Below are 57,671 nucleotides of genomic sequence, written 5' to 3'. Positions count from 1 at the left end.
TGTTCTGCGCAACGTCCCACCACGCCACGCCGACGCCGTAGCAGAACAGGGCGGCCGCACTTGCCGGGACAGAGCCGGCGGCCAACGCCGCGGCGAGGCCAACCGCGCTCACGGCGGCGATCAGTCCACCGGCGCGGACCGTATTGGCGGTGCCGATCTTCGCCGCAACCGGTCCCGCCAACGGCAGCGAAATGACCGAGCCCAGGCCAAGCGCCAGGAGCAGGGCGCCGATTTGGCCGGCGCTGATGTCCAGCGATGCGGCGGCCGCGGGAATTCGGGCCGCCCAACTGGCGAAGACCAGGCCGTTCAACGCAAAGATGGCAAAGGTGGCATACATCGCCGCCCGTGCCCGGCGCGCCGGTCCGCTAGGCGGCAGGCCGACCGCTGCTTCGCTTCCCTCGCCCCTGGGCTCAGCGGTTCCGGACAACGCGTTCCTCGTCCCAGACCGGGGTGTCGCTTTCGTAGACCTTGCCGTCGGAGCCGAAGACCAGGAACCGGTCGAAGCTGCGCGCGAACCAGCGGTCGTGGGTCACGGCCAGCACCGTTCCTTCGAACGCATCGATGGCCCGTTCCAGCGCCTCCGCGGAGTGCAGGTCCAGGTTGTCGGTGGGCTCATCGAGCAGCAGCAGGGTGGCGCCGGAGAGCTCCAGCAGCAGGATCTGCAGCCGCGCCTGCTGGCCGCCGGAGAGCGAGTCGTACAGCTGCTCAGCCTGCCGGGCCAGTCCGTAGCGGTCCAGCACGGCGGCCGCGGCTTCACGGCCCAGCCCGGAGCGGTGGTCGTCGCCGCGGTGCAGGATGTCCACCAGCGACTTGCCCAGCAGGTCCGGCCGCACGTGCGTCTGGGCGAAGAAGCCGGGGCGGATCCTAGCCCCGAGTTTGACCGTTCCGGTGTGCGGAACCTCGGCGATCTGCACCTCGGAGACCGGCAGGTGCTCCTTCTCCGGGTCGGTGCCGCCGCCGGCCAGCAGGCGCAGAAAGTGGGACTTGCCGGAGCCGTTGGACCCCAGCACGCCGACGCGGTCGCCGAACCAGATCTCGGTGCTGAACGGCTTCATCAGCCCGGTGAGCTCCAGTTTGCTGGCCACCACTGCCCGTTTGGCGGTGCGCCCGCCCTTGAGCCGCATCTGCACGTTCTGTTCGATCGGCACGGCTTCGGGCGGACCGGCCTCGAGGAACTTTTGCAGCCGGGTGGTGGCGGCGTGATAGCGGTTGGCCATGTCCGAGCGGAAGGCGGCCTTGTTCTTGTACATGTTCACCAGCTCTTTGAGCTTGGCGTGCTCCTCGTCCCAGCGTTTACGCAGTTCCTCGAACCGCGCGTTCCGGTCGTCGCGGGCCTGCAGGTAGCTTTCGAAGCCGCCGCCGTGGACCCAGGCCGTGGCTCCGAGGGCGCCCGGCTCCAAAGTGACGATGAGGGTGGCCGCGTTGGCCAGCAGCTCACGGTCGTGGCTGACGAACAGCACCGACTTCCGCGACTCGCGCAGCTTGTCCTCCAGCCAGCGTTTGCCGGGCACGTCCAGGTAGTTGTCCGGTTCGTCCAGCAGCAGCAGTTCGTCCGGTCCGGAGAACAGGGCTTCCAGCACCAGGCGCTTCTGCTCGCCGCCGGACAGGGTGGATGCGTTGCGGTACTGCCCCCGGTCGAAGGGCACGCCCAGCGAGGCCATGGTGACCTCGTCCCAGACCGTCTCCTGCTCATAGCCGCCGGCATCGCCCCAATCCGCGAGCGCCTGGGCATAGCGCATCTGGGTGGGCTCGTCGTCGTGCTCCATCATGGCCAGCTCCGCCTCGTCCACCGCGCGGGCGGCGGCGGCCAGGGCCGGCGGTGCGGCGCTGACCAGCAGGTCCCGGACGGTCGTCTGGTCGCGGACCTGGCCGACGAACTGGCGCATGATGCCCATGCTGCCCGAGCGGGCCACGGCGCCTTCATCCGGGACCACGTCGCCGGCGATGATCCGCAGCAGGGTGGTCTTGCCGGTGCCGTTGGGGCCGATCAGCGCGGTTTTGGCGCCGTCGCCGACCTTGAAGCCGACGCCGTTGAGCAACTGGCGGCCGTCGGAGAGGAAATAGGCAATGTTGGAGACGTCGAGATGGGCCACGGAACCAGTCTGTCATGGCCCGGGCATACGAAATGGCTCAAAGTCAGGCCTCCCCATTAGCCAACTCACTTCGAGCCATTTCGTGTGCGGCATCTGAATCCACCGCCCGCAGGCAGGTCCCCCAACTCGGATCCCCATACCGCCGCCTCCGGTAGGTCTCCCGTCCGGTTGCTGACACCTTCAATCATGGTCGAGGACGCCTGCGTATTCCAGATCAATCCACCCTAGTTAGAAAACCCTAGGGTGCTTCGTCCCTCACTCGGGTGCTGCTGGACGCAGGCAAGGCAGACAGCTGCCGGAGGACGTCCCGGCGGCGGCGCGGACCGCAGGCATTCGCCCTCAGGGCTTGAAGAGCCGCCGGACAACCTGCCCTTGAGCCAAGGCTTCGAGGCCCTCGTTGATCTGGTCCAGCGGGCAGGTGTCCGTGTGCAGCAGTTCGACGGGAAGCCGACCCTCGCGCCAGTACTCGATGTAGCGGGGAATATCCCGCTCCGGGACCGCATCACCCATGTAGGACCCGAGGAGGCGCTTGCCCATGCCGGCAAATTGCAGGGCGGGCACGCTGAGCTCCTGGGAGGGGTGCGGGAGGCCAACGGCGACGACGGCGCCGCCCCGGTTGGTGACCTCCAGGCAGCCGGCCAGCACGCGGGCGGAACCGGCGGCTTCGACGGCAACGTCCACGCCGCCGCCAGCCGCCTTCGCTGTCAGTGCGGCGGCTTCGTCCGGCGTCCCCACCGCGGTGGCACCTGCCTCTAGGGCCACGGCATGCTTGGCAGTGTTTGGGTCAATCGCGATGACGTCCGACGCGCCGGAGATCCGGGCGGCCATGACCGCCGCCAGTCCCACGGCCCCCAGGCCGAAAACCGCCACCGTTTGCCCCGCCTCAACCCGCGCCGTGTTGATCACCGCGCCCATGCCGGTCAGGACGGCGCAGCCGAACATGGCCGCCACCTCATCCGGCACGTCCTCTCCGATCGCCACAACCGATTCCCGGGCGACCACCGCATGGTCCGAGAACGCGGAGACGCCGAGATGGTGGTTGATCCTTCCGCCGTCGGCAGAGCGGAGCAGCGCCTCGCCGTGCAGCAAATCGCCGCTGCCGTTCGCCTCGGCGGCCCGATCGCACAGAGCCGGCCGGCCAGCGCGACAGTTACGGCAATGCCCGCAACTGGGAACGAACACCAACACCACGTGGTCGCCGATCCTGACGTCGTCCACGCCTGCCCCGATGCTCGCGATGCGGCCAACCGCCTCATGGCCGAGGGCCATCGGCAAGGGGCGCACCCGGCTGCCGTCGACGACCGAGAGGTCCGAATGGCACAGGCTGGAATAGCTGATGTCCATGCCAACCTCGCCAGGTCGTGGCGACGGCGTGTCGAGATCCTCGATGACGAGCGGTCTGGATTCGTTGTACGGCCGGGGCAGGCCCGCGGTGTGAAGCACGGAAACTCGCATGTGCCCTCCCTGATCTGGTGCTGTCTGGTGGCGTCGTCGGTTAAGCGGCCCGCCGAGTACCTGCTGGCGCGCGGGCCGCCGTCAGTCCTGCGGGTCGATCACGGTGGGCAGGGCCTTGCGGGAGCTGATTTCCAGCTTCGCGAAAGAGCGCGACAGGTGCCATTCAACCGCCTTGATGGTGATGAACAGCTCGGCGGCAATCTTGCGATTCGTGAGTCCTTTGGCGGCCAGCGAGCAGACCCGGTACTCGGCCGGGGTCAACCGGTCCGCCTTGTTCTCCGCGATCATCGGCAACTGCAAGTCCTGCTGGGCCAGCAGACGGGTCATCCGGCGTGCCACCGCGGCGGCGCCGATCCGGTTGGCCAGCACCAGGGACTTCCGCGCGGCCGCCAGCGCCTCGGTGCGGAACACTTGCAGCTCGTCCGCGTGCGGGGACGAGAGGCACAGCTCGGCCAGGTCCGCCAGCGCCAGCGCCAGCTGGTACCGGCCTTCGTTCGCCTCCAGCAGGGCGATGGCCTCCCGCAGCATGACGACGGCGGACTGCCCGGGTTGGGCCAGCGCGGCGACCCGCAGAACCGTGCCGATCAGGCGGGGAGCGCCGAAGGACCGGACCTCCCGCAGCAGCTCGGCCGCAACTGCGGCGGCGTATTCGGTCTGGCCGACGCGGGCAGCTGATTCGATGCTGCTGCGCGTCCACAGGCTCAACGAGGGGCCCAGACCAGAGCCCAAATCCATTGCTGCGGAGAAGAACTCGAGAGCCTGCAGGTGCTCGCCGTGTCCGGCGGCGACCACTCCGTGCAACTGCAGGGCCATGGCTTGGACCAGCGGCACACGCTCTTCCTCCAGCGGGACCCGCTTCAAGAGGTCGTCGGCGGCGGCAAGATCATCCCGGGCAAGATAGATCTCGGCCAGCGTCACGCAGGCCACTTCCAGGTACGTTCGCCAGCCGGTATCCGCCGCCTGCATGGCGGTTTCCAGATCCATCTGCGCCAGCCGCAGCCGACCCCGGTTAAGGTGGATGGCGCCGCGACAGTAGCTCAGCGTGGCGTTGGCCATCGGCAACGAGTTGGCCCGTGCTTCGGCTATGGCTGCATCCAGCAGCTCCAAAGCGGCGGCATCCTGTTCCGAGCCGTTGAGTGCTCCAGTTGCATAGTTGATGATGTTGGATTCCACGCCCACCTCGGCCAGGAGCTTCCCGCCGGCATAAGCGCGCAGCGCCAGTTCGCCGCTGCGCTTGGCGTCCGTGCCGGTCACGCTCAGCCGCAGCGCCTCCTGGACCAGCAGCATGCGGTCGCTGGGGCTATCGTCGGCCGGGTCCTGGGCCAGGATGTCCGTTATCTCCTGGCCGTAGTGCGACGCAAACTGCAGCTGCTGGAATCCCGCCCCGGTAGCCGCCGCAACCACGCGGCGCCTGAGCTCGGTGTCCGGTTCGTCGTCGTTCTCCAGTTCCTTTAGCGCCTTGCTGAAGCAGCGCGAACTTTCCTCCACCCGGTTGATGGCGTACTGCGCCTCGGCAAAATCCATCAGCAGTTCTACCCGGGCCCGCGTGCCCTCGGTCATGGCCAGTGCCCGGCGCCCGAAGTCCTCTGCCTGTTGAATGCGGCCGGCTGCCTGATGGGCCAGCGCGGCTTCAATCAGGATCCTGCGCTGCAGTTCGGCGGGCAGCTGTTCCTCAGCCATCGCCCGGCCGATCCAGCGCACGGCAAGCTCGCTCGAGCCGGAGCGGCGCGCGTCGGTGGCGGCGTCCAGCAGGATTTCGGCGGCAGCGGGATCTGCGCCAGGTTCGGTGGCCAGCAGATGGCCCGCGACGACGGCGGGTTCGCTCTTTTGTGCCCGCAAGGCGGCAGCCGCCCGGCCGTGGAGCCCGGCCCGGCGTTCCGGATCCAGCGTGGCGAGCACTGCCTCGGCCACCAACGCATGCTGGATCCGCGGCCGGGGACGCAGCGAACTCAGAAAACGCGCCGCGGCCAGACGCTTCAGCACCGGGGTGATCCTGTCTTCAGGCAGTCCGGTCATCCGTGCCAGTAGCTGCTGGCTGGCGTCCTCCCCCAGAATGACGACGGCGTCCAGCACTGTCCGCTCCTCCGCCGAGAGCCGGGCGAAGCGGTCTTCCAGCACCTCTGCTTCGGCGCTGGCCCCTTCGGTACCAACGCCGACACCGCGCTCCAGGATCTCGTGCACGTAGAACGGCATCCCTCCTGCCGCCGCATGGATGCGCGCCGCCTCCGCAGGATCCACGGCGGGAATCCGCTGGGCTGCCCACTCTGCCACCGCGCGGCGGTCGAGCGGTTCCAGCGGCCAATGCACCCGCCCGCCGGGACGGACGGCGCCGTGCCGCGGCGCGCCGTGCCGGGCGCCGCCGTCGGCTCCATCCAGCAGCAGGGCATCCGTCCGGATCCCGTCACCGCGTTCGGCGCCGTGACCGGTGCGCACCCCGCGCACGATCAGCAGCGGGGCCCCGATCAGCAGGACCCCCATGTCCGAGAGCGACTGCAGCGAGAGTTCATCCAGCCACTGGGCGTCGTCCACCATGGCGATGACCGGGGCTTCCTGGGCCAGCGAACGCAGCACCCAGGATGCGGAATAGGTGAGCGCGTCCTTGTGCAGCGGCCCGCCGGCGGAGGTCAGGAACGAATGCAGCACCCGGCCCTGCCCGTCGAAGGGCGGGCCGTGGTCCGGCATCTGCTGGGCGAGCGGCGCGAACCACTGCCAGAACATGGAACCGGGCAATGAGCGACGGGCGGCGCCGGCGGCGCGCAGCAGCTTCCAGCCGCGCGAAGAGGCATCCGCGAAAAGCGTCTCCAGCAGCGTGGTCTTGCCGATGCCGGACGGGCCGCTGACCGTCAGTTCGATGCTGTGGCCGGCTTCCACGGCAGAGGCGAGGTCGCGCCACTGCGCCACCTCGTCCTCACGCCCGTACAGCCGGGTTTGTGCCACGCTCTGATCCTAAGCCGCGGCCCCGTCAAATGCGACGTTTCAGCGGGGTTCTTCGGGCACGCAGTGGTTGCGCAGCTCGCCGATCCCCTCGATCCGGGTGACCAGCTGGGCCCCGGCGGGGATCCATTCCCGCGGCTTGCGGGCCAGTCCCACGCCGGCGGGGGTCCCGGTGGCGAGCAGGTCACCGGGCTCCAAGGTCATGAACTCACTCACATAGGACACCAGCTTGGCGCAGGAGAAAATCAGGTCGGACGTGGTGCCGGACTGCTTGGTGACGCCGTCCAGCTCGCATTCCACCGCCAGCCCGGCTTCGGGATCCAGCTCATCCGCCGTGACGACGACGGGGCCCACCGGAGTCGTGCGGTCCCAGTTCTTGCCCTGGAACCACTCCGAGGTGCGGCCCTGCCAGTCGCGGACCGAGACGTCGTTCATCACCGTGTAGCCGGCAATCGCCGCGCGGGCGCCGGCCTCGTCCGCCTGCCTGACCCGGGAGCCGATCACCACGGTCAGTTCAGCTTCCCAGTCGATCTTGCTGCTGGCTGCGGGCAGCACCACATCATCCGTCGGACCGACCAACGCGTTGGCGTACTTGGTGAAGATCGTGGGGTACTTCGGGACCTCCTGGCCCACTTCTTCCGCATGCGCGTAGTAGTTCAGCCCCGCGCAAAGGATCTTGCCCGGGCGCAGGATCGGCATTGCCAGCTCCGAGTGCTCGGGCGCCGGGCCCGGTTCGCCGGAGAGTGTGCGCCAGTCATCGCGCTGCAGCAGTTCGCCCACGTCCTTGGCCGGCAGGTATACCGTGCTGTCGCCGTCCTGCCGGAACGCCTGCGTGGTCCCGTTCCTCCGTACTGTACCCAGACGCATCTGTACCTCCTCGCGGCAGCCGTGCACCGCCGTCGTTAGCTGTTGGCAGCACAAGAAGCCGCCTCTCTGCACGATATACGGTGCGGCTTGGGCCTGCCGCACCCGCGGTCAAAGGTTTCTTTCGGACTGGCGCTCGGACGATCCACCCGCTTCCTCGGGCAGTTCGGAGACCGGCACCAAGACCATGTCCTGGAGCATCCAGTGCAGGTCGATGCAACCGTCCCTGGCCTCCTCGAGGGCTTGGACCGACGGGAGCCGGCCGTCGCGCGGCACGACGAAGGCTTCAGCGTGCAGCACATGGCCTTGGTCCCGGACCCGCGAACCGGATTCTTCGACCCACTCAAGTCCGCGGAGGTAATCATCGATGCGCTGGATCAGCGGATGGGGCTCGGAGGCATCGTAGGTGGTGGCCCGGGTGTCCATCAGGTCGGTGATCGATCCGCGCATGTTCTTGTATCCGTCGCGCAGGATTCCCCCGGCAATGAACAGCGCTGCAGCGGCGTCGGCCCACCACAGGCCGATGCCGATGCCGGCAACACCCACGATCGAGCCCACTGCTGTCATCCAGTCGGCCTTGTTCATGTCTGCATCGGCATAAAGGACCTTGTCGTGCAGCTGCTCGGCGAGTTTTTCTTTGGCGCGGCCGAGCAGCACCGGTGGCACGGCTGTCAATGCCATGACCGCCATCATCAGCCATCCGAGCCAAATGGTGTGGCCGAGGATGTGGACCGAGCCGATCGGCGGGTGCTCCCCCTTCAGCAGGCCCATGCCGGAATCGATCACCAGGAACGCGCCCATGGTGCACAGAGCCACGGCAGCGACAAGGTGCGCAATCCCGGTCGACCGGTGGTACCCGTAGGGATACTTTCGGGTGGGCGGCCGGTTGATGATCCTCATCGCCAGCAGGAACGCAAGCGGAGGCGCGAAGGAGAGCATGTCTTCAATCCAGGCCGCTTTCATCGCCTGTGAATTGCCCATCACCAGGAAGACCAGGGTCACTGAAACGGCCAGGACGCCGATGGTGATCCACTGGATCCTGATGGCGCGCCTCAGGGCTTCTTGCTGCTGATCGGGCAGCTCGGTGCGGCCAAACCTGGTGATCATCACTGCCCCTTCCCGTCGAGCAGAAACCGTTCCAGTTCCTGCAGGAAGGCGTTTTCGCCCATCCTGGCAGCCATCACGTGTTCCTCCTTGGCCCCGTCGGGGGCCCGGCCCTCGGCGTAGGGCTGGGTCAGGGCGGCCCTGTCCGACCACGGCGACTTCTTCGTCAGACCACCGATGACCAGGTCAAGTTCGCCGCGTTCCAGCTGCCCCATCAGGGATTCCTCGCCGGCTGCCGTCCAGTCGATGCTTGCTCCGCGGGTGGCAGCGAATTCCCGTACCAGGTCTGCCTCCGAACCTGCCGGGTCTTCGCGGTCTTGGACTGCGGTCCAGGGCGGGTTGTGCGAGATCCCCACTCTGAGCGTTCCGTTGCTGATGCGGTCCAACGTTCCTTTCGGATCCGCGGGCACCTGCAGGCCGCAGGAGCACATCAACAGCGTGACCAGCACCGCCAACGCCGCCTTCGAAAAATTGTTCAGCATGCTTAGGACCATAGCTGATTTGACGATTAATGACCGGCACTGCACGCAAGGGTGGGCAGCTTCATCCTCGGTGCTCTGCGTGAACGGTCAGCGCCCCTGGTTGCACCACTCCAGCAGCCGCTCCACCGGCCAGGTGGTGATGATCCGTTCGGCGGGGACGCCGTTTTTTGCTGCACGTTCGGCGCCGTAGTGGAGGAAATCCAGCTGGCCGGGCGCATGGGCGTCGCTGTCGATGCTGAACAGGCAGCCGGCGTCGAGGGCGAGCTGGATCAGCTCATCCGGCGGGTCCTGCCGCTCCGGCCGGGAGTTGATCTCGACGGCGACGTCGTTCTCTGCGCAGGCGGCGAACACGCGCTCGGCGTCGAACTCCGATTGCGGACGTGTTCCCCGCGATCCCTTGACCAGCCGCCCGGTACAGTGGCCCAGCACGTTGGTGCGCGGATTGTTGATCGCGCCGAGCATGCGCCGGGTCATGGTGCCCCGGTCCGACCTGAGTTTGGAGTGGACGCTGGCCACCACCACGTCCAGCCGGTCCAGCATCTGCGGTGTTTGGTCGAGTTCGCCGCTCTCCAGGATGTCTGCCTCGATGCCGGTCAAGACCCGGATACCGTCGGCTTTGGCATTGATGCGGGCCACGAGGTCAAGCTGCTTGGCCAGGCGCTCCGCACTCAGTCCGTTGGCAATTTTGAGGTTGGGCGAATGGTCGGTCAGAGCCAGGTAGTCGCGGCCGAGCCAGCGTGCTGCATCGACCATGTCCTCCGGCGGCGAGCCGCCGTCGGACCAGTCGCTGTGGCTGTGCAGATCGCCGCGAAGGGCCTGGTGCAGTTCGCGGCCGCCCTCGGCCAGCGGTTCTGCCGACCGTTCCCGGACCTGCACCAGGTAGTCGGGGACCTCGCCGGCGACCGCCTGCTGAATGACCTCGAAGGTCCTGGCCCCGATCCCCTTCATGCTCTTCAATCGGCCGCTGCGCGTCCGGGCGGCCAGCTCGTCCGGTTCCAGCCCCGCGGCCACGGCGGCGGCGCGCCGGAACGCCTGCACTTTGAACGTGGGCGCCAGTTCGCGCTCCAGCCAGAAGGCGATCTCATTCAGCGCCGCTACGGGATCCATGGCACCATCTTGCCTTCGATCAGCCCGGCGGGCCACGGCTTCACGGCTGCAGGGGCGGTACCGTCAGCCCGAAATGCGTCTGCAGGGCGAGCGCGGCGGCGCGGTAGCCGGCCATCCCGTGCACGCCGGGCCCCGGCGGTGTTCCTGCCGAACACAGGTAGACGCCGTCCAGCGGCGTCTGCCAGGGTTTTGGACTTAGCACCGGGCGGGCCGCAAGCTGCAGCAGGTTGACCGCACCGGTGCCGAAGTCACCGCCCACGTAGTTCGGGTTATACACCTGATAGTCGGCCGCGGACATGCTTGCGGAGTCGACCACCAGATCGGTGAATCCCGGCGCGGCTCGTTCCAGCGCGGCAGTGATCACAGGCTCCATGTCACGGGTGGAGCCATTCGGTACGTGGCAATAGGCCCACAGCACGTGCCGGCCGGCAGGGGCCCGGGATGGATCGACCACGGCCGGTTGTGCCGCCAGGATAACCGGGTCCTCCGAGTGCCGGCCGCGGCCAATGTCCCGCTCCGACGCTGCGATCTGCTCCCGTGTGCCGCCCAGGTGCACGGTGCCGGCCCGGCGCAGTTCCGGGTGCGCCCATGGGACCGGTCCGGACAAAATGTAGTCCACCTTGGCCGCGCCGGGTCCGTAACGGAAATGCTTCAAGGCACGGGCATAACGGGCCGGGAGCCGGCCGCCGGCCAGCCGGAGGAATTCCGTGGGCGAAGTATCGAGCATCACCACCCGGGCATCGGTCAGCTCAGCCAGCGATGCCACCCGGTGCTGGGCCTCCAACCGGCCGCCGTGTGCCCGCAGGTCCTGGACCATGGCGTCGATAATCGCCTGCGACCCCCCGGCCGGGAAGGGAAACCCGACGGCATGCGCCAGCGCGCCGAGCATCAGCCCTGCCCCAGCCGACGACAGGCGCCGCACACCGCCCGTGGTGTGGGCGGCGACGCCGGTGAGCAGGGCGGGTGCGAATTGTTCCTTGAAGCGCAGATTCCAGGCGGGCGACCCCTGCTCAAGGGTCCTGATTCCGTACCGGAAGGCCGTCACCGGGCTGTCCGGCATGCGGAGCAGTTGGTCCATGGTGAACTCCAGCAGGGCATCGGTCCGCTCCACGAGCGGCCGCATCAGCTGCCGGTAGGCGCCGCCGTCGGCGCCCAGCCCGGCAACGGTCTGCTCCAGATCGCGGTAGGCAACCGCCGCGGCGGCCCCGTCGATCACGTGCCCGTAGGAGACCTCGGGCGCCAGCATCTGGATCCGCTGGTCCAGCCCGAACTCGCGGAAGAACAGCGAGGCTGCCGCCATCGGATGCACTGCCGAGCACACGTCGTGCCAGTGGCCCGGCTGCATCAGTTCCAGTGTTCGCGCACCGCCGCCGGGCTTAGCGGCCATTTCGAAGACCGTGACGTCCAGGCCGGCCCGGGCCATGATCACGGCCGCAGCCAGCCCGTTCGGCCCGGCGCCGACTACCGCTACATCCGTCACGATTGATTGTCCCCTTCCGACCTTCGGTCCAACCTTGTCCCCTCCGCGTCCCCGCTGGCAATGCCGGGCCACCGGGACGAGGGCCGGGACGCATCTATGCCAGTCGAAGAATACTGGGCAGCGTCAGCGCCTGGGCCTGGCAGCGTGCCCACCCGTGCCGCGGGGACGCGGCCGGGCAGTGGAAGCGAGAACTTGTCGGCAGCGCCGTCAAACTCGCCGCCTTGGGGATCATCGGTATCCGCGCGCCGAACCGGATCATGTTCAGGCAGCCAGATGGCCCGGACTACCTTGGCCATGATGTATGCCGTGGCGGCTATATGAGCCAGAACCGCCAGCACGTAGTACGGCGCGTCCAGGTTCCGCGCCGCTTCCCCGCCGCTGGTGACCTGGCCCAGATGCATCCAGATGGCCCACCAGTGCATCACCTCGAAGAACTGCCAGATCAGGAAGTCGCGCCATCGCGGGTGGGCCAGCGCCACCAGCGGCACCAGCCAGACCACGAACTGCGGCGAATACACCTTGTTGGTGAGTACGAACGCAGCCACCACCAGGAACACCAACGATGCCATCCGCGGACGGCGCGGTGCCGCCAGCGCCAGCACCGCGATACCTGCGCAGGCTGCCGCGAACAGCAGGAAGGATGCAGTGTTAATGAACTCCGGGCTGATCAGGGGCAGCTGTTGCCGCTGCGCGGTCAGGTTGTAGGCATACCAGATGGACGAATACCCGGCCTCGCGCTGCCGGCTGTAGTCCAGAAAATGGAACCAGCTGCCGAAGTCCCGCAGCATGAACGGCAGGTTCGCGGCCAGCCAGACCGCAGCCGCGGCCGCAGCGGACGCCGCTAGCGGACGGTATCGCCCCGTGCGGATTGCCAGCAGCAGGATGGCTCCAAGGATCAGCACCGGGTACAACTTCAGCGCCGCACCGAGCCCAATGAACACGCCCGCCAGGACCGGACGGCGCCGCGCGAAGGCGAGCATCGCCAGTGCCGCCAGCATGGCAGCCCACAGGTCCCAGTTTATGGTGCCTGCCAGCACGATTGCCGGTGCCAGTGCCACCATGGCTGCATCCCAGGGCCGCCGGTGGCTCATGCGCGCCGTGGCAACCACTGTGACCAGCCAGGCCACGGCCGCCAGGGTGGCGTTGATGTCGAAATACGCCAAGGCCCGGCCCGCGGACACTCCCTCGCCCGGGACCAGCCATGCCGTCGCCCCGGCCAGCAGCCCCAGCAGAACCGGGTACTCAAACGAACTGCCCGCGCTGACGAACGGCACCACGCCCTCGGCCAGCCCCCGGGTTTCGAACAGCACCGGCCAGTCCGAATAGCAGCCCATGTAGAAGTAGTCCGGTAGCTCCCATCCGGCCAGCCGGCACGGCGTCTTGACCAGGACCGAGAGCAGCGCGGCGAACGTGGTCAGGATGATCAGCACGCGCTCAACGGTGAAGAAGCCCGGCGAGACCAGGCCCGGAGCGCTGTGCCGGCCCAACGGTCCACCCACCAATTCGGTGAACTGCTTGAGGAACGGATCGTTGCGGCTGGGCACCACAATACGCAGCGGTCTGCGGCGCGAAGAGCGGGACCCGGGCATGCTCCAAGAGTACTGGCGGCGGCACTATCGGCTGCAGATGCGGGACCGTAGGGCGGGTTGGGTGAAACGTTCTCTTCTGCTTGCCTTCCCGTAACCTTGGCCACCCCCGGGCGTTACCGGCCCTCCCTACCGTGGCTCCAATGAGCTACACCGACCCCCCGGAAGTCCTGGTCGTCATCCCGGCCCGCGGCGGCTCCAAAGGGATCCCGTTCAAAAACCTAAAGCCCGTGGCCGGCCGCAGCCTGGTGGCCCGCGCCGTTGACAGTGCGCTGGCGGCCCCGGCGGTGACCGACGTCGTCGTCAGCACCGACCATCCGGACATCGCCGCCGAAGCCGAACGCTGCGGCGCCCGCGTGGTCCTTCGCCCAGCGGACCTCTCCGGCGACACCGCGAGCAGCGAATCCGCGGTGCTCCACGTGCTCGCATCGCTGCCGCGGCAGCCGGCGGTCACGGTCCTGCTGCAGTGCACCTCCCCGTTCATCGATCCGGACCACCTGAACGAAGCCGTGCTGGATGTGCTGGAGGACCGCGCGGATGTGGCCTTCTCCGTCACCGAGAGCCACGCGTTCCACTGGATGCACGACGACGGCGGGGCCGTCACCGCCGTCGGGCACAGCGCCGAGGTGCGTCCCCGCCGGCAGGACCGTACGCCCCAGTACCGCGAAACCGGCGCGTTCTACGCCATGCGCACCGAAGGTTTTGTGGCCCGCAAGCACCGTTTCTTCGGCCGGCTGAAGCTTCAGGAAGTGCCCGCCGAGCACGCCGTCGAGATCGACTCGCTGGAAGACCTGGCCGTGGTCCGCGCGTTGGCCGGCCAGGCAACGGTGCCCCGGACCCGCGTCCTCGACGTGGATGCCTTGGTGATGGACTTCGACGGCGTGCACACCGACGACCACGCCTTCGTGAATGCCGACGGCGAGGAATTCGTCCGCGTGAGCCGCGAAGACGGGATGGGAATCTCCCGGCTGCGCAGCACCGGAATTCCCCAACTGATCCTGTCCACCGAACGCAACAAGGTGGTCAGTGCCCGGGCGCGCAAGCTCGGCGTCGACGTCCTGCAGGACGTCTCGGACAAAGCCGGAGCCGTCCGCACCTGGATGGCCGCCCAGCGGCTGGATCCCGATCGGGTTGCCTACGTGGGCAACGACGTCAACGACCTGCCCGCCATGGGCGTCGTTGGTTGGCCGGTGGCTGTGGGCGATGCCCGCGCCGAGGTCAAAGCTGCAGCACGCACTGTGCTTCAGCACCATGGCGGCGAAGGCGCAGTCCGCGAGGTCTGCGAACTCATCCTCGCCGCGCGCAGCGGTGCCGCCGACGACGGCGGCCGCCAAGAACAAGCCACAGCAATAACAGAAAGAGTGCAGCTCATGACTACCGAAGCTACCGTTTCGAACAGTGTTCCCGCCGGTGCGCCGGCTCCCGTCGCGATCGGTGACGTGCAGGTCGGTGCCGGGCAGCCGGTCTACGTGATCGGCGAGATCGGGATCAACCACAACGGCGACATCGAGATCGCCAAGCAGCTGATCGACGTCGCCGCCGAGGCCGGCGCGAACGCGGTGAAGTTCCAGAAGCGTACCCCGGAGATCTCCACCCCGGCGGACATGCGCGACAAAATGCGCTCCACCCCGTGGGGCGAGATGACCTACCTGGACTACCGGTACCGGGTGGAGTTCGACATGCCGATCTACCAGAAGCTGATCTCGCACGCCGTCGACCGCGGCCTGCACTGCTTCGCCTCGCCCTGGGATGTTCCCTCGGTCGCGTTCATGGAAGACGCCGGCGCGCTGACCCACAAGGTCGCCTCCGCCTCGGTCACCGACCTGGACCTGCTGAAGGCGCTGCGCGAGACCGGCAAGCCGGTGATCCTCTCCACCGGCATGTCCACGATCGAGCAGATCGACAAGGCCGTGGAGACGCTGGGCACGGAGAGGCTGATCCTGATGCACGCCACCTCTACCTACCCGCTGCCGCCGGAAGAGGCGAACCTGCGGATGATCTCCACGCTGCAGGAGCGCTACCAGGTGCCTGTGGGCTACTCCGGGCACGAGCGCGGGCTGCAGATCTCGCTCGCGGCGGTGGCGCTGGGCGCGGTCACGGTGGAGCGACACATCACGCTGGATCGGACCATGTGGGGCTCGGACCAGGCGTCCTCGCTGGAGCCGAAGGGCTTCGAGGCGCTGATCCGCGACATCCGGATCCTGGAAGAGGCCATGGGCGACGGCGTCAAGCGCGTTTTCCCGGGCGAACTGGCACCGCTGTCCCGGCTGCGCCGGGTGGACGGCTAAAGGACACCCCATGAACCAGCCATTACTGAGCGTCATCATTCCGGCGAAAGACCAGGCACCTTTCATCCGCGACGCGATGACCAGCCTGACCCGCCAGTTCGATGATCCCTCGGTGATGGAGATCATCGTCATCGATGACGGTTCCACCGACCGGACCGGGGAGCTGGCCGCCGCCTTCACCGGCCAGCTCCCCGGCCTGCAGATCCACCGCAACGACACCGCCAGCGGCCTGGCCGCGGCACGCAACCAAGGCCTGGACGCCGCGACGGGACGCTACATCACCTTCTTCGATCCGGATGACTGGTACGCCCCCGGGCATCTGTCCCGCATCACCGACGAAATCGGGCAGCTGGGCGTGGACTTCCTCCGGGTGGACCACATCCGCCACACGAACGGAGTCCGGACCGTCCATCGTGCCCCGCAAGCGGTCCGCGGCATCCCCCTCGATCCCCGCCGGGACATTGGGCCTTCGGACAATTCGACCATGGTGGACTACCCGTACGCGCCCTTCGGCATCTTCGACAGCGCGCTCAAGGAAGCCGGCCTGCTGCACTTTCTCGACGGTCTCCATACCGCCGAGGATCGTCCCTGGATCTGGCGACTGCATCTAAAGGCAGACTCCTACGCAGTCTCGGATCAGCTGGGCGCGTTCTATCGCCGCGGCGTCGCGACGTCGTTGAGCCAGGTCTTTGACCGCCGACAGCTGGATTTCCTGCGCAGCTACGCCGAAGTCTTCCGCTTGGTGGCGGAAGACCGCGAGGCCGACCGTTTTCGACCGAAAGCAATCCGCCAATTCCTGGCCATTGCATGCCACCACCTCGACCGTTCGGATTCCATGACCCGGGCTGTCCGCCAGGAGCTGGCGGCCGGCGTGCGTGCTGCCGTGGCCGGTTTACCGGCCGCTGCGGTGGCCGCCGGGCTGCAGGCCGTGGGCGAGCGCCGGCGCGAGACGCTGAAAACAGCGATCGGAGCATCGAAGTGAAAGAACTATTTGTCGTCTCGACCCTGTATCAATGTGTCTCGCTGGCAGCGGCCATCGACGACGCCGCTTTGCCGGAAACCGGCCATGAACGCATTTTGGTGCTCACCAACAACGCCATGATTCCGGAGGTCACCGTTCCGTTCCACGAGTCGCCGGGTTTCACCGAGGCGGCCAGCCGGTTCGACCGCGTCGTGGACCTGAGCAGCCTGCTCTGGCCCCGCCGGCCCGGCCAGTTCAGTCCGCGCGAGCAAGACCTTAACCTGTGGCAGAAGCTGCTGCGTTCGGAATGGGAGCTGGGTGACGAACCGGTCCACCTGTACGTCGAATCCATCCAGGTGGATCCCGCGATTGCGTTGGCCCGCATCTTTGCCAGCGCACGGGTTTCTGTGCATTCGGACGGCCTGATGAGTTACGGCCCCACCCGGAACCCCGTGCCGTTGGCCGTAGCCCAGCGGCTCGATTCGCTGCTGTACGTGGATCTGGTGCCGGGACTGCGCCCGCAGTTGCTGCGCGAACACCAGCCGAAACTGGTTCCGGTGGAACCGGCTTCGCTGCGCCGCGCCATGGAAGAACTGGACCGGTCACTGCCGCCGCTTCCCCTTCCGGCAGCCCGCCACCAGGAGGGGGCCGGAACCGCCCTGCTGCTGGGCCAGTACCTGACGGACCTGGGGATCCTTTCGGCCGAGGAAGAAGTGGAGCTGCACCGCCAGATGATGCAGAAGGCTAAGGACCAGGGAATCCTGCACTGCGTGTTCAAACCCCACCCCAGCGCCGGGCCGGGAGCGGTCCGCTCCATCGAGGCCGCGGCCCAGGAGCTCGGTGTGCAACTGGACATCCTGGAGTCCTCCGCCCCGGCCGAAGTGGTCATGCAGCGGCTTCAGCCGCGCTTGGTGGTGAGCTGCTTCTCCACCGCCCTGATGACGGCCAAATACCTGTTCAACATCGACGCCGCAGCCGTCGGGACGGCGCTGCTGCTGGAACGGCTGAGTCCGTACGAAAACAGCAACCGCGTGCCGGTCACCATCATCGACGCCGTCCTGGAACAAAACATGCAGGCACCGGACCAGGATGGTGCAGACACTCCGGCAGCCCGGAGGCTCCAGCCGCTGATCGAGGCCGTCTCCTACTGCATGCAGGCAGAGACGCTGGCGGCGGTGCGCCCCGGCGCGGAAGCCTATCTGCACAGCATTCAGGACGGACCGCAGATGCGCTACTTCAAGCGGCGGCGGCTGACCAAGCTTCAGCTCCCCGGCGGGCTGCCAGCGGCCGACGGCCCGCGGCCGCTGGCCACAATCGGGCGGATCGGCCGTCGCGCCGTCCGCAAACTTAAGTCGGCTGTGGCCTCGTGAGGCGGAAGTGATGACCGAGGCAGTGGCCACGGCAGCGTTCCTCCCCCAGTTGGGTCCGGCGGTGGACCGCCGGCTGGCCCGCCCGAAACCTGGGCCCGCAGCCAGGCGGGGGCACCGGAGCGAACTGACTCGTCCACGCTTCGGTCGTGCCGCCGTCTGGGCAGAATCGCCCCTGCAGTTGCTCAGCGCCGTCGAGGCCCACGGTGCAGGCCTGCTGGGCCAGGAAACGCTGATCCACCCGCGCAGCGACGCCGTCGGCATGGACAGTACGCTGAAGTCGCTGATGGAACAGGTGCCGAGCGGGGTGCGGTTCACACCGCCGGCATCCGCCCTGCCCGCGGTGCGCAGCCGCAAGCTGGACCGCTGGGTCACCGGAGATGCCTACTCCGGCAGGGTGCAGACCGAACTCTTGCGCGGCGTGGTCGCTGACGAACTGGTCATTGTGGACGACGGCCTGGCAACGCTGAGTCTGTTGCAGATGCTGGTCAGCGACGGGCCTACCCCGCTGATCCGTCCGCGGGCGGTGCCGACCATGCGGCGCAAGGCGCTGGGCCTGGCCACGTGGTGGACCCTGCGCCGGATGGCAAGCCAGGGCCGGCTGCTGGTGTTCACGGCTTTGTCCGTGCCTGACGCCGTGGAGAAGAAGTTCAGGGCCCTCGGCGGCCACTTGGAACGGCACCGGTTCGAGTGGCTGGGCACGCAACCGGTCACCGAGATCATCACCGAACCGACCATCGTCGTTGGTTCGGCCATGCCCGCCGACAAACTGATCCGCCCCGAGCCGTATCTAGACTGGGTGCAGTCGTTGACCGAGGAAGGCCCGGTGGCCTATTTTCCACACCGCCGGGAACAACCGGACCTGATCAACGCCTTGGACAGCCACCCGCTGATCCACGTCAAGCAGCACACGATTCCGGTGGAAATGCGCCTGCGCGGCCTGCGGCCCGGACAGGTTGTCCGCGCACTGCCCTCCACGGTACTGGCCTCCCTGCGCTTGATCCTGGCCCCGTCCGGGGTTCCGCTGAAGGGACAGCCGGTACCGGACGACTGGTGGTTACCGGAGACAACGGTAGAACTGCGCCGGCATCTGAGCAGTTCGCTGCGGGAGGGAGGTCAACGATGACCCTCGGGCCACAAAGCACAGCCGGGTCTTCGGTCGGCGGGAGCAACAGCCGGCCGTCCCGCGCGCTGGCGGTCGCAGACAGCGATTCCTACCTGAAGTTCGCCTGCGCCACGCTGGAATCCCTCGGCGAGGGCTGGGAGCGCGAAGTGCTGCTGGTGCGCTCCCCGATCCTGCCGACGCTGGAACAGATCCAGGCAGCAACCGCCGGAACGTTCCTGGCCGGCAAGGCGCCCCGGGTGATCCCCGCCTCGGGGCTGCGGACCGCCCTGGCGGGCGCCGACGTCGTGCTGGCAGCGGCCACCGGGCCGGTGGTGGAAGAAGTTTTCTCGCAGGCCTCCCGGATGCCACACCGGCCGGCGCTGCTGTCCGCGCTGCCCGGCGTTGCCTTCCCGGCGACACGCAAGGCGCTGACCTACCGCGCCCTTGGCGATGCTTTCATTACACACAGCCATGCAGAATGCCGCGCGTTCAGCGAGCTGGCCGATGCCATGGGGCTGCCGCAGCGGATCCTGGTTTCACGGCTGCCGTTCCTGGCCTCGCCGGGCCGTCCGGAACCGCAGCAGGTCCCGCTGCGTTCGGTGGTTTTTGCGCCGCAGGCCAAGGTTCCGGTGGAGCGCGACCAGCGCGTGGCCATCCTGCAGGCCTTGGCGGCGTTGGCACGGCGCCGGCCGGAACTGTCGGTGCGGGTGAAGTTGCGGGCGTGGGCCGGCGAGCCGCAGACGCACTTGGAGCAGTACCCCTTCGACCAGCTCTGGTCGGATCTGGTGGCGGCGCGCGCGGTCGGCGGGCACGAGCTGCAGTTCAGCACCGGCCCGATGTCCGCTCAGCTTACGCCGGCTGCGGCGATGGTCACGGTCAGCTCCACGGCTGCCTTGGAAGCGCTCGACGCCGGCCTGCCGGTGCTGATTCTGGACGACTTCGGCCTCTCCGAGCAGATGCTGAACAAGGTCTTCGACGGCTCCGGACTGGTAGGGAATCTGGAGGATCTGGTGGCCGGCCGGTTCCGGCACCCTGACCATCGGTGGCTGCGGGACAACTACTTCCACGTCCAATCCGTGCCGCTGGACGAGCTGCTGCTGAACTTCGCCGAGCGCGCCCGGGCCGGAAAACTGACGACTGACCCGGAACGGCTGGCTGCGGTGCAGCGCCGCAAGATGCGCTCGAAGCTGCGCACCGTGCTGCCCTCGCCGGCCTTGAAACTGGTGCGCCGGCTGCGCAATGCCCGCCGCCTTTTAGCCTGAGGGTCGGGCAGACAAACAGACACGGTTTGGAACAGCTCGTGTCCGGGTACTGACCGGGCAGGAGGAAAAATGCGCACGAGTCGTTCCAGCCCGCGCCTGCGGCACCTTCCGTCGCTGGCAGCACTCATGGTGCTGGCACTGGGCGCCGCCGGATGCTCGTCCTTGAACCCGGGCAGCGAGGAGGCCGCTGCCGCCGCGCACGGGTTCCTCACCGCGGTCCAGGCCGGCGACGGCGACGCCGCGTGCGCCTTGCTGGCCCCGGTGGCTGTTGAAGCAACCGAGGACGGCGAAGCAGGCAGCTGCCCGCGGAAGATCCTGCAGCTGGACCTGCCCGCTGCCGGAAAGGTGACCGGGAGCCAGGCCTTCGGACGGAATGCGCAGGTGGTGCTGGACACGGACACCATGTTCCTGACCCGGTCGGGAGACCGCTGGAAGGTCCTCGGCGCGGGCTGCACGTTCCGGGGCGAGCGCCCCTACGACTGCGCCGTGGACGGGAGCTGAGATGCGCTGGTCTTTCTGGGTCTTGCTGGGCCTCATCACGGCAGGGCTGGTCTACATGGCCGCGATCGGGGTGTTGGCAAGGTGAAACTCAACCCGCTCATTACCAATGGCCTGAGCACTTTTTTCGCGCTGCTCTTTGGCGCCTCGCTGGTAGGCCAGGCGTTCTCCGGGCTGGCCCTTTTCAATAACGAGCAGGTCGCCTCGGGCCTGGAAACCATTTCCTTCTGGCAGTACGTGACGTCGTCCAGCTTTGCGGTGGACGTATCCGAAAACTGGCAGTCCGAGTATCTGCAGTTCCTGCTGCTGATCTTGCTGAGCATTTGGTTTGTGCAGAAAGGCTCCCCCGAGTCGAAGGAACTGGACAAACGGGGCAAGGAGTCGGACAAGGAACAACTCCTGGGCCGGTTCGCCCGGTCGGATTCACCCACATGGGCCAAGGCAGGCGGCTGGCGCACCAAAGTGTTCTCGAACTCGCTGGGCCTGGTGATGGGTGCCATCTTCGTGGCTTCATGGCTGGTGCAGTCGATCAGCGGTTTCAGCGCCTTCGCCGAGAGCCAGATCGGCAACCTGCAGGATCCGGGCAGCTGGAGTGAATACGTGGGCTCCCCGGAGTTCTGGAACCGGACCCTGCAGAACTGGCAATCCGAATTCCTCGCCGTCTGGTCCATGGTGATCCTCTCCGTCTACCTGCGCCAGCGTGGTTCGCCCGAGTCCAAGCCGGTGGGACAGCCGCACGATTCCACTGGGGTAAGCGGTTAGCCACGGCCCGCCCGGACATGGCGCTGCCGTCTCGGGAATGGTCTGGCCCGGCGTTGTGTTGAAACACGGCGTAGACTGGGTAGGCTGCCCGCCATCGGCGTGGCGGCCAGACAGAAGTGTTTCGAAGGAGAACCGTGGCAGAGAACCCCATCCGGGTAGCGATCGTCGGTGTTGGAAACTGTGCGGCCTCGCTGGTCCAGGGCGTCCACTACTACCGTGGCGCCGACCCGAGCGCAACGATCCCCGGACTCATGCACGTCGCGTTCGGCGCCTATCACGTCGACGACGTGCAGTTCGTCGCGGCGTTTGATGTGGACGGCAAGAAGGTGGGCCTCGACCTGGCCGACGCGATCGGCGCCAGCGAGAACAACACCATCAAGATCGCCGACGTTCCGGCTACCGGCGTCAAGGTACAGCGCGGCCACACGCTGGACGGTCTGGGCAAGTACTACCGCGAGACCATCGTGGAATCCGACGAGGAGCCCGTGGACATGGTAGCGGCTTTGCGTGACGCCAAGGTTGACGTCATGGTCTGCTACCTGCCGGTGGGTTCCGAGCAGGCGGCCAAGTTCTACGCCCAGTGCGCCATTGACGCCGGCGTGGCCTTCGTCAACGCGCTGCCGGTCTTCATCGCCGGCACCCAGGAATGGGCCGACAAGTTCACTGCCGCCGGCGTTCCGATTGTCGGCGACGACATCAAGAGCCAGATCGGGGCCACCATCACCCACCGCGTGATGGCCAAGCTGTTCGAAGACCGCGGCGTGGTCCTGGACCGGACCTACCAGCTCAACGTCGGCGGCAACATGGACTTCAAGAACATGCTCGAGCGCGAGCGCCTGGAGTCCAAGAAGATTTCGAAGACCCAGGCCGTCACCTCGAACACCTCCGCGGTACTCGGCGACGACGACGTCCACATCGGCCCCTCCGACTACGTGTCCTGGCTGGATGACCGCAAGTGGGCGTTCGTTCGGCTGGAGGGCCGCAACTTCGGCGATGCCCCGGTCTCGCTGGAGTACAAGCTGGAAGTCTGGGACTCGCCGAACTCCGCGGGTGTGATCATCGACGCCATCCGTGCGGCCAAGATCGCGCTGGACCGCGGCGTCGGCGGACCGATCCTTTCGGCGTCGAGCTACTTCATGAAGTCCCCGCCGGAACAGTACGACGACGAGACCGCCCGCGAGAAGGTCGAAGCCTTCATCCGCGGCGAGTCTGACAACTAAGACGCATCGGGTAAGGGGCCGGTCCGGCAAGGACCGGCCCCTTACCTTTTGGCGGGGTGGCAACTGCGCCCGGGTAGATTGGGTTTATGGCCGTACCCTCCCCGTCCCCGTCCGGGAACCTTGACGGAGCGGCACCTCGCCCGCGCCGCAACTATGCGCTGGACATCCTGCGCATCATCAGCATTGTCGGAGTGGTGGCCATCCACTCCTTCGGCGAGTTGGCCGGCGACGACGACGCACGCTCGCAGCCCGATTGGCTGCCGGCGGCGATCATCGACATCGCCTTCATCTGGGTGGTTCCGGTCTTTGTCATCATCTCCGGTGCCTTGCTGCTGGCACCGCGTGCGCATGCCGAGGGCGCCAAAGCCTTTTACCGGAAGCGTGCGTTGCGGCTGCTGCCCGCCCTGGTGGTGTGGCATCTGGTCTACATCTTCATTGGCAATTACCTGATCCTGGGCCGCGAACTGTATCCGCGCGAGGTGCTGGTGTCAGTCTTCGGCACCCAGGTGTCTCCTCACCTCTACTTCCTCTGGCTGATCCTGGGCCTGTACCTGGTGGCACCGCCGCTGGCCAGCTACCTGAACCGGATACCGCTGCAGCACGCCGCCGCAGCCACCTGCGCCGTGCTGGTGCTGACCCTGGCGCTGTTCAGCCTGCAGGCGGCCAGCATCCAGTTCGAGTGGGGCTGGAAGTATCCGTGGAACATCTTGACCCAGTGGCTCCCCTATCTGGGCTACTTCATGGCTGGCTGGGTCATCACGCAGCTGCGCGTCCCCCGCGGTGCCGCCATGGCGGCAGGAGGCGCCGCCGTCGTACTTTCCGTGTTCAACATCTGGCACTGGATCAACAAAGATTTTACTCCGTTGCTCAACATCATCACCCAGTCCAGCTATCTGGGGTTGGGCGTGACCACGGCCTCCCTCTGCATCTTTACCGCCACCTACCACCTGCTGGCCGGGTGGCAGCCGGCCAGCTGGCTGGGGCGAACGCTGATCCAGCTATCGAACGCCGCCTTCGGGGTGTTTCTCTGCCACTACCTGTTGCTGACCTGGCTGACGTTCAAGGTCTTCCCCGACCAGGAGCCCACGCTGGCGCTGATAACGCTGAAGTTCTCCATCACCACCATCGGCTCCTTCGCCCTGGCCTTGTTGGCGCAGCGAACTCCGGTGCTGAACCGCGTGTTCTGAACGCAGCACGCCTTCAGAACACGGAACCTTCAACCGAGCCGGGGCCGAGGAACCACCCTGGCGGCTCCTCGGCCCCGGCGGGAGGACCCTTGGTGGCGTTAGAAGAGTCCGGTGATCACGCCGTCGTCGTCCACGTCCATCCGGCCCGCCGCCGGCTCCTTCGGCAGACCCGGCATGGTCATCACGTCGCCCGTCAGCGCCACGATGAAGCCCGCACCGGTCTTGGGGATCAGGTCGCGCACCGTGATGCTGAAACCGCTGGGGGCGCCCAGGACGGAGGGGTCGTCGGTGAAGGAATACTGCGTCTTGGCCATGCAGACCGGCAGTTTGCCCCAGCCGTTCGCTTCGATTTCCGCCAGCCGTTTGCGCGCCGGACTGGTGAATTCCACATGGTCCGCGCCGTAGATTTGCTGGGCGATGGTCTCGATCTTTTTCTCCACTGTCTGGTCCAGGTCGTACAGCGGGGAGAAGGATTGTTGCTGCTGCAGCACCTGCGCCACTTTCTCGGCCAGCGCGTCGCCGCCGGTTCCGCCGCCGCCCTGGGCCCAGACATCGGCCACCGCCGCCTCAACCCCCTTCTGCCGGCACCAGTCCAGCACCCAGTCCAGTTCCTCCGGGCTGTCGGTGGTGAACTTGTTGATGGCCACCACCGGTGTGAGACCGAACTTGGCAGCGTTGTCCACGTGGCGTTCGAGGTTGGCGATGCCGGCCTGAACGGCTTCCAGGTTGGACTCCTTCAGTTGGTCCTTGGGGATGCCGCCATGCATCTTCAGCGCGCGGATGGTGGCCAGCACCACTATCGCCGACGGCGCAAATCCCCCGGCGCGGGCCTTGATGTCCATGAACTTCTCCGCGCCCAAATCCGAACCGAACCCGGCCTCGGTGACCACGACGTCGGCGAGTCTCCGGGCGGTCTGGGTGGCGAGCAGCGAATTGCAGCCGTGGGCGATGTTGGCGAACGGCCCGCCGTGCACGAAGGCGGGCGTGCCGGCGATGGTCTGCACCAGGTTCGGCTTGATCGCGTCCTTGAGCAGCATGGCCAAGGCACCCTGCACGCCCAGGTCAGCCACGGTGACCGGCTGGCGGTCATAGGTGTAGCCAACTGTGATGCGCGACAGGCGGGCCTTCAAGTCGGCCGGGCCGGACGCGAGGCAGAAAACAGCCATCACTTCGGAGGCCACTGTGATGTCGAAGCCCGCTTCACGCGGCACTCCCTGGGTTGGTCCGCCGAGCCCGATCACAACCTGGCGCAACGCCCGGTCGTTCATGTCCAGGACCCGCCGGAACGTCAGCCGCCGCGGGTCGATGCCCAGGGCGTTGCCTTGGTAGATGTGGTTATCTACCAACGCCATCAACGCGTTGTTGGCCGAAGTGATGGCGTGGAAATCCCCGGTGAAGTGCAGGTTGATGTCATCCATCGGGAGCACCTGCGAATAGCCGCCACCGGTCGCCCCGCCCTTCATGCCCAGAATCGGCCCGAGCGAAGGTTCCCGGATGGCCACCATCGTCTTGTGGCCCGCCTTGGACAGGGCATCCGCCAATCCCACCGTCAGGGTCGACTTGCCTTCGCCGGCCGGAGTCGGCGACATCGCCGTCACCAAGACCACCTGGCCGCGGGGTTCCTGGAAGCCCGCACCGAGCTTGGCCGGATCGATCTTTGCCTTGTAACTGCCGTAAAGTTCCAGCGCCTCCGCCGGGATTCCCACCTCCTCGGCAATCTCGGTGATGGGCCGCAAGGTAGCGCGGCGGGCAATCTCCAGATCGGTCAGCGGAGCCGGTTCAGACATCTTCGTCCTTCTTCCCTCGCATGGGTCATCAGGGCAGCATTGCTGCCACAGCCAACGTATCAGCCGCAAACGCCCCCGTCACCGGTTGGGGCTGAAGCAAAAACAGCGTGCGCGGTGCAACGTTTCCGCCCAGTCATGGGATGGCGTGTCCACATGGGCCTGGTTGCTGACTTTCTCCGCCGTTCCCGGACAACGCCGGCCGCACGGCGTGGGGGCCTACAGCACCCGAAAGGCGGAATCTGAGCGCCGGGCGAGAGCGTGTTCGGCCTTCGCTGATCGCTCTTTCGTTCCGCCATTCCTATGTCGGCACTGGAACGAGCACCTCTCCCCGTCGCTCAGATGCCACCAGGCTGTTCTTTCGTCGCTACTCCTCAGCAACACAGAGATGGCCTGCCGCGCAATCGCGCGGCAGGCCATCTGCGTTTTTCGGTGTTGCAGCCGTTAGCGGCGGACCGCCCGGCGACGACCGGACAGGCCCTCGGCCACACCAATCAGGAGCACCGCTGCGATAACCGCGACGATGAATCCAAGAACGTTCAGCTCGAAGATGTCCCCGGTCCCCAGCAGGTTCGCAATGACACCGCCGATAATCGCTCCGACAATGCCCAGCAGCAGCGTGGCCAGGAGCCCCAGGTTCTGCTTGCCGGGCTTGATCAGGCGAGCAAGCGCTCCGATAACTAGTCCAGCGATAATGAAACCGATCATGTTGCCTCCTCAGGTTGCGATGCCTCTACGATAAGCATACTTACCGATCAGAGGCAAAACGTTCCGACCATTGGCTAAACGTTTTATTACCCCCGGCGAGCTCTCGACGCCCGCGGGCGCAACCTGGTGGAGAGGCGCGCATCCCTGCGAAATTGCCGCGGATCCTGGGAATGGCCAGCGGGGATGCTGGTTCTGAAGCCCGGTTGCCCTCCAGCTAAAAAGCGACGACGCTATCCCCGCCACAACCCTTAAGTCGTCCACGCGCCGCACACCGCACGCTTGGACGCATGTGCCGTTTGCAGAGCGCTCGTTGCTCCCGCACGAATGCCCTCGCCGGAGCGGAGTTGTGGCTGTGGCTGCCAGCTTAAAGGCGGAAGCCCGCGCCGGGCAGCAACCCGGGCGCGGGCCTCAGCTACATCGGGTCCAATGCGCTTCATCGGATCCTCCTCGCGAGAGTGTCCCCTACAGGACGGCGTATTCAATTGCACTTGCTGGGCGAAACTTCAGCGAATGAGCTGCTGGTGCGACAGCAAATCGTCGCGCACTTGTTCCAAGCGCTGATCATCAACACGCACGTTCTGTATTCGTTTCCAGAGCGAGACACTCTGGCGGAGCTTGCGGATCATGGCATTCACCTCCTGCCTGTCCAGGAAATTCGGCATCGCCGCAACTGCGACTTGTTCGGGCGCCGGCCAGGCCGTGCTGCCAGCGTCGGAGCCGGCGGCGGCGGAGTCGATACCTTCGGCAACGCTGCCGCCGGGACCGGCCGCAGCATCAAGGTCGCGCAAGCTTCCGGCGCTGATCAGCTGGCCGTGGCCGCGCCGCCCCTCATCGGACAGGCACGCAACGGACTGGCGCACATCGGAGGGACGCGGTTCGGAGGGACGGAGGGATCGTTCGGGTGCAGGCGACATGGCTGCATCCAGCGGTTTCATGAGGGATTCCTCTCGGGGACGGGCGGGAATTCGGTCAAAAAGTATGGCGGATTCCACGGCGATTTCGGCTGCCGGTAGGGAGCCCCTGGCGGTGGTTGAAGAACCGAGAGAGGCGCCCGGAAGGGCAGAGGGAAATGCGGTACGAGTGCTCATAGCGAAGTCATCAAACAGAAGGTGAGGCCTCCGCGCGGGAGAGCTAGAGAAATGCGGTGACTGAGGAAATGCGGTTCAAGAAGCGAACCAGCTCAATCAGCGACGTTCTAATGCGCAGAAATGGCGGAGGCGGGTCGTCGGAGCGCGGCGAAGGAGTTAAACACTCCGCCCGGCGTCTTGGTCATAATCACAGATCCCACCTCCCTTTCTTAATAGCGCCAATAGAAACCCGTCCAGATCCAACTCTCATGATTGAGAAAGTTCAATCGGACGTGTTTAACCTACCCGACGACTGCTGCTTCTGCCTAGCCGGTTCCAAAAACTTGTTGCGCTTTTCCTCTTTTCACCGGCGTGTCCGCGGCAACACGCCGCAGCACGACGATGCACGACGGCGCACGCTCGGCCTGGGCCTTCCCAAGACAGTCAACGGCGCGGAAGGCCCGCAGCTCATCGAGTGGAGAATAGTTGCGGCTCTCACCGGCGTGTCGCAGCATCTATCCTCCAGCCGATTGTCACCACGTTCCCGGTGCGGCTGCGCATGCTGACCGTGCACCGGCAGGAGGCGGAAGCGGACCCCGTGTGCGTCGAGCCTGACCGCAAACGAGGGTAATGACTACCCCAACCCCGGTTAGCTTCGGTGGCTAGAGGTTCCAGCCGGCTATCGCAGGTGTCTTCTTGTCCCAGCCCAACCGGCAGACGGCAGCGGTCTCCAGAACGAAATGCCGGCCCTCGACCGGATCCATTCCGAGCCACCGGGCGGCTAGTACGCGGAGGAAGTGTCCATGCGCCACCAGCAGCACCTGCCGCGGTCCGGATCCCCCGGACGACGGCGGACCGGAAGCCGGCGGTCCACCCGCCGGTTCGGACGGGAACGCACCGGAGGCCGGCGGTCGGGCTCCCGCCGTTTCAAACGACAACGGACCGGAAGCCGACGGGCGGCCAGCGGAAGCACCAGCAGAAGCACCGCCGGAAATCCCGCCGCTGGAAGCCGCGCCGTCGCCGCCGTCGAGCACCTTCGCGATCACGTAATCGGCCCGGTCGGCCACCTGTTGCAGCGACTCGCCGCCGCGGACGCCGTGGGTCCAAATCAGATAGGAGGGGTCTATGGCCCGGATTGCGGCGCTTTGCAGCCCTTCATAGTCGCCGTAGTCCCACTCGTGCGCTTCCGGCACGACTTCCGCTTGCGGATAACCGGCCAGTTCGGCGGTCCGGCGCGCACGGAGCAACGGGGACGTCAGCACGGTGCGGAAACGAACCCCTGCCAGCTTCGCAGCGGCGTCGCGGGCCTGTTGAACGCCGGCCGGCGTGAGCTCCAGATCGGTCAGCCCGGTGTAGCGGTGATCCCGCGACCACTCGGTTTCGCCGTGGCGCATCAGCCACAGCACCGGGAAGTCGTGCGGACCCATTAGGTCACCGATCCTGGTCTCCGCGCGGCGGCGGTGCGCCTTGCTCGCCCACCGTGACGAATTCCGGCTGCTCCCGCCACCAGGCCATCAGCTTCGCCTCTGCCTCTTCCGGCGCCGCCGGTCCGTTTTCCAGCCGTTCTTCCAACAAGAACCTGTAGGCCCGGCCGACCAACGGCCCGGGCTTGATTCCCAGCAGCGCCATGATGCGGGCGCCGTCCAGGTCCGGCCTCACGGCATCAAGCTGCTCCTGCTCCTGCAGGGTGGCGATCCGCTGCTCCAGGTCGTCATAAGCAAAGGCAAGCTGCTCCGCCTTGCGCTTGTTCCGCGTGGTGACATCGGAGCGGGTCAGCCGGTGCAGGCGTTCCAGCAGCGGCCCGGCGTCGTTGACGTAGCGGCGGACGGCCGAATCCGTCCAGCCCGCCTCGCCGTACCCGTAGAAACGCATGTGCAGTTCCACCAGCCGCGACACCGCCTTAATGGTGTCATTGTCGAAGCGCAGCTTCTTCATCCGCTTGGCGGTGAGTTTGGAGCCCACCATGTCGTGGTGGCGGAAGCTGACCGCGCCGGACGGTTCGAACCGGCGGGTAGCCGGCTTCCCGACGTCGTGCATCAGGGCGGCGAACCGCAGGACGAAGTCCGGACCCGGCAGCGCGCCGTCGTCGTCCGTCTCCAGGTTGCAGGCCTGCTCCAGCACGGTGAGCGAGTGCTGGTAGACGTCCTTGTGCCGGTGGTGCTCATCGATCTCCAGCCGCAGCGCGGCAACTTCCGGCAGAACATGGTCGGCCAGCCCGGTGTCCACCAACAGGTCCACACCGGTGCGCGGGTCTTTGCCGTTGATCAGCTTGATCAGTTCGTCGCGGACGCGTTCGGCGGAAATGATTTCGATCCGGCCGGCCATATCCTTCATCGCCGCCGAGACCTCGGGCGCCACCGTGACCCCCAGCTGCGAGGCGAACCGCGCTGCGCGCATCATCCGCAGGGGATCATCGGAGAACGACGACGACGGCGCGCCCGGGGTGCGCAGCAGTCCGGCGTGCAGATCCTTCACGCCGCCATACGGGTCCACCAGTTCCAACGAAGGCAGCCGCAGCGCCATGGCGTTCATGGTGAAGTCGCGGCGGAACAGGTCGTCCTCCAGGGACGTTCCGAACGCCACCACGGGCTTGCGGGAATCCGGGTCGTAGGCCTCCGCCCGGTACGTGGTCACCTCGATCATGTGCTGGCCCTTGCGCATGCCGATGGTGCCGAATTCGCGGCCGATCTCCCAGAACGTGTCCGCCCATTTTTTGACGACGGCGATGGTGGCGTCCGGATCCGCATCAGTGGTGAAATCGAGGTCCGGGGAGATCCGGCCCAAGAACAGATCGCGCACCGGTCCGCCGACCAGCGAGAGCTCGTGGCCCGCGTCCGCAAAGAGCTCTCCCAGTTCGATCACTACGGCCGGCAACGGCAGGGACGGGGCGTTGGAGCCGGATGCGGAAGGGAACTGCGAACCAAAAAGGTGAACCATAGTGACTTAAGCGTGCCAGATGCCGGGCACGATGTTTAACAATGTCCGGCGGCTCGGCGTCGAGATCCTCGGGTCCTGACAAAAATCGTTAGAGTGGACGCATGGCACACCCGGTTCCGAGCGCCCCGAAGCGCACTCCGCTGACAGCGTCAGTGGGCAGTGCCGCGCCCGGACACCATTCCCTGCCGACAGTGGAGGAAATCTCGGCCGGCGGCGTCGTGGTGGATACCTCCACCAGCGACCTGAACGTGGCAATCATCGCCCGCTTCAACCGCGGCGGCCGGCTCGAGTGGTGCCTGCCCAAGGGACACCCCGAAGGCCGGGAAACCAATGAAGAGGCCGCCGTCCGCGAAGTTGAGGAAGAAACGGGAATCAAGGGACGCGTGCTGGCCACGCTCGGCAGCATCGACTACTGGTTCACCGTCAGCGGGCACCGCGTCCACAAGACCGTGCACCACTTCCTGCTCGAAGCCACCGGCGGTCTGCTCACCATCGAGAATGACCCGGACCATGAGGCAGTCGACGTCGCGTGGGTGCCGTTGGCGGATCTGGGCCGGAAGCTTTCCTTCCCGAACGAGCGGCGGATCGTTGACCTGGCCCGCGAAGTCCTGCCCGGCCACCTCTGAGCCGCAGCCCGGGAGCGGCCCTTCGGCCGGTCTTCAGGTGAGAACATAGAGGACGATGTCCGAGACCAAGCTCCCCGCCCAAGAACCCGCGCAGCACAGCACGGCTAAGTCCAGTGCCATCATGGCGGCCGGCACCATGGTGTCCCGGATCCTGGGCTTCGTCCGGACCGCCTTGCTCGCGGTCGCCATCGGTGCCAACACGACGATGGGCGACATCTTCGAGAAGGCCAACACCATCCCGAACATCATCTACCTGCTGCTGGCGGGCGGGGTGTTCAATGTGGTGCTGGTACCGCAGATCATCAAAGCCAGCAGGAAGAGCGACGGCGGCTCCGACTTTGTCAGCCGGTTGCTGAGCCTGACGCTGCTGGTGCTGGCCGGCATTGCGCTGCTGGCGACGCTCCTTGCCGGACCGATTATTTCCGTCCTGACCCGGGGTTGGACACCGGTCATGCTGGAACTGGGCACTGTGTTCGCCATTTGGTGCCTGCCCCAGATTTTCTTCTACGGCCTGTACGCAGTGGTGGGCCAGGTGCTCAACGCTCACGGGCGCTTCGGCTGGTACATGTGGGCTCCTGCCCTGAACAACGTGGTGGCCATCGGCACCCTGGGACTGTACATCGCACTGTATGGCCGCTATCTGCCCGGCAGGGGCGATCCCGAGCTGTGGACCGGCGCGCAGACGGTGGTGCTGGCCGGCGGCACCACCCTGGGCATCGTGTTGCAGGCCCTCCTGCTGCTGTGGCCGCTGGGCCGGCTCGGGCTGGGCCTCAAGCTCAAGCTCGGCTGGCGCGGCATGGGCTTCGCGGCCATCGGAAAAGTCGCGCTGTGGAGCCTGGCCACCATGGTCATCGCCAACACCGCTTACCTCTTCTACGGGACCATCGCCTCCGGCGCCACCGCTGCGCGTGCCGAACTGGCTGGATCCGGCGCCTCGATCCCCGGCGAGTATGCGCTGAACACTGCCCAGCTGATTGCCATGCTGCCTCACTCGGTCTTCGTCCTCTCGGTGGCCACAGTGCTGTTCAACCGACTGTCGCACCAACAATCGGCCGGCGCTTTGGAGGACGTGCGCCAGACGGTGAATTCGGGCCTGCGCACCATCGGCGTCGCCAGCGTTTTTGGCGCAGCCGCCGTGGTGGTGCTGGCCGGACCGCTGGCCCGGCTGTTCGCCGGATCCGGACCCACCGCTGCGGCCTCTGCCGCGTCGATGGGCCAGGTCCTCACCATTCTGGCCGCCGGCATGCCGTTCATGAGCATCTACTTCTTCCTGGGACGCGTGTTCTATGCGGAGGAAGACGCCAGGACGCCGCTGATCATGCAGGCCATCTGTTCCGGTGCTTCGGTGGTGCTGGCCGTACTGATCGCTTGGCTGGTGGACCCCACCATGGTGGTCTACGCGTTGGCCTTGCTGTTTGCGGTCTTCCACGTGGTCTCGGCGGTGCTGGCGCACCACTTTGCCCGACGCCGGCTGGGAGACTACGGCGCAGGGCGCGTCGTGGATACCTACATTCGCCTCGGCTACTCGGCCTTGGGCTCCGGCCTGGTCGGGGCGGCAGTGCTGTGGCTGTTTGGGGGTTACGCTCCTGGCGGATTCGCTTGGCAGTCCATCATTACGGCCATGGTGACCATCGCCGTCGTCGGACTGGTGATGGCGGCGGTTTACCTGCTGCTGCTGCGTGCCATGCGTGTCCAAGAGTTGAATGATTTCCTGGCGCCCATCCTGAAACGGCTGCCCGGACGCGCCTGACAGAAACGGGAATCGGCGCCGGCACCGGCTAGCATGGAAATCAAATTATCTAGTCAGGGGCGCCAGTCCAGGACAGCCGGGAGGAACTAGTGCCGCAGCCAGTTGATGTGGGCATGCTGCTTGGTGGCCGTTATAAGGTCACAGCCCAAGTGCTTGCCTCTGCCGAACACGATCTGGTCCTCGACGGTGTGGACCAGGTACTTAACCGGCCCGTCAGCATTCTGGTGTCGGCACCGGAAAATGCCAGCCAGGTAGCCATGAGCGCCCGCGAAATCGCCACCGGCGAGCGTGCCAGCAACGTTCAGATACTGGACCTTGGCAATGCCGATGGGTTCACGTATCTAGTCACCAACGAGGCGCAGGCCGCCGACCTGCTGGACTTGGTCATTCAGCGGGACGGCCCGTATGTGGAGCCCTTCTTTACGGACACTCTCGGTTCCGAGATCTTCGGCCAGGTGCGCTCCACGGAACCGGAGCCGTACGAGGACGAGTACGAGTACGAGGAATACGACGACGAGCCCCGGCAGAGCCTGCGCGACCGCCTGAACAAACTCGACTTGCCCAAGCTGGGAAAGAACGCGTTGGAAGGGACCACCAAAGCCCGGTTCGGCCGCCAGCCGGAAGGCGTGGCCTCTGGTGCTGGATCCGCTGCCGGAGCCGCCGCCGCTGCTGCCTCTGCCGGTGCGCACGTTCCGCCGCCGCCGTCAGCGCCTCCCGCTCCTGCGTCCGCAAGCCCGGCGACAACGCCTGTCTCGCGGCAGGTTCCGGCCTCCCGGCCGGCAGCCGCCCCGCCCCCGGCCGAAAGGCCCAAGGTCAGCTTGTGGTCGGAGGACGACGCAGACCGGCCCGAGGTCCGATCGGCCGCCATGTTCCCAGCGGCAGCCCGCACGAGCAACGAACCCGACACCAACGACTACGAGTACGACGAATACGACGACGAGGAACGCAACAGCCCGCGGTCCTCCAAGTTGTTGGTCGGCGGATTGCTGGCCGTCTTGTTGGTGGTCGCTATCGTCGTGGCCGTCAGCCAGTTGAACCTTTTCCGCGGCGGCCCGGTGGCCGATGGATCGGCGGCCGGAAATGAAACGGCCACCGCATCCACCCCGGCGCAAACCGATGCCGAAGAAGAATCTGCCCCCGCCGCTGAAGTAGTCAAGCCGGTCATCGCCGATCTCACCCGCCAGGTCCCGGACATGCCGGACCTCGACGCGGAGAACGACGGCAAGCTCTCCGAAGCCGTCGACGGCAACCCCGCCACCTACTGGGCCAGCTTCCAGTACGTGTCGGACACGTTCGGTGGCTATGCCGGAAACATGGCGCTGGTCGTCGAGCTGAAGGAACCGTCAAGCATCAGCTCCGTGGTGCTGACACAACTGGGCGGTACCGGCGGAAACTTCTCCGTGCTCTTGAATGACGGGCCGACCCTGGACGGCGCCAATCAGGTCGCCCAGGGCAGTTTTACCGCACAGAAAACCACCATTCCGGTTCCTGAACAGGACGGAGCTGCCCCCAAGGCTCAGTACGTGCTGATCAACTTCACTCAGTTGCCCAGACTCTCCAACCCCATGGGAGGCCCGCCTTACGGCATCCGGATGGCAGAGATCGAGGTCTCCTAGCCGCTGAGGGTAGGTCCGTGCCGCCCTGGCACGGAATAAGCCGGCGCAGCGCGCCGTTGAGAGAAGTGATGGCCTTGCTGCCCGCTCAAGGCGGCCGGGCTAGGCTTACGTCAATACCAGAGGAAGAGGTTCGCAGGCAGTGAGCACAGAAACCACACCGTCCGTCCGCGACGTCATCATTGTTGGGTCCGGTCCGGCCGGCTACACGGCAGCTGTCTACACCGCGCGAGCCAACCTCAAACCACTGCTCATCGCCAGCTCTGTTGAGGCAGGCGGAGAGCTGATGAACACCACCGACGTTGAAAATTACCCGGGCTTCCCCGGTGGAATCCTGGGCCCTGAGCTCATGGAGAACTTCCAGAAGCAGGCCGAGCGGTTCGGCACCGAGATTCTGTTCGAAGACGTCACCAGCCTCGAGCTGGAAGGTGACGTCAAGAAGGTCACCATTGGTTCCGGTGAAACCTTTTTGGCACGTTCGGTCATTATTTCCACCGGCTCTGCCTACCGTGAGCTCGGCCTTCCGGACGAAAAGCGCCTCGCCGGACACGGCGTCAGCTGGTGTGCAACCTGCGACGGTTTCTTCTTCAAGGGCCAGGACATCGCGGTGATCGGCGGAGGCGACTCTGCCATGGAGGAAGCCCTCTTCCTCACTAAGTTCGCGGACTCTGTCACGGTTGTACACCGCCGCGATACCCTGCGTGCCTCAAAGATCATGCAGGAACGTGCTTTGGCGCACGAAAAGATCAAGTTCGTGTGGAACTCGGAGGTCGTCGGCCTGGAAGGTGAGAACAAGGTCACCGCGCTGAAGCTCAAAAACACGGTCGATGGTTCGGAGACGGTGCTGCCTGTGACCGGTGTTTTTGTCGCCATTGGCAATGATCCCCGGGTTTCCCTCGTCCAAGGCCAGTTGGAACTGACGCCCGAGGGCACCATCGCGGTTCAGGGACGGTCCTCCAGGACGTCGCTGCCTGGTGTGTTCGCCGCCGGGGACGTCATCGACCCCACCTACCGCCAAGCAATCACGGCGTCGGGAAGCGGCTGCGCCGCCGCCATCGACGTGGAACACTACCTGGCCGACCTCGCTAGCAGCCAGGCCGGCATCGCTGAGCCCGCAACCGTCTGAGACCGGTTCGAGAAAGAGAGAACAGCATGAGCAACGCAAAAGATGTCACCGACGCTACTTTCGAAGCGGATGTCCTGAAGTCCACCAAGCCCGTAATCGTTGACTTCTGGGCAGAGTGGTGCGGCCCTTGCCGCATGCTCTCGCCGATCCTCGATGACATCGCTGCCGAACACTCCGGCAAGGTAGACGTAGTCAAGCTCAACGTAGATGACAATCCTGCCACCGCCGCGCAGTACGGCATCACCTCCATCCCTGCCGTCTACGTTTTCAAGGACGGAGTAGTTGCAGCGACCTCTATCGGCGCGAAGCCTAAGCAGGTCATTGAGCAGGAATTTGCTGAGTTCCTCAACTAACAAGATGGAAAACGACGCGGCAGACCAGAGTCTGCGCCGTTCAGACATCAGTCGGCGCGTAGTAGCCCTTCGGGAAGGGCTGCTACGCGCTGGTGTTTCTATGGCGTACCTTGCTCCGGATCAGGTAAACAACCCCATGGTGTTTGATGACCATGTGGATGCTGCGGTGCGCACCTTCCAACAGGACCGGGGATTAAAGGTCGACGGCATCGCAGGCCCGGAGACGGAAGGAGCTCTGGCCGAGGCCCAGTTCAAACTGGGGTCACGTCAACTTGCCTACACCGTCGACGGTTCGGCGCTTCGTGGCGACGACGTGACCGAGCTGCAACGTCAGCTGTCTTTTCTGGGCTTTTACTACGGCCACATTGATGGCGAGTACGGAAAACGTACCTACCTGGCCGTCCGTGAACTCCAATTGAACTTAGGGCTCGAAGCCTCCGGTGTCGCGGATGCCCAACTGATCGCGTCGATGGAGCGCATCAACCGGACTATCAGTCCCAGTCAGGCCTTTTCGCTGCGTGACTACGAACGCCTTAGCCAGGCATCTGCAACCCTGCGCGGCCGCACTATCGCCATAGCACCCGGATCCGGCGTCGACGCACAACCAGGAATCGTCGACACGTCCTCGGGTGAGCCGCTCACTGAGAAGCTCGTCGCCGGGGATGTGTCCAACCGATTGGGGAAGATCCTCACCGAGCTGGGTGCGCGCGTTGAGATCATTGAACAGGTGCCCGTGGAGGGAAGCGACCACCGCGCCGAAGCCATCAAGGCCGCTTCGCCAAGCCTGAGCATTGCTATCCACTGTGATTGGCTGCCTCAACAAGCTGCCAATGGTGTGAGCGCCTTCTTCTGGGGCCGGCCGGAATCTGCCGAGGTGCGCTCACCCATCGGTCATCGTGCTGCAGAACTGATTTTGAAGGAAGTGGTAGCCCGGACGGGTTCCACGTCGCTGGGTCTTCATGGCCGCAGCTGGGACATCTTGCGACTCCCCAGCACTCCGTCTGTTCAGCTGGATATCGGTTATTTGAGCAGTCAGCTCGATTCATCTCGACTTGCCGATCCGATTTACCGCCAAGTCCTGGCCGATGCCATCGTCATAGCGATTCAGCGCCTCTACCTTTTAGAAGAGGACGACGAGCCTACCGGGACCCTTGCCCTCGACGACGTACTTCGCTTCAATCCCCCGTCGTAGACACGTTTCCGGCTCTGTTTCACGTGAAACAGAGCGGGAAACACCCTTAGTGACCCTCCCCTGACCGTTGTTACATGAAGGGCCGTTTGCTGAAGCATCTTGAATGACACAAGTCGTCGCAGCGTGCTCGCGCCCGACCGACGCCAAGTGGCTCGGTACCCACCAAAAACTAGCTGGACGTGGCATCTGAGCAAAAGCAGACCAGTCAGCGTGGGTCAGTGATCGCAACATATTGGCATAGCGCCCCATGAGCGCATAGCAGTGAAAGCGTGCGCGTTGACCCAACAAGGATTCCTGTGTGACGACTATCGGAGAATCCTGTGAGAGTGCCTGTGTAGCGGCGGGTCAGCTGGGTCGGTACCCGCCGGCCCGGCATTGTGGGTCATGGACATTTCGATGAGCGCACTTCGAGCAGTCATGAAAACCGCTGCCCGCCGGCTTGCTCGGGCTTACCGAGCCGCCAAGAAGACGGCTTTGGATGAGCTGCGCGCGCAGATTGGATGGCTCCGGCATCATCCACGCAAGGCTTTGCCGCAGCCACTCGTACTCTAACCGGCCAAGTCCCGTCCGTGGTCCGGCCGCCGCTCCACGGCAAACCGATAATAGGGGCGCTGCGGTTTTGCTGGACCGTCCAGGGCGCGCCGTGCGGACTGCTGCTCGGGCGGCGTTACCTGATCTGGTTCCGAGGTTGCGCCGGTTGAAGGAACTGCAGGTCAACGATGCGACAGAGGTACTGCTGGCCTTGCGACCCTCGGCCGCCGGCTGAAGGCGAACGAGCGAACCTGCAGCCGCGGGGACGTACTCATCCCAAGTCCGAGGCGCTACTGAAGGACTCGATCCCAATGCGGACCTGGGCCGGGTGGAACGAAGCGAAGGCTCCGTGGAGATAGACCTGGTGGGCTACGTAGGCGGCAACTCCCCGTGCGAGTTTTGTGCCTCCCTTGGCACCGCTTGACATCCCGAGCGGTAAGCCGAGACCGGTTTCGGTGAAGAACAGGCCCAGAAGTGGGTTTCGCCGCGTTGTAAACCACCGCCGCGAAGTTCACGTTCCCGATCCTGGGGATCAACTCGGACATCGGTTCCGAGTTCATCAACTGGGAGCTTTCCGCTGGAACGAACGGGAGGAACTGACGTTCACCAAGAATATCCTTCCGGAAACAAGAAGGACGGGGCACACGTGGAACAGATGAATTGGACAGTCGGATACCACCGCTATGACACCCGGCCGATCTGGAGTTTCTGAACAAGATCCGGGAACTGGGTGCGTTCGTTTACGAAGCACTTCGCTCCCCATCACAAGCACATCGAGAGGGAAAAAATGCGACACACCTGCAACCCCGTACCAGCGTGTCCTCGCCGTCAAGAAGCAACTAACAAAAGAAAGCATGCCCCGATTCCGGCCGCAATTCGACTTCAGGTTCAGGCGGTACGCGCCGAGCTGCTCGCGCCGACCACCGCCAAGCACGGCACGATTCAAGGAACCAAGCTACGCGGCATCTTGACGTGCCTTGGCGCCTGTTTCACGTGAAACCGCGCATTACTCACCCCTATGCAGTCCCGCCGGCCTGGACAGCAGGACGCATCGCGTCGTAGTGACCGTCCCTGGAATCCCCACCGAGCCCCGTGCACGCCGCGGCCACCAATGAAGAAGGTGCCGATGTTTCACGTGGAACAGGAGCTGAGTTCAGTGGCGTGCCCCTCTGATAGTTCGGCGTACCTCTGAAGACGTTCTGGGTAGACTACTGAATACTCCGCGAGTAACGCGTCTGTACCGCTGCATGCTTCCATCCAGGGCAACGCTTCTCTTGTCCAACCCCAGCTTGGAGTCTGTCATGGATAGGCGGGGTTGTCGTCGGGAACGAGGCCACGTAGATACTCATGGTCTCGGTACTCAGCATGTGTCGAACAGGCAGGAGCCCTGCTTCTGCTCACCTCGGACGAAGACAATCCTTCGTCAGGACCACACACAGAACGCGCCTACTCGAATGGGCGTTGGGCTACACGCGGCCGCGCATTGCGAGCCCGGGGAAACAGGTCTCCCCTAACAGGGCGGTTTCGCGCTCCACCACGAGCCGGCATAAGAACGCCGTAGCAAGCGTGCGATGCACATACTCCTTCACCCTTCACGTGAAACATCCGGATGGGCAATCCGTACGAGTTAATGGAAGGAGCTGACCCCGCCCCCCGCCGGGTCGCTTCAGTGGTTCACTTCCAGCTTCACAGTGCTCCAGTTCAGGTCCGGGCTCTTTGCCGCATGGCCGCTGTTCCCTCACGCAGGCTTCTGGTCAGTGCTTCGGCTACACCTGCGGCTGAAGGCAGTTGCTCTTGCCGGAGTTGTCGCTCGATGGCTCTGATCGTCTCGGCCCAGAATCCTCCGACCAGGCGCTCATCGTTGCTTCCGTTCCCTGCCCGTCTGGCCCGGGATCTGCCCCCTGGTTGCACGTGAAACGGAGGACATAGCGAGCATGATCCATGTTTCGGGCACGCCGTAGTTATCTGGAAACAGGTCGAGGTATTCCGCCAACTTAACCGCACTCGGCGAGGAAGACAGTGCTGGGTTGCGATTTCGCAAGGCACTGACGATACCGTCCGTTGCAGGACGAGCTAGTCTATGGCCTCTGCCTCAGAGAAACACAAATAGACGGGGCGTTTCACGTGGAACAATTCCGGGAGCCTTCGATTCTCGATGCTTTTTCAGCGCCCCCGCGCAGAAGCTGTTACCCGCTTGCAGTGGTTCCGTTGCTTTTCTTGTGCCGGCAACGCATCAGGATCGCCAAGATAATCGCTGCGACTGAGAACAGGGGCTTGAACCAAAGCTGTCTGGGAACCGCTCCTGGTCGCCCGTCAGGTGTGGAAGAAGTCGGCTTTGGGTCCGCTCATGTGCTCATTCCGCTTCCCAAGGGGTCTCATGGGGCTCCGCTTTGCCCTGTTTCACGTGAAACGAAGGGGCGCGAACGACAAGTGGGTGCGCGTAGATCGCCGACAGCTCTGTCTGGTGGCAATCGGAGGGGAGCCGCCAGTAAGACCGGAATACAGTTGAGCGCATTGGAATACGGCTTCCTTCCTGGCGTCAGCCTCCCGTTTGACCGATTTGCGGCCCGCCCGAGAATTGAAAGGGAACGATGATGGCCGGAGGCTCGCGTCCCAAGTGAGGAGGAATTTGGCTCATTCGTTCCACGTGGAACACTTCGAGCCCCTAAGATCGCGCGCAACATGCCAGTCTACGGTCCATTTTCGGAGAAGCAGTCAGTCATGGCCGGCACTGAACGGAATCGCACGCTGAAGTGAACTGCATCGGCAGCCTGGAAGGGAAACCAGACTACGAAAGCAAGGCGATACACGAGTCCGATCCTCGGCTTACTAGTAAGAATTAGCCCAAGGAGGGTGCCGAGACTGTTGGCCGAGAAAAGGGAGGGGCCCGTCCATGATGGACGAGCCCCTCCGTTTCACGTGAAACAGACGGCTAGGGAGCCGCCGGATTCAAGACGTCCATGATGCGGTTCAAGTCATCAACGCTTGCGAACTCAATGCTGACTCTTCCCTTCTTGGCGCCCAAGGTGATCTTCACACTGGTGTCCAAACGGTCGGATAGAGAGTTGGCCAGGTAATCGAGCCGCTCGTGCCGGGCACCCTCGCGGGGTCGCCCCTCCCGTTTCGGCCGGCGAAGGCCATCACTAAGGGAGACGATCTCTTCGGTGGCACGAACAGACAACCCTTCAGCAACAATCCGCTGGGCCAACTTCTCCATTTCGGCGGGATCCGTGAGGGCTAGAAGGGCACGGGCGTGACCAGCGCTGAGAACACCCGCAGCTACCCGCCGCTGTACCAGCGGTGGCAGCTTCATCAATCGCAAAGTGTTGGAGACCTGCGGCCGAGACCGACCGATTCGGTCCGCGAGCTCGTCGTGTGTACAGCCGAAGTCATCCAGCAGTTGCTGGTACGCTGCAGCCTCTTCCAGCGGGTTGAGCTGGCTTCGGTGCAGGTTTTCAAGAAGTGCGTCGCGGAGAAGATCATCATCGGAGGTGGACCGGATGATTGCTGGAATGGTTTCCAGGCCAGCAGCCTTGGTAGCCCGCCAACGGCGTTCGCCCATGACCAGCTCGTACTGGGCTTCCACACCATCAGCCGGACGGACAACGATCGGCTGCAGTACACCGATTTCCCGAATCGAATGCACCAGCTCAGCCATGTCTTCTTCATCGAAGACGGTACGCGGCTGTTTGCGGTTTGGCTGAATCGCTGAAACCAGAACCTCTGCAAAGGTCGCCCCTGGAACTTCAACCAAGTCCGGACCTGCTGTTTCACGTGAAACGTTGGTGCCGAAGACCAGCTGTTCTCCGGCACCCGCGTCTTCCGCTGGCTGCCTGGTCTCGGGTACGGGCTCATTGGCGTCCTGTGCGGGGATCCGGCCGCCGGTCTGCGGAGACGGATCAGGGGCCTCGCTCTTGACCGTTTTTTTGGGCGCCGGCTTCTTAGAGGCAGGCTTCTTAGTTCCGTTCGGCGTGGTTCGCCGTGGGGCCCTGAGAACCTCGGCCATTTGCGCCGCACTCGACCCAGCAGCCGAATCTGAATCCGTGGTGGTAAGAATTGCCGCATCCGCATCATCCCGTCGGGACGACGCGGGGAAGAAGACGTCGACAGGACGCTGCGTTCGTTTCCTAGCTAAGGACCCCTGGCCTTCGGTTGTTTCGGGCTCTTCGCTTGCAGGAGTGCTGGGAATCAGTGCGCCCAAGCCTCGTCCTAAGCCACGGCGTTTTTCACTCATCTGGACCCTCTTCCGTCATGCGCCGAGCTGTCGCGCACTACCTCGTTTAAGGCGTAATTCTAACGTTTTACTGATCGAATTCTCGGTTACTTGCCGCGCTCGGCGATTTCAGCCGCGGCCTCCTGATAAGACAGGGCTCCGCTGGAGGACGGGTCATAAGTAATAACGGTCTGCTGGTAACTCGGCGCCTCGGAAATGCGGACGGACCGTGGAACAACAGCGCTCAGCACCTCGTTGGGGAAGTGTTCCCTGACTTCGGCTGCCACTTGGGCAGCGAGGTTCGTGCGGCCGTCGTACATAGTTAGCAGGATGGTTGAAACCACCAAGCCAGCGTTAAGGTGCTTCTGAATCATCTCAATGTTTTTGAGGAGCTGGCTCAACCCTTCCAGGGCGTAGTACTCACATTGAATGGGAATCAGAACCTCTTGGGCCGCAACAAACGCGTTCACCGTGAGGAGGCCAAGGCTGGGTGGGCAGTCGATGAAGACATAGTCCAACCGGGGCAACCCGGCAGCCTCGCGCTCCTGTGCATAAACTTCGATGGCACGGCGGAGGCGCTGTTCTCGTGCCACCAGGGAGACCAGCTCAATCTCTGCGCCGGCCAGGTGAATGGTGGCAGGCGCAACGATCAGGTGGTTAATGTCTGGGCATTGAGCAATCACCTCGCCCAACGGCATATCGTTGATGAGGACGTCATAGATACTGTCAACATCCGCGTGATGCTCGACGCCGAGGGCGGTAGACGCGTTCCCCTGGGGGTCGATGTCGATGACGAGAACGTTCAGGCCAGCCGTAGCCAGAGCAGCCGCAATATTGACCGTGGTAGTGGTTTTGCCGACGCCGCCCTTTTGGTTGCTGACCGTCAGCACCCTGGTTTGAGCTGGCCGGGGAAGTTGTTTGGCCTTCAATCGTTCACGCCTGCGGTTTTCACTCGCCAATTCTTGAGCGAGAGGTGTGCTTTCGTCGATCGAATCCATAACGTTTGGAACCGTAGCCTCTATCTTGACATCGGAGTTGGCCAGTTCGGCCTGATTTGCGCGGGAGGTTTCACGTGAAACAAGACTGGTTCCGGTGCTCGAAACAACCGCATCTGATTGATCGGCGTCTCCAAGAGAAGACGGCTCATCGACAACGCCCTCGGCCACTCCCGAAACCATTTCGCTCATCGCCATTTTCGATTTGCCCGCTTTCACTCTCCCGGCACGACCCCTCTTAGCCTATCGTTGCGCGGCTGGTTTCACGGGCGATCCGAGGGTGTGTGGACCAACAGGTTAAGCTGCCACAAGGATTCGAACGACCGTTGTCGGCTCTTCCAGGAGTCCATCTCCGACGGTCAAGATCTCTGTCTCGCGGCCACCCAACTTCCGAATGACCTTCGATGCCTTCTCAACTTCGTCGGCAGCGCTGCGACCCTTGATGGCGAGCATCTCACCGCTACCGTGCAGCAGTGGAATCGACAGTCGCGCAAGTTTGTCCAAGGCAGATACTGCCCGCGACGTCACGACATCCGCTGAAACGTCGTCCGCGGCAAGCTCAGCCCGTGTACGTACTACGGTGACGTTGTCTAGCCCCAAGTCGTCGACCACTTCATTGAGCCAGACTACGCGGCGCTCCAAGGGCTCGATGAGCGTCAGGCGCAAGTCGGGCCGTGCCAACGCCAAGGTCAATCCCGGCAAGCCGGCGCCGCTCCCGACATCAGCAACCGCGGCGTCTGGACCTATCAGGGTGGCGACAACCGCGCAGTTCAGGACGTGCCGGTTCCACAACCGCGGGACTTCACGGGGGCCCAACAGCCCCCGTTCGATTCCGGACGTGGCCAAATGCGCAACGTAGCGTTCGGCCAGATCCAGCCGGTCGCCGAAAACGGCCTGGGCGGCTTTGGACTCGGCTACCGTCATCTCAACTATGGACATACCTATGCCCTATCCAACCAGCAACTGATCAAGGTCAGGACTCCACCGACACCACAATGTGGCGGTTGGAGCCTTCGCCCTCTGATTCGCTGACCAGCCCAAGGTCAGCGATGGCGTCATGAACGATCTTGCGTTCATAGGCGCTCATCGGCTCCAGTGCCACATCCTGCCCGGATTCCTTTGCCTCGGCGACCGCATCCTGGGCGATCTTGAGCAGTTCCTTGCTGCGGCCTTCGCGGTAGCCGGTGATGTCCAAAACCAACCGCGAACGGCTGCCAGTTGACGTCAGGACAGACAACCGGGCCAGCTCCTGCAAGGCCTCGAGTACTTCTCCGTCGGTCCCTACGAGCGCCTTGAGGGCCTCGTTGTCCTCGTCTTCGGAAACGATCGAGATGTAGGTGCGACCATTGCGTACTTCGATGTCGATGTCGCCATCGATGTCAGCGATGTCGAGGAGTTCCTCGAGGTAGTCCGCAGCTACGTCTCCCTCTTCGTCCAAACGCTTAGCAGAATTCGAAACGGCAGCCTCCTCCTGTTCGTCTGCCGCAGCTGCTTCGCCGGAAAGTTCTTCAGTCACTTCGGATACGCTTTCGCTGCTCATTTTCTCTTCCTGTTCTTACGCTGTGGCTGATGGCGCTGGCCCTTCGGCTCCGCAGGGGCTTCGACAGCAGGCTCCTCTGTCTTCCGCTCACCGAGCAGCGGAACCATCGGCAAGCCCTTCTTTGCGCGCCGATCCGCCAACTCGCGTGCAGCCTGCGAACCAGGGGTAGGCATGCGCCGGATAACGAAGAACTGCTGTGCCATGGTCCAAATGTTGGTGGTCGTCCAGTAGATCAGAACACCGATCGGGAAGTTGATGCCACCGATGCCGAAGACGAGCGGCAGGATGTACAACATCATTTGCTGCTGCTTCATGAACGGTGACTGCATGGCTTCGGCAGACATGTTCTTGGCCATGATCTGCTTCTGAGTGATGAACTGCGATGCCGTCATCGCCAGGATCATGATGATCGACAGGACAACAACCGCGCCCTGGTTGGCTCCACCACCGCCATGAAGCAAGGACGCCGATAGCGGGGCGCCGAAGATCGATGACGCATCGAACTGCCGGATGAGTTCGGGGGAAAGCGCGCCGATGCCCTCGCCATTTGCGCTGGCATGCGAGGCGGTGCTGAGCACCCGGAACAGCGCGAAGAAGAATGGCATCTGGACCAGCATCGGCAAGCAGGCCGAGAACGGATTGGTCCCGTGCTTCTTGTACAGCGCCATCTGCTCCTGCGTCATGGCCTGACGCGAAAGCTGATCGGTTTTTCCCTTGTACTTCTGCTGCAACTTGCGCAGGTCAGGTTGCAGGGCCTGCATTCCCCGCTGGGCCTTGATCTGCTTAACGAAGACCGGGATGAGGGCGGCGCGGATCACCAACACGAGGCCGATGATCGAAAAAGTCCATGTCCAGCCATTGGCCGGATCCAACCCCAACCAAGACAGGCCGGCGTGGAACGCCCACAGGATCCACGACACTACCCAAGTGAAAGGCAGCAGGATCGTGCTCAGGAAGTCCATTGTCTATTTACTCCTCAAGCCGCTTCGCGGCCTTCATCGTCGGCCGGAATCACTGGGTGATTAAGTTCGATTATCCGGGGGATTCTGGCAGGGTTTTCCTGCAGCCACAGGTCAAAGGAAGGCGATGCCGGAACATGGTCGACGCCTCCGGGATTCCAGGGATGGCATCGGCATAACCGCCGCGCAGCCAGCCAGCTGCCTTTGGTGGCACCATAAACGGTCACAGCTTCAAGGGCATAGGCAGAACAAGACGGGAAAAAGCGGCACACCTGGCCATACAGCGGCGAAATGGTCTTGCGGTAGGCGGCGAGAGCGCCAATCAAAACGGACTGCGGGATCGTCTGGATCCGCTTGGCGGTGGCGGTGGGAGAGGAAGCCTGCGTGCAACGGGCGGTGGAACTCATGCCGCTCATCCCTTCTCCTCGGGCACAACGCGCGCAGGCGCAGTAGACGTTGCAGTCAACTTGATCACGGCCGTTTTGAGCGCCTTCCGGTAATCATGTTCCAGCGCGTCGAAGTCCGCACTGGCCGCTGCCGGAAGAGCGCGCACAACAACCGCGAGTCCTTGGGCATACTGATTGTCCCTCAGACTAGCCGCTGCGAGTTCCCGCAGTCTTCTTTTAACGCGGTTGCGGATGACGGCGTTCCCTACAGCCTTAGAGACGATGAAGCCAAAGGCAGTCGGTTCGACCGGCTTAACAGCTGCCGCATATAACACCAAGTTCCGGCGCCCTGATCGGACGCCGGAACGGACAGTTGTTGAGAAGTCCGCCGATGCGCGCATCCTGTGCTGGCTGGAAAGCATGGCGCTACGCAGCTGGCCGAGATGCGATGCTGCGGGAACGGAACCTCACAGCCGGATCGACAAACCGGCTATTTAGGCCGACAGTTCGGTACGGCCCTTGCTGCGGCGTGCTGCCAGGATGGCGCGGCCGGCGCGAGTGCGCATGCGAAGGCGGAAGCCGTGCTTCTTGGCACGACGGCGGTTATTCGGCTGAAAAGTCCGCTTGCTCACGGTGGTTACTCCAAGACGATCGACAGATGCGGTTGGACCCGTTGCAACAGGGGGAAGAACAGGTCGACGCTCTTATATAGGCGCCTACTTCAGGACCTGGACGCAAGGCGTGCACGGATACCAAAGTAGACATGAAGGACTAGTCAACGTTAGGCGATGGCGGCAAGAACCGTCAAACCAGCAGTCTCGCCCCCCGGGCGTTTCCGTGGATAACACCTGTGGACAACTCTAGCGAAAACGCGATGCGCCCGGTTCCTAGGACTCCGGGCACAGCGTCCACAGGCCCCTGCATCCCAGCTGTTATCAAGCAGAATCATGCTCTACGCTTGCAGGAGCCCCTTATCCACCGTCTGTGAATAAGTCTGTGGATTTCGGGCACGCTGTCGGCAGAGGCCGAAGCAAGATGAGCTTCTGAGGGGTATCTAGGTGGACACGGACCAAATAAACGACGTCGGAAGTTCCTGGCGCAAAGTGGTCCGCACCTTGGAACAGGACGATCGCGTCACGCCCAGGCAGCGCGGGTTCATCGTGTTGGCCCAAGCAAAGGGACTGATCGGGACGACGTTGCTGGTTGCACTCCCCAACGAACTGACCCGCGAAGTCTTCCAGTCGCAGCAGCTCAAGGAACCGCTGCACGACGCGCTGTTCGAAGTTTTCAAGGACGATATCCTGTGCGCTTTCAGCGTCGACACGGATATGGCTCCGCAGGCCGAACCAGAACCCGAACAAGAGCCTCGGTCGGCTCCGTCAGTCGTGCGGAACGAGGCACTGCCCCAACCGCCGAAGGAGAGCACATCCCAGGAACTGGGCCGGCTCAACCCTAAGTACATTTTCGATACCTTCGTCATTGGCTCGTCCAACCGCTTTGCACACGCGGCTGCTGTAGCGGTGGCCGAAGCCCCGGCCAAGGCGTACAACCCACTGTTCATTTACGGGGACTCCGGACTGGGCAAAACGCACCTGCTGCACGCAATCGGGCATTATGCCCGCCATCTCTACAACGGCATTCGTGTCCGGTACGTCAACTCCGAAGAATTCACCAACGACTTCATCAACTCCATCCGCGACGATGAAGGCGCCAGCTTCAAGCAGTTGTACCGCAACGTCGACATCTTGCTGATCGACGACATCCAGTTCCTGGCCAACAAGGATGCGACCCAGGAAGAGTTCTTCCATACGTTCAACGCTCTCCACAACCACAGCAAGCAAGTAGTGATCACTTCGGACCTGCCGCCGAAGCAGCTCTCCGGATTCGAAGAACGGATGCGGTCCCGCTTCGAATGGGGGCTGTTGACGGACATCCAGCCGCCAGAGCTGGAGACCCGTATCGCTATTCTGCGCAAGAAGGCCATCAGCGAGGGGCTGTCCGTGCCCGATGAGGTCCTCGAATACATCGCCTCAAAGATCTCCACCAACATCCGCGAGCTAGAGGGCGCACTGATCCGGGTGACTGCGTTTGCCAGCCTGAATCAACAGGCAGTGGACATGGGCCTTGCCGAGATCGTGCTCAAAGACCTCATCACCGACGAGGGCGCGCAGGAGATCACTTCGGCGACGATCCTTGGCCAGACGGCGGCCTACTTCAAGCTCAGCATGGAGGAACTGACCAGTAAGTCCCGTACCCGGACCCTGGTGACAGCACGCCAGATCGCCATGTACTTGTGCAGGGAACTGACCGACATGTCCTTGCCGAAGATCGGCCAGGAGCTTGGCGGACGCGACCACACCACCGTCATCCACGCAGACCGAAAGATCCGCGAGCTGATGGCGGAACGCCGCGCGATCTACAACCAGGTCACGGAGCTGACTAACCGCATTAAGCAGCAGCAGCGCGACAGTTAGCCTCACCGGCGCCTGCAGACTCGAACTACACCGCTGAAATTAACAGGTGTGGATAAGGCTGTGGATAGTTAAGTGGAGAACCCCGGTACTTAAGAGGACAACTACCCTGTTGCCTGTGGATGCGCGAAATCCCACGGATTTTCGTCCACAGCCGCCCAGCACGGTCTTCGATCTCCCTACACATCTTGTGAACAGGCAACTTCCGCGCGGCAGCAAGCAAGACCGAGGTTATCCACAGTATCCACAGCTGTTATTAACACTACGAATCCCAATATTTGAAGTTCTTTCAAATAACATTTGACCCTGTCCCAGTTCCCGGACGCCCCGCAGAACAGCTGAAGCGAACGTCGCCGTGCTCCCGGTGCGCATTGACCGTTGCTGCGGCTAAGCTTGCACAGAGAATTGTTGCCATCTGCTTCAGCCTGATGCCGTAGTCCAAGCATTTGCACCAGGCCACCGCAGGCGGCCTTCCCCAGCATGTTCGTTGTGAAAGGCGGCTTACTTCAGTGAAGTTCAGAGTTGATCGGGATGTTCTGGCGGAAGCCGTGACATGGACAGCCCGTTCCCTGTCACCTCGTCCGCCGGTGCCCGTGCTGTCGGGCCTGCTCATTCGTGCTGAAGGCGGGATGGTCAGCCTTGCCAGTTTCGACTACGAGATTTCGGCGCGTCTGCAGATTCCGGCGGACGTTTCCGCTGAGGGAACAATCCTGGTATCCGGACGCCTCTTGGCCGATATCTGCCGCAGCTTGCCTTCAGCCCCGGTCGACATCGAAACCGATGGCTCAAAAGTCGCGCTGACCTGCCGGAACAGCCGGTTCAACCTGGCCACCATGCCGGAGGGGGATTATCCGGAACTGCCGGCCCTGCCCGATGTCAGCGGAGTGGTGGACGGAGAAGCTTTCGCCCAAGCCGTCAGCCAGGTGATTATTGCGGCGAGCCGTGACGACACGCTGCCCATCCTGACCGGTGTCCGGATGGAAATCGAAGGCGATCTGATCACCTTGCTGTCCACCGACCGCTACCGGCTGGCACTGCGGGAACTTCACTGGCGCCCGAGCACTCCGGGCATTTCCACCAGCGCCCTGGTGAAAGCCAAGACGCTGAGCGAGGTGGCCAAGACCCTGGGTGGATCCGGCGATCTCAACATTGCCCTGTCCGACAACAGCGAACTGATCGGGTTCGAAAGCGGCGGCCGCCGCACCACGTCGTTGCTGGTGGACGGTGACTATCCGAAGATCCGTTCATTGTTCCCGGACAACACGCCGATCCACGCGACCGTTGAGACGACCACCCTGATCGAAGCCGTCCGCCGCGTTTCGCTGGTGGCCGAGCGCAACACCCCGGTCCGCTTGGCCTTCACGGACGGCCTCTTGACGTTGGACGCCGGAACCGGCGAAGACGCCCAGGCTTCCGAGGCGATTGAAGCCGCGCTGTCGGGCGATGAGATCACTGTCGCCTTCAACCCGCACTACCTTTCCGAAGGCTTGAGCGCGTTCGACAGCAAATATGTCCGGTTTTCCTTCACCACGCCGCCTAAGCCTGCGGTCATATCCGCCCAAGACGATCTCGAGGGCGAGGACAAGGAAGACTACCGGTACCTGCTGATGCCAGTGAGGTTGCCCAACCAGTAGCCGCCCCAGCCGCCCATCGACGAGAGGAAAGAGTGAGTACCATGCACATCGGACTGATCGGCTTGGGCCGGATGGGTTTCAACATGCGGCAGCGGCTTCGGGACGGCGGCATCAAGGTGACCGGGTATGACCGCAACCCCGAGGTCAGCGACACCGCATCCGTTGACGAACTGCTCCAGGCGCTGCCGGTCCCGCGCACCGTGTGGGTGATGGTACCTTCTGGTTCGGTTACCGACTCAGTCATTATCGAACTGGCGGACAAGCTCTCCGCCGGGGACCTGGTCATAGACGGCGGGAACTCCAAGTTCACCGCGGACCGGGACCATGAAGCGCTTCTGGCCGACCGGCAGATCGGCTTCCTCGATGTCGGTGTATCGGGCGGTGTGTGGGGTCTGGCGAACGGCTACGGCTTGATGGCCGGCGGACGTGCCGAGCTGGTCGAGGCAGCGATGCCGCTCTTCGACGCCTTGCGGCCGGAAGGTCCACGGGAGGAAAGCTTCGTCCACGTGGGCGACGTCGGTGCCGGCCACTACGCCAAAATGGTGCACAACGGGATCGAATACGGACTGATGCAGGCGTACGCCGAGGGCTACGAACTGTTGGAAGCCAAGGACATCATCAAGGACGTCCCGGGCACCTTCCGAGCCTGGCAAAAAGGGACGGTGGTCCGGTCCTGGCTGCTGGACCTGATGGTGAAGGCCCTCGAAGAGGACCCCGGCTTGAGCCAGATCAGCGGTTACGTCGAGGACTCCGGCGAAGGACGGTGGACGGTCGAAGAAGCCATTGCGCACGCCGTTCCCGCCCCGGCCATCACCGCCGCGTTGTTTGCCCGGTTCGCATCACGCGAAGAAGATGCCCCCGCCATGAAAATGGTGGCTGCCCTGCGCAATCAGTTTGGCGGGCATGCCGTCCGAAAGCCCGGCCAGCCCCAGCCCAACCACGGCCCCGAGCCGAAGTAGCAGTACCGCATTGTTTGTTGAATTCCTTTCGCTGACTGATTTCCGCACCTACCCGCAGCTGGACATCGCCCTGAAACCGGGCGTCACCGTGTTTGTCGGGTCCAACGGGGTCGGCAAGACCAATATCGTCGAGGCCATCGGCTATCTGGCCTCCCTCTCCTCGCACCGGGTCAGCAATGACGCACCGCTGATCCGATTCGACAGCCCGCGATCCTTGGTGCGCGCCAGGGTAGACCGCGGCGGACGCAGCACCGCGCTGGAACTTGAAATCACCGCCGGCAAGGCCAACAGGGCGCGCATCAACCGGGGCGCTCCGGTGCGGGCCCGCGACATTTTGGGCCACCTGCGCACGGTGCTCTTTGCTCCCGAGGACCTGGCACTCGTCAAAGGCGACCCGTCCAACCGCCGACGCTTCCTGGACGAGCTCCTGGCCAGCCTGGTTCCGCATCACGCGGCCACCCGCAGCGACTTCGAACGCGTCCTCAAACAGCGCAATGCGCTGCTCAAGTCCGCCCGCGCCAGCGGACGGTTCACCGCCGCCCATGAAGCGACACTGGAGGTGTGGGACCAGCACATGGCGGAGGCCGGAGCCGCGCTGCTGAAGGCGAGGCTGGACCTTGTGGACCTCCTGCAGCCGCACCTGGACGCGGCCTATGCGGCGCTGACGGATGGCTCCAAGCGGGCTGCCGCCGTGTACCGGTCCACCATCCACAGCCAATTATCGGATGACGGCGAGGTGGAGAACGACGGCGGCGCCGGCCTTCCGCCGTTGGCGACCCTGAGCACTGCGGAACTGGCAGAGCTCTACCTTGCCGCCTTCAAACAGCAACGCAAGCGCGAAGTGGAGCGCGGCATCTCGCTGGTGGGTCCCCATCGCGATGAGCTCGAACTAATGCTGGGACAGGCGCCGGCCAGAGGCTATGCCTCCCACGGCGAAACCTGGTCCTTGGCGCTGGCCCTGCGGCTGGCGTCCTACTACGTGTTCTGCGAAGACGATCCTGCCCCCGGCGCGGCCCCGGTCCTGATTCTGGACGACGTCTTTGCCGAACTGGACAGCCAGCGCCGGTCTAAGCTCGCCGGCATCGTTGCCGGCGCCGAGCAAGTGATCGTGACCGCCGCCGTGGCCGAAGACATCCCCGAAGCGCTGAGCGGCGAACAGTTCAAGGTGGTTCCGGGAGGCGTGGCCAGTGGCCAGGAAACCGTCTGAGCGACGGCTGAACCCGCAGGAACAGGCAGGCCAGCCGGTCCAATCCGGCCTGCCGGAGATTGCCGGGCGTCCACAGCCGGCCGGGACGCCGGCAGTGGAGCCCGCCGACGGAGCAGATGCAGAGGAAGACCTGGACGCGGCGAAAGCGGTCCTTAACAGAGTGCGCCTGGCTGCAGCGGCGCGCGGCGACGTGCGCACCCGGGCCAGCAGCCGCCGTCGTCAATCCCGAGGTAACCGGCCCGCTGCTGCGACCCAGGACTTCGGCCGCGATCCGCAGGGCTTGGGCAGGGTGTTCGACCGGTTCATCGCAGAACGCGGCTGGAACTCCCCCGTGGCGGTTGGGTCAGTGATTTCGCGGTGGGATGAATTGGTTGGCCCGGACATTGCGGCCCACTGCCGGCCCGAAAGCTTCGAGGACACGACGGTGCAAGTGCGCTGCGATTCCACCGCCTGGGCCACGCAGTTGAGACTGCTAAACAGTGACTTACTGAAGCGCTTCGCCGACAAGTTGGGCCCCGGCGTCGTGACCAAAATTCAGGTACTGGCGCCCGCCGCGCCCAACTGGCGCAAGGGTAAACGCACCGTCAGCGGCCGCGGACCGCGGGATACCTACGGCTGATTCGAACCGACGAAGCGTGCTTTCCGGAACCATCCGGGACGCGCTTGCGTAAACGGCATGCAGAGCGCTGCGGGGGCCTACGGACATACACCGTCCCATACGGCACCCGGTGGCGGCGTTAAAAGCCGGTTTCCGTGCCGCTTAGAGCCATGTTCGTGCAGGATTCACCGTCCCGACACGGTAGAATTGACTGGGCGGCGCCCGTCCTCACGCTGGAGGGGCGCCGACACACGAGTCCATCCGGACGGAACACAAGGAGTCAACGGCAACTGTGGCAGAGGACAACGAGCTGGAAAACACCGGCGCAGAACCCGCAATGGCAGAGGGCAACGACGGCACGCATTACGACGCCAGCGACATCACCGTCCTCGAAGGTCTGGAAGCCGTCCGCAAGCGGCCAGGCATGTACATCGGTTCCACCGGTCCGCGTGGTCTGCACCACCTGGTCTATGAAGTCGTAGACAACTCCGTTGATGAAGCACTTGCGGGCTACTGCGACACCATCGAAGTCACGCTGCTGGCCGACGGCGGTGTCCGGGTGGTGGACAACGGCCGCGGCATCCCCGTGGACATGCATCCGACCGAAGGCAAGCCGACGGTCCAGGTGGTCATGACCATCCTGCACGCCGGCGGCAAATTCGGCGGCGGCGGGTACGCGGTCTCCGGCGGCCTGCACGGCGTCGGCATCTCCGTGGTGAACGCCTTGTCCGCACGGGTGGAAACTGAGATCCGCCGCCAGGGCTACGTCTGGCAGCAGTCGTTCGCCAACGGCGGCATGCCGGTGGGCGATCTGCGCCGCGGTGAGGAAACCACCGAGACCGGCACGTCGCAGACCTTCTGGGCCGATCCGGAAATTTTTGAATCCACCGAGTACGACTTCGAGACGCTGCGCGCCCGGTTCCAGCAGATGGCCTTCCTGAACAAGGGCCTGAAGATCATCCTGACCGATGAACGCCACCCGGAAACCCACGCCCCGTCCAGCGAAGACGTGGACCTGGACTCCGCCGGTTCCGAGGTCGAGACCACGCAGGAACACCGCCAAGTCGTCTACAAGTACGACAACGGGTTGCTGGACTACGTCACCCACCTGAACTCCTCCAAAAAGGTGGAAGTCATCCACCCCGAAGTCATTGCCTTCGAAACCGAGGACACGGAGCGGAAGCTCTCGGTGGAAATCGCGATGCAGTGGACCACCTCCTACTCGGAAAGCGTCCACACCTACGCCAACACCATCAACACGCATGAAGGCGGCACCCACGAAGAAGGTTTCCGCGCCGCGATGACGTCCTTGATCAACCGCTACGCGCGGGAAAAGAACCTGATCAAGGAGAAGGACGACAACCTCACCGGGGACGACATCCGCGAGGGCCTGACCGCCGTCGTCTCGATGAAGCTGGGCGAGCCCCAGTTCGAGGGCCAGACCAAGACCAAACTGGGCAACTCCGAGGCCAAGGGCTTTGTGCAGCGCGTTGTCACGGACGGGCTCGGCGACTGGCTGGAGCGCAACCCGGGTCCCGCCCGCGACGTGATCCGCAAGTCGATCCAGGCATCGCAGGCCCGGCTGGCCGCGCGGAAGGCCCGCGAGTCCACCAGGCGCAAGGGTCTGCTGGAATCCGGCGGCATGCCGGGCAAGCTCAAGGACTGCTCGTCCCGTGACCCATCCAAGTCGGAAATTTACATCGTGGAGGGCGACTCGGCCGGCGGCTCGGCCGTCCGCGGCCGGAACCCGGAAACCCAGGCCATCCTGCCCTTGCGCGGCAAGATCCTGAACGTGGAGCGGGCCAGACTGGACCGGGCCCTGAGCAACGCCGAAGTCCAGTCCATGATTACCGCGTTCGGCGCCGGCATCGGTGAGGACTTCGACGTCGAGAAGGCCCGCTACCACAAGATCATCCTAATGGCGGATGCCGACGTGGACGGCCAGCACATCACCACGCTGCTGCTGACCCTGCTGTTCCGGTACATGCGTCCGCTGATCGAACACGGCTACGTGTACCTGGCGCAGCCGCCGCTGTACCGGATCAAGTGGTCGAACCACGCGCACGACTATGTGTTCAGCGACCGCGAACGGGACGAAACCGTACGCCGCGGCCTGGCGAACAACCAGCGGCTGCCCAAGGAAAACGGCATCCAGCGGTACAAGGGCCTGGGCGAGATGGACTACACGGAACTGTGGGACACCACCATGGACCCGGACCACCGCACGCTGCTGCAGGTGACCATGGAGGACGCCGCCGCAGCGGACCAGATCTTCTCGGTGCTGATGGGCGAAGACGTCGAATCCCGGCGCTCCTTCATCCAGCAGAATGCCAAGGACGTCCGCTTCCTCGATATCTAGCGTGTCCCCTGGGGTCCGCCGCTGGCGGGCCCTAGCAGCGGACCGCGACCAGGCTTTGACGTAAAGGAACTTAAACGATGAGCGACGAAGAGACGCCGGACCTTCCGGAAGGCATCGGCGAAGAGCCGATCGAGGGCGAAATCCTGACCGACCGGGTAGAGCAGGTCGACCTGCAGACCGAAATGCAGCGGTCCTACCTGGACTATGCCATGGCGGTTATCGTGGGCCGCGCCCTGCCGGACGTCCGGGACGGCCTCAAGCCGGTGCACCGGCGCGTGCTTTACGCGATGTTCGACGGCGGCTACCGGCCGGAGCGCTCCTTCAACAAGTGCGCGCGTGTGGTGGGCGAGGTCATGGGCCAGTACCACCCGCACGGCGACATGGCCATCTACGATGCCCTGGTCCGCCTGATCCAGGACTGGACCATGCGGTACCCGCTGGCGCTGGGACAGGGCAACTTCGGTTCGCCCGGCAACGACGGCGCTGCCGCCCCGCGGTATACCGAAACCAAGATGGCCCCGCTGGCGCTGGAAATGGTCCGCGACATCGACGAAGACACCGTCGATTTCCAGGACAACTATGACGGCAAGAACCAGGAACCCACCGTCCTGCCGGCCCGCTTCCCGAACCTGCTGGTCAATGGCTCCTCGGGCATCGCCGTCGGCATGGCCACCAACATTCCGCCGCACAACCTGCGCGAAGTGGCCGCCGGCGTCCAGTGGTATCTGGAAAACCCGACCGCCAGCCGCGAAGAGCTCCTCGAGGCCCTGATCCAGCGGATCAAGGGACCTGACTTCCCCACCGGGGCGCAGATCCTGGGGCACAAGGGCATCGAAGACGCCTACCGCACCGGCCGTGGTTCGATCACCATGCGGGCCGTGGTCAATGTGGAGGAGATCCAGGGCCGCACCTGCCTGGTGGTCACCGAACTTCCCTACCAGGCCAACCCGGACAACCTGGCGATGAAGATCGCCGAACTGGCCAAGGACGGCAAGGTCGCCGGCATCGCAGACCTGCGTGACGAGACGTCAGGCCGTACCGGCCAGCGCCTGGTCATCGTGCTCAAGCGCGACGCCGTGGCCAAGGTGGTGCTGAACAACCTCTACAAGCACACCTCGCTGCAGGAAAACTTCGCGGCCAACATGCTGGCGATCGTCGACGGCGTGCCGCGCACGCTGACCCTGGATGCCTTCATCCGGCACTGGGTCACGCACCAGTTGGAAGTCATTGTCCGCCGCACCCGCTTCCGGCTGAACAAGGCCGAGCAAGAAGCGCACATCCTGCGCGGCCTGCTTAAGGCTCTTGATGCCCTGGACGAAGTCATTGCGCTGATCCGTGCCTCCTCCACCACCGAAGAAGCCCGCGAGGGCCTGATGCGGCTGCTCGATATTGACGAAGACCAGGCACGGGCCATCCTGGACATGCAGCTGCGCCGCCTGGCCGCGCTGGAACGGCAAAAGATCCAGGACCGCCACGCGGAACTGGAACGCATGATCGAAGAGTTCAACCGCATCCTGGCCTCCGAAGAACTCCAGCGCAGCATTGTCAGCGAGGAACTGGCCGAGATTACCGAGAAGTTCGGTGACGACCGGCGGACCCAGATCATGATGGGCTACGGCGGGGACATGAGCGTGGAGGACCTCATTCCCGAAGAGGAAATGGTGGTCACCATTACCCGCGGCGGCTACGTCAAGCGCACCCGCAGCGACAACTACCGGTCGCAGCAGCGCGGCGGCAAGGGCGTGCGCGGCGCCCAGCTGAGGGGGGACGACGTCGTCGAGCACTTCTTTGTCACGACGACGCACCACTGGCTGCTGTTCTTCACCAACCTGGGCCGGGTGTACCGGGCCAAAACCTACGAGCTGGCCGAAGCCGGACGCGACGCCAAGGGGCAGCACGTAGCGAACCTGCTTGCGTTCCAGCCGGATGAGCACATTGCCCAGGTGATGGACCTGAAGGATTACCAGCAGGCTCCCTACCTGGTGCTGGCCACCAAACGCGGGCTGATCAAGAAGACCCGGCTGGAAGACTATGACACCAACCGTTCAGCCGGTGTCATCGCGATCAACCTGCGCGAAGGCGACGAACTCGTGTCGGCACGGTTGGTCTCCGAAACCGACGACATGATGCTGGTATCCCGCCGGGGCCAGTCGCTGCGCTTCACCGCCACGGACGAAGCCCTGCGGCCGATGGGCCGGGCCACCTCGGGCGTGACCGGCATGAAGTTCCGCGAGGACGACGAGCTGCTGGTGGCCGGCGTGGTGCGCGACGACTCCTACGTCTTCATCGTCACCGAAGGCGGCTACGCCAAGCGGACTTTGGCCGACGAGTACCGTGTCCAGGGCCGCGGCGGCCTGGGTATCAAGGTGGGCAAGTACCAAGAAGAACGCGGCCACTTGGTCGGCGCACTGATTGTCCAGGAAGAGGATGAGGTGCTGGTGGTGATGGAAAGCGGCAAGGTGGTCCGCTCGTCCGTCGCCGGCGTTCCCGCACGCGGCCGCGACACCATGGGCGTCATTTTCGCCAAGCCGGACAAGAAGGACCGCATCATTGCCGTGGCACGGAATTCCGAGCGGGGTCTGGGCGGCGACGAGGAAGATACCGAGAATCCGGATGCTCCGGAAGCTCCGGAAAACGGCACCGCAATCGACGCCGAAAACGGCACCGTAATCGACGCCGGGATCGACGCGGAAACCGATGCCGAAACCGACGCCGAAACTGCGCCGCAGGCCAACGATGAAGTACCGTTGGACGCAGACATGACGCAGTCCGCAGCCGAAACGCCGGCGCCGGAAAACGGAGGTAACGAGTGAGTACACCTAAAACGCCGCGGCCGGGCACCCGCCCGCAGCCGGCCAACGCGCCTCGGGCTGGTACCACTCGCGGCGGCACGCCCGCCCGCCCCGCC

General features: G+C 64.5%; 44 protein-coding genes and 2 pseudogenes (1 of these 46 running past the window's edge). 23 read left to right on the top strand and 23 right to left on the bottom strand.

What is annotated here, in order from left to right:
* From AC5RWX_RS00230 to AC5RWX_RS00185, 10 genes are all read right to left on the bottom strand, one after another.
* Window positions 1-337, bottom strand: the 5' end (the start) of a protein-coding gene (locus AC5RWX_RS00230) for an MFS transporter (RefSeq protein ID WP_494096954.1). It extends 812 nt beyond the left edge of the window; only the first 337 of its 1,149 coding nucleotides appear in the window; the start codon lies at window positions 335-337; its stop codon lies off the left edge, out of view.
* 73 nt (window positions 338-410) lie between these two features.
* The gene (locus AC5RWX_RS00225) at window positions 411-2,093 is read right to left on the bottom strand and encodes an ABC-F family ATP-binding cassette domain-containing protein (RefSeq protein WP_494096768.1); all 1,683 of its coding nucleotides are present in this window, start codon (window positions 2,091-2,093) and stop codon (window positions 411-413) included.
* Window positions 2,094-2,432: 339 nt separating this feature from the next.
* Complete coding sequence (locus AC5RWX_RS00220; protein WP_494096767.1) at window positions 2,433-3,548, bottom strand: zinc-dependent alcohol dehydrogenase family protein; 1,116 nt, start codon at window positions 3,546-3,548, stop codon at window positions 2,433-2,435.
* 81 nt (window positions 3,549-3,629) lie between these two features.
* Window positions 3,630-6,485, bottom strand: coding sequence for a helix-turn-helix transcriptional regulator (locus tag AC5RWX_RS00215; protein WP_494063354.1), 2,856 nt, complete (start codon window positions 6,483-6,485; stop codon window positions 3,630-3,632).
* A 39-nt stretch (window positions 6,486-6,524) separates the two neighbouring features.
* A complete protein-coding gene (locus AC5RWX_RS00210) occupies window positions 6,525-7,349 on the bottom strand; it encodes a fumarylacetoacetate hydrolase family protein (RefSeq protein ID WP_494063353.1) in 825 nt (274 codons plus the stop codon).
* A gap of 108 nt (window positions 7,350-7,457) precedes the next feature.
* Window positions 7,458-8,453, bottom strand: coding sequence for a cation diffusion facilitator family transporter (locus tag AC5RWX_RS00205; protein WP_494063352.1), 996 nt, complete (start codon window positions 8,451-8,453; stop codon window positions 7,458-7,460).
* Window positions 8,453-8,932, bottom strand: a complete 480-nt coding sequence (locus AC5RWX_RS00200) for a transporter substrate-binding domain-containing protein (protein WP_493957772.1) — start codon at window positions 8,930-8,932, stop codon at window positions 8,453-8,455. The genes AC5RWX_RS00205 and AC5RWX_RS00200 overlap by 1 nt, the downstream gene beginning before the upstream one ends.
* A gap of 87 nt (window positions 8,933-9,019) precedes the next feature.
* Window positions 9,020-10,039: a PHP domain-containing protein gene (locus AC5RWX_RS00195; RefSeq protein WP_493957773.1), complete on the bottom strand. Its 1,020-nt coding sequence runs from the start codon at window positions 10,037-10,039 to the stop codon at window positions 9,020-9,022.
* Between the two features lie 40 nt (window positions 10,040-10,079).
* Window positions 10,080-11,519 (bottom strand): phytoene desaturase family protein, encoded by a 1,440-nt coding sequence (locus AC5RWX_RS00190; RefSeq protein ID WP_493957774.1) that lies wholly within the window; start codon window positions 11,517-11,519, stop codon window positions 10,080-10,082.
* Window positions 11,516-13,108, bottom strand: a complete 1,593-nt coding sequence (locus AC5RWX_RS00185; RefSeq protein ID WP_493957775.1) for a glycosyltransferase family 87 protein — start codon at window positions 13,106-13,108, stop codon at window positions 11,516-11,518. Before AC5RWX_RS00185 ends, AC5RWX_RS00190 begins: the two co-directional genes overlap by 4 nt.
* A 140-nt stretch (window positions 13,109-13,248) precedes the next feature.
* Between AC5RWX_RS00185 and AC5RWX_RS00180 the strand changes: the two are divergent.
* From AC5RWX_RS00180 to AC5RWX_RS00135, 10 genes and pseudogenes are all read left to right on the top strand, one after another.
* Window positions 13,249-14,358, top strand: a pseudogene (locus AC5RWX_RS00180) (cytidylyltransferase domain-containing protein); the annotation flags it as partial.
* 117 nt (window positions 14,359-14,475) lie between these two features.
* The gene (locus AC5RWX_RS00175) at window positions 14,476-15,393 is read left to right on the top strand and encodes an N-acetylneuraminate synthase family protein (protein WP_493957870.1); all 918 of its coding nucleotides are present in this window, start codon (window positions 14,476-14,478) and stop codon (window positions 15,391-15,393) included.
* Between the two features lie 10 nt (window positions 15,394-15,403).
* Window positions 15,404-16,375, top strand: a complete 972-nt coding sequence (locus AC5RWX_RS00170; RefSeq protein ID WP_493957776.1) for a glycosyltransferase — start codon at window positions 15,404-15,406, stop codon at window positions 16,373-16,375.
* On the top strand, window positions 16,372-17,724 hold the full coding sequence (locus AC5RWX_RS00165) for a polysialyltransferase family glycosyltransferase (RefSeq protein WP_493957777.1): 1,353 nt from the start codon (window positions 16,372-16,374) through the stop codon (window positions 17,722-17,724). The genes AC5RWX_RS00170 and AC5RWX_RS00165 overlap by 4 nt, the downstream gene beginning before the upstream one ends.
* Window positions 17,725-17,734: 10 nt before the next feature.
* The gene (locus AC5RWX_RS00160; RefSeq protein ID WP_493957778.1) at window positions 17,735-18,847 is read left to right on the top strand and encodes a hypothetical protein; all 1,113 of its coding nucleotides are present in this window, start codon (window positions 17,735-17,737) and stop codon (window positions 18,845-18,847) included.
* On the top strand, window positions 18,844-20,088 hold the full coding sequence (locus AC5RWX_RS00155; protein ID WP_493957779.1) for a DUF6716 putative glycosyltransferase: 1,245 nt from the start codon (window positions 18,844-18,846) through the stop codon (window positions 20,086-20,088). The genes AC5RWX_RS00160 and AC5RWX_RS00155 overlap by 4 nt, the downstream gene beginning before the upstream one ends.
* 69 nt (window positions 20,089-20,157) lie before the next feature.
* Window positions 20,158-20,589, top strand: a complete 432-nt coding sequence (locus AC5RWX_RS00150; RefSeq protein WP_493957780.1) for a hypothetical protein — start codon at window positions 20,158-20,160, stop codon at window positions 20,587-20,589.
* Window positions 20,590-20,670: 81 nt separating this feature from the next.
* Window positions 20,671-21,348, top strand: coding sequence for a DUF6766 family protein (locus AC5RWX_RS00145; RefSeq protein ID WP_493943867.1), 678 nt, complete (start codon window positions 20,671-20,673; stop codon window positions 21,346-21,348).
* 134 nt (window positions 21,349-21,482) lie between these two features.
* The gene (locus AC5RWX_RS00140) at window positions 21,483-22,568 is read left to right on the top strand and encodes an inositol-3-phosphate synthase (RefSeq protein WP_493940615.1); all 1,086 of its coding nucleotides are present in this window, start codon (window positions 21,483-21,485) and stop codon (window positions 22,566-22,568) included.
* Window positions 22,569-22,654: 86 nt separating this feature from the next.
* Window positions 22,655-23,755 (top strand): acyltransferase, encoded by a 1,101-nt coding sequence (locus AC5RWX_RS00135; protein WP_494096766.1) that lies wholly within the window; start codon window positions 22,655-22,657, stop codon window positions 23,753-23,755.
* 98 nt (window positions 23,756-23,853) lie between these two features.
* Here AC5RWX_RS00135 and AC5RWX_RS00130 read toward each other — a convergent pair whose 3' ends face one another.
* The 5 genes from AC5RWX_RS00130 to AC5RWX_RS00110 all read right to left on the bottom strand — a co-directional run bounded on the left by AC5RWX_RS00130 (window position 23,854) and on the right by AC5RWX_RS00110 (window position 30,251).
* The gene (locus AC5RWX_RS00130; protein WP_494096765.1) at window positions 23,854-25,542 is read right to left on the bottom strand and encodes a formate--tetrahydrofolate ligase; all 1,689 of its coding nucleotides are present in this window, start codon (window positions 25,540-25,542) and stop codon (window positions 23,854-23,856) included.
* A gap of 441 nt (window positions 25,543-25,983) precedes the next feature.
* Window positions 25,984-26,247, bottom strand: a complete 264-nt coding sequence (locus tag AC5RWX_RS00125; RefSeq protein WP_493940612.1) for a GlsB/YeaQ/YmgE family stress response membrane protein — start codon at window positions 26,245-26,247, stop codon at window positions 25,984-25,986.
* A gap of 503 nt (window positions 26,248-26,750) precedes the next feature.
* Entirely contained in the window at window positions 26,751-27,182 is a 432-nt protein-coding gene (locus tag AC5RWX_RS00120; RefSeq protein ID WP_493940611.1) for a hypothetical protein, read from the bottom strand.
* A gap of 794 nt (window positions 27,183-27,976) precedes the next feature.
* Entirely contained in the window at window positions 27,977-28,741 is a 765-nt protein-coding gene (locus AC5RWX_RS00115) for a histidine phosphatase family protein (protein ID WP_493940609.1), read from the bottom strand.
* 4 nt (window positions 28,742-28,745) lie between these two features.
* On the bottom strand, window positions 28,746-30,251 hold the full coding sequence (locus AC5RWX_RS00110) for a CCA tRNA nucleotidyltransferase (protein ID WP_494096764.1): 1,506 nt from the start codon (window positions 30,249-30,251) through the stop codon (window positions 28,746-28,748).
* A 101-nt stretch (window positions 30,252-30,352) separates the two neighbouring features.
* Here AC5RWX_RS00110 and AC5RWX_RS00105 point away from each other — a divergent pair, with 101 nt between their 5' ends.
* The 6 genes from AC5RWX_RS00105 to AC5RWX_RS00080 all read left to right on the top strand — a co-directional run bounded on the left by AC5RWX_RS00105 (window position 30,353) and on the right by AC5RWX_RS00080 (window position 36,911).
* Complete coding sequence (locus AC5RWX_RS00105) at window positions 30,353-30,877, top strand: NUDIX hydrolase (RefSeq protein WP_493940607.1); 525 nt, start codon at window positions 30,353-30,355, stop codon at window positions 30,875-30,877.
* Between the two features lie 55 nt (window positions 30,878-30,932).
* Window positions 30,933-32,627 (top strand): murein biosynthesis integral membrane protein MurJ, encoded by a 1,695-nt coding sequence (murJ, locus tag AC5RWX_RS00100; RefSeq protein WP_493940606.1) that lies wholly within the window; start codon window positions 30,933-30,935, stop codon window positions 32,625-32,627.
* 89 nt (window positions 32,628-32,716) lie between these two features.
* Entirely contained in the window at window positions 32,717-34,243 is a 1,527-nt protein-coding gene (locus AC5RWX_RS00095; RefSeq protein WP_494077922.1) for an ABC transporter substrate-binding protein, read from the top strand.
* Window positions 34,244-34,382: 139 nt separating this feature from the next.
* On the top strand, window positions 34,383-35,366 hold the full coding sequence (trxB, locus tag AC5RWX_RS00090; protein ID WP_493940604.1) for a thioredoxin-disulfide reductase: 984 nt from the start codon (window positions 34,383-34,385) through the stop codon (window positions 35,364-35,366).
* A 26-nt stretch (window positions 35,367-35,392) separates the two neighbouring features.
* Window positions 35,393-35,719: a thioredoxin gene (trxA, locus tag AC5RWX_RS00085; protein ID WP_493940603.1), complete on the top strand. Its 327-nt coding sequence runs from the start codon at window positions 35,393-35,395 to the stop codon at window positions 35,717-35,719.
* Between the two features lie 4 nt (window positions 35,720-35,723).
* Entirely contained in the window at window positions 35,724-36,911 is a 1,188-nt protein-coding gene (locus AC5RWX_RS00080; RefSeq protein WP_494077923.1) for an N-acetylmuramoyl-L-alanine amidase, read from the top strand.
* Window positions 36,912-40,374: 3,463 nt separating this feature from the next.
* On the opposite strand, the gene AC5RWX_RS00075 is transcribed toward AC5RWX_RS00080, so the two are convergent.
* The 8 genes from AC5RWX_RS00075 to rpmH form a co-directional block, all read right to left on the bottom strand.
* Window positions 40,375-41,676, bottom strand: a complete 1,302-nt coding sequence (locus AC5RWX_RS00075) for a ParB/RepB/Spo0J family partition protein (RefSeq protein ID WP_494077924.1) — start codon at window positions 41,674-41,676, stop codon at window positions 40,375-40,377.
* Between the two features lie 86 nt (window positions 41,677-41,762).
* The gene (locus AC5RWX_RS00070; RefSeq protein WP_493940600.1) at window positions 41,763-42,842 is read right to left on the bottom strand and encodes a ParA family protein; all 1,080 of its coding nucleotides are present in this window, start codon (window positions 42,840-42,842) and stop codon (window positions 41,763-41,765) included.
* 105 nt (window positions 42,843-42,947) lie between these two features.
* On the bottom strand, window positions 42,948-43,583 hold the full coding sequence (gene rsmG / locus AC5RWX_RS00065) for a 16S rRNA (guanine(527)-N(7))-methyltransferase RsmG (RefSeq protein WP_493940627.1): 636 nt from the start codon (window positions 43,581-43,583) through the stop codon (window positions 42,948-42,950).
* 40 nt (window positions 43,584-43,623) lie between these two features.
* On the bottom strand, window positions 43,624-44,190 hold the full coding sequence (locus AC5RWX_RS00060) for a Jag family protein (protein WP_494077925.1): 567 nt from the start codon (window positions 44,188-44,190) through the stop codon (window positions 43,624-43,626).
* The gene (gene yidC, locus AC5RWX_RS00055; protein ID WP_493940598.1) at window positions 44,187-45,152 is read right to left on the bottom strand and encodes a membrane protein insertase YidC; all 966 of its coding nucleotides are present in this window, start codon (window positions 45,150-45,152) and stop codon (window positions 44,187-44,189) included. The genes AC5RWX_RS00060 and yidC overlap by 4 nt, the downstream gene beginning before the upstream one ends.
* 14 nt (window positions 45,153-45,166) lie before the next feature.
* The gene (yidD, locus tag AC5RWX_RS00050; RefSeq protein WP_493944204.1) at window positions 45,167-45,556 is read right to left on the bottom strand and encodes a membrane protein insertion efficiency factor YidD; all 390 of its coding nucleotides are present in this window, start codon (window positions 45,554-45,556) and stop codon (window positions 45,167-45,169) included.
* Window positions 45,557-45,561: 5 nt separating this feature from the next.
* On the bottom strand, window positions 45,562-45,957 hold the full coding sequence (gene rnpA / locus AC5RWX_RS00045; RefSeq protein WP_494077926.1) for a ribonuclease P protein component: 396 nt from the start codon (window positions 45,955-45,957) through the stop codon (window positions 45,562-45,564).
* A gap of 72 nt (window positions 45,958-46,029) precedes the next feature.
* Window positions 46,030-46,167: a 50S ribosomal protein L34 gene (gene rpmH, locus AC5RWX_RS00040; protein WP_127513203.1), complete on the bottom strand. Its 138-nt coding sequence runs from the start codon at window positions 46,165-46,167 to the stop codon at window positions 46,030-46,032.
* A gap of 426 nt (window positions 46,168-46,593) precedes the next feature.
* Here rpmH and dnaA point away from each other — a divergent pair, with 426 nt between their 5' ends.
* The 7 genes and pseudogenes from dnaA (at window position 46,594) to gyrA (ending at window position 57,576) form a co-directional block, all read left to right on the top strand.
* Window positions 46,594-48,009 (top strand): chromosomal replication initiator protein DnaA, encoded by a 1,416-nt coding sequence (gene dnaA / locus AC5RWX_RS00035; RefSeq protein WP_494077927.1) that lies wholly within the window; start codon window positions 46,594-46,596, stop codon window positions 48,007-48,009.
* Between the two features lie 506 nt (window positions 48,010-48,515).
* Window positions 48,516-49,640: a DNA polymerase III subunit beta gene (gene dnaN / locus AC5RWX_RS00030; protein ID WP_493940595.1), complete on the top strand. Its 1,125-nt coding sequence runs from the start codon at window positions 48,516-48,518 to the stop codon at window positions 49,638-49,640.
* A 23-nt stretch (window positions 49,641-49,663) separates the two neighbouring features.
* Window positions 49,664-50,599, top strand: a pseudogene (gene gnd / locus AC5RWX_RS00025) (phosphogluconate dehydrogenase (NAD(+)-dependent, decarboxylating)); the annotation flags it as partial.
* A 10-nt stretch (window positions 50,600-50,609) separates the two neighbouring features.
* Window positions 50,610-51,806 carry a DNA replication/repair protein RecF gene (gene recF / locus AC5RWX_RS00020; protein ID WP_494077928.1) on the top strand — a complete coding sequence of 399 codons (1,197 nt, stop codon included), beginning with the start codon at window positions 50,610-50,612 and terminating at the stop codon, window positions 51,804-51,806.
* A 94-nt stretch (window positions 51,807-51,900) separates the two neighbouring features.
* Window positions 51,901-52,425: a DciA family protein gene (locus AC5RWX_RS00015; RefSeq protein WP_494077957.1), complete on the top strand. Its 525-nt coding sequence runs from the start codon at window positions 51,901-51,903 to the stop codon at window positions 52,423-52,425.
* A 316-nt stretch (window positions 52,426-52,741) separates the two neighbouring features.
* Complete coding sequence (gene gyrB, locus AC5RWX_RS00010; protein ID WP_493944203.1) at window positions 52,742-54,763, top strand: DNA topoisomerase (ATP-hydrolyzing) subunit B; 2,022 nt, start codon at window positions 52,742-52,744, stop codon at window positions 54,761-54,763.
* Window positions 54,764-54,840: 77 nt separating this feature from the next.
* On the top strand, window positions 54,841-57,576 hold the full coding sequence (gyrA, locus tag AC5RWX_RS00005; protein WP_493943857.1) for a DNA gyrase subunit A: 2,736 nt from the start codon (window positions 54,841-54,843) through the stop codon (window positions 57,574-57,576).
* Window positions 57,577-57,671 lie beyond the last annotated feature (95 nt).

Source organism: Arthrobacter sp. SPT-J7 (assembly GCF_059089965.1).
The sequence above is the reverse complement of the archived record's forward strand: the minus strand, read 5'-3'. Positions and strand labels throughout refer to the sequence as shown.

Excerpts from the sequence above, each read along its gene's own strand:
- AC5RWX_RS00220 (WP_494096767.1), bottom strand. The coding sequence starts at position 3,548 with ATGCGAGTTTCCGTGCTTCACACCGCGGGCCTGCCCCGGCCGTACAAC.
- AC5RWX_RS00210 (WP_494063353.1), bottom strand. The coding sequence starts at position 7,349 with ATGCGTCTGGGTACAGTACGGAGGAACGGGACCACGCAGGCGTTCCGG.
- AC5RWX_RS00205 (WP_494063352.1), bottom strand. The coding sequence starts at position 8,453 with ATGATCACCAGGTTTGGCCGCACCGAGCTGCCCGATCAGCAGCAAGAA.
- AC5RWX_RS00200 (WP_493957772.1), bottom strand. The coding sequence starts at position 8,932 with ATGCTGAACAATTTTTCGAAGGCGGCGTTGGCGGTGCTGGTCACGCTG.
- AC5RWX_RS00195 (WP_493957773.1), bottom strand. The coding sequence starts at position 10,039 with ATGGATCCCGTAGCGGCGCTGAATGAGATCGCCTTCTGGCTGGAGCGC.
- AC5RWX_RS00185 (WP_493957775.1), bottom strand. The coding sequence starts at position 13,108 with ATGCCCGGGTCCCGCTCTTCGCGCCGCAGACCGCTGCGTATTGTGGTG.
- AC5RWX_RS00175 (WP_493957870.1), top strand. The coding sequence starts at position 14,476 with ATGACTACCGAAGCTACCGTTTCGAACAGTGTTCCCGCCGGTGCGCCG.
- AC5RWX_RS00170 (WP_493957776.1), top strand. The coding sequence starts at position 15,404 with ATGAACCAGCCATTACTGAGCGTCATCATTCCGGCGAAAGACCAGGCA.
- AC5RWX_RS00160 (WP_493957778.1), top strand. The coding sequence starts at position 17,735 with ATGACCGAGGCAGTGGCCACGGCAGCGTTCCTCCCCCAGTTGGGTCCG.
- AC5RWX_RS00155 (WP_493957779.1), top strand. The coding sequence starts at position 18,844 with ATGACCCTCGGGCCACAAAGCACAGCCGGGTCTTCGGTCGGCGGGAGC.
- AC5RWX_RS00150 (WP_493957780.1), top strand. The coding sequence starts at position 20,158 with ATGCGCACGAGTCGTTCCAGCCCGCGCCTGCGGCACCTTCCGTCGCTG.
- AC5RWX_RS00135 (WP_494096766.1), top strand. The coding sequence starts at position 22,655 with ATGGCCGTACCCTCCCCGTCCCCGTCCGGGAACCTTGACGGAGCGGCA.
- AC5RWX_RS00130 (WP_494096765.1), bottom strand. The coding sequence starts at position 25,542 with ATGTCTGAACCGGCTCCGCTGACCGATCTGGAGATTGCCCGCCGCGCT.
- AC5RWX_RS00125 (WP_493940612.1), bottom strand. The coding sequence starts at position 26,247 with ATGATCGGTTTCATTATCGCTGGACTAGTTATCGGAGCGCTTGCTCGC.
- AC5RWX_RS00120 (WP_493940611.1), bottom strand. The coding sequence starts at position 27,182 with ATGAAACCGCTGGATGCAGCCATGTCGCCTGCACCCGAACGATCCCTC.
- AC5RWX_RS00115 (WP_493940609.1), bottom strand. The coding sequence starts at position 28,741 with ATGGGTCCGCACGACTTCCCGGTGCTGTGGCTGATGCGCCACGGCGAA.
- AC5RWX_RS00110 (WP_494096764.1), bottom strand. The coding sequence starts at position 30,251 with ATGGTTCACCTTTTTGGTTCGCAGTTCCCTTCCGCATCCGGCTCCAAC.
- AC5RWX_RS00105 (WP_493940607.1), top strand. The coding sequence starts at position 30,353 with ATGGCACACCCGGTTCCGAGCGCCCCGAAGCGCACTCCGCTGACAGCG.
- murJ (WP_493940606.1), top strand. The coding sequence starts at position 30,933 with ATGTCCGAGACCAAGCTCCCCGCCCAAGAACCCGCGCAGCACAGCACG.
- trxA (WP_493940603.1), top strand. The coding sequence starts at position 35,393 with ATGAGCAACGCAAAAGATGTCACCGACGCTACTTTCGAAGCGGATGTC.
- AC5RWX_RS00080 (WP_494077923.1), top strand. The coding sequence starts at position 35,724 with ATGGAAAACGACGCGGCAGACCAGAGTCTGCGCCGTTCAGACATCAGT.
- AC5RWX_RS00075 (WP_494077924.1), bottom strand. The coding sequence starts at position 41,676 with ATGAGTGAAAAACGCCGTGGCTTAGGACGAGGCTTGGGCGCACTGATT.
- AC5RWX_RS00070 (WP_493940600.1), bottom strand. The coding sequence starts at position 42,842 with ATGAGCGAAATGGTTTCGGGAGTGGCCGAGGGCGTTGTCGATGAGCCG.
- AC5RWX_RS00060 (WP_494077925.1), bottom strand. The coding sequence starts at position 44,190 with ATGAGCAGCGAAAGCGTATCCGAAGTGACTGAAGAACTTTCCGGCGAA.
- yidC (WP_493940598.1), bottom strand. The coding sequence starts at position 45,152 with ATGGACTTCCTGAGCACGATCCTGCTGCCTTTCACTTGGGTAGTGTCG.
- yidD (WP_493944204.1), bottom strand. The coding sequence starts at position 45,556 with ATGAGTTCCACCGCCCGTTGCACGCAGGCTTCCTCTCCCACCGCCACC.
- rnpA (WP_494077926.1), bottom strand. The coding sequence starts at position 45,957 with ATGCTTTCCAGCCAGCACAGGATGCGCGCATCGGCGGACTTCTCAACA.
- gyrB (WP_493944203.1), top strand. The coding sequence starts at position 52,742 with ATGGCAGAGGGCAACGACGGCACGCATTACGACGCCAGCGACATCACC.
- gyrA (WP_493943857.1), top strand. The coding sequence starts at position 54,841 with ATGAGCGACGAAGAGACGCCGGACCTTCCGGAAGGCATCGGCGAAGAG.